Below are 57,671 nucleotides of genomic sequence, written 5' to 3' on the forward strand. Positions count from 1 at the left end.
ATGCTTGCGAATCCGTCCTATCACATCCGTCTTTTAGAAGACGTGGACGGCGATGGTAAGTTTGAAAAAAATCAGATTTTCGCAAGAAATATCCCTTTCCCGAAGGGCGGAGTCTTCTATCAGGGCAGTTTATATGTTACCGAATCTCCGAACCTGATCCGCTACACCGATACCAATGATGATGGGATTTCGGATAAAAGAGAAGTAATACTGACCGGCTGGACGCTAAGCTCTAACGGTGCGACATTGGGTGGCCCGTTTTTCGGTCCTGACGGCTGGCTTTACATTACCGATGCACGGCGTGGGTTTAATATCACTACAAAAGAAAATCAGGTTTTGAAAGGAAAAAGCGCCAGGATATGGCGCTGCCGCCCGGATGGGAGCGGTCTGGAACCGATGGCTGGTGGTGGATTTGACAATTCGATTGAAATCGCTTTTATGCCCTCGGGTGAAACCATTGGTACGATGACTTACTTTATGGAGCCGCAGGATGGACAAAGAGATGCACTCATGCACTGGGTTGAAGGAGGCGTTTATCCAAAACCTAATTCTGTGATAGAAGAGGACGGAATGAAACTGACCGGAGACTTAATGCCGGTAATGACGCGTATGCCCAGGGTAGCGCCTTCCGGAATTATGCGTTACAGGGGCAGTGGATTTGGAGCTGAATTTCAGAATAATTTGTTCAACGCAGAATTTAATACCGGACGTGTTATGCGGCACATTGTTTCGCCCGACGGTGCAACTTTTAAAACGACAGACGAGATTTTTATGAAATCTTTAAGTTCTGATTCGCACCCGACGGACGTGTTTCAGGATGCAGACGGCAGTATGCTGGTTGTTATCACAGGTGGCTGGTTTATTGAGGGTTGTCCGCTGTCTCGGGTGGCCAAACCGAATGTAAAAGGCGGGATTTACCGCATCCGTAAAAGCGGAATCCCTGAGGTAAAAGATGCCTGGGGAAAAAAACTGCAGCTTGAAAAACAAAAACCTGGGGATCTTGTAAAATACCTGACAGATTCGCGGCCTGTGGTACGCGACAATGCGATTGAACGATTAATACTGAGGGGAAATGCGGCTGTGGACCCGGTACTGAAAGCATTGCCGGGCATTAAAGATGAAGAGATGCGGGCCGCTGCTGTGTTTGGTTTGTCAAGGATAAATACGGCCGCGGCCTGGAACGGTGTGCGCAGCGCCATGAATGATAAAAGCAGTATTGTGCGGACTGCCGCGGTAAGGGTTTTGGGATTGGCAAAAGATGTGAAATCTGTTGATAAACTGATGAGTTTGGTGCAGAAAGATGCTGCGCCGGTCCGTCGTCAGGCAGCTACTGCTTTGGGGCAAATTGGAAATGCCAGGGCTGTTCCTGCGTTGCTGAAAGCGGCATCCGATAACAGCGACCGCTTTGTAAAACATGCTATCATCCATTCGCTGATCCTGCTCAAAAGTACTGATCTGATGGTGAACGCATTGGATAGCCCTTCGCCGCAAATCCGGATCGCAGCGCTGATTGCCCTGGACCAAATGGAGGGAAAACCGCTTCAAAAAAAATACCTGCCTGCCGTACTGGCCAGCAAGGACCCTGCGCTGAGAAGCACCGGGATCTGGATTGCCTCACACCATCCTGAATGGACCGACATTGTGATTGACTTCCTGCAAAAGAGCCTTCGTGTCAGTGCCGTTCCTGGTTCAGGTCCGGTCAGGGATTTGATGCTTGCTTTCATTAAAGAACCTGGTTTACAGCAATTCATAGCCGGGCAACTTGGTAATCCAAAGGCTGCTTCTGAAAGAAAATTATTGATGCTGGATGTGATTTCGGAATGTTCATTAAAGGAACTTCCGGATGCTTGGGTTACCGAAATGGGTAAGGGATTAAAAAGCAATGATGGGGCAGTCCGTTACAAAGTATTAGGCCTGATCGAGTCGAGACAAATCAAATCTTTCAATAACATTTTGAACGGAATTGTTCAGGACCCGGATACGCCAATCGACTTCCGGCTTAAAGCACTGAGCGCAAGGATTATGTCGTCTCCGGCGCTTTCAGAGACAGAATTTCAGCTTTTGCTAAAATATATTGGTCCCCAATACGATTCTCCGGTAAGACAGCTTGCGGTAAGGCTATTAAACCATGCCGAGCTGAACGATCAGCAGTTGACTGTTGTTGCCCAAACCCAGATCGGCAAAACAGACGCTTTTCTGTTGCCTGCTTTAATGGAAACATTTGAAGGGAACAGCAATGAACAGGTAGGAAAAGAGCTGCTGACTGCCTTGCAGACTGGTACAGTGCGCCTGGATAATTTATCGGAACCGGATTTTCAACGGTTGCTCAAAAGCTTTCCTGCTTCGGTGCATACCATGGCTGCGCCATTGATCGTGAAGCTCAATGCACAACATGCAGAGCGGCTTTCGCACCTTCAAAAAATGGAAGCCCAGCTAAAAGGAGGTGACGTTGGCGAAGGCAGGAAATTGTTTTTTGGCAAAGCTTCCTGTTACTCCTGTCATGCGGTTGGTTCCCAGGGAGGCCGTTTTGGCCCGGACCTGACCAACATCGGGGAGATCCGTTCGAAACATGATATCCTGGAAGCGGTGGTGTACCCGAGCGCGAGTTTTGCCAGGGAATATGAGACTTATCGTGTAGTCACCAAAACAACAGCGTACACCGGGATTATCAAAGAACAGTTGCCTGAATCCATCGTGATCGAAGTTGGTCCTGCACCTGGTTTACGGATTGCCCGTTCACAGATCACTGCCATTGAGCCGCAAACTTTGTCGATGATGCCGCCCGGTTTGGACCAGCAGTTAACGGCGGGTGAAATGGCGGACCTGGCTGCTTTTCTGGAAGCACTTCCTTACCGTTTGGATAGGATGATCAAAGCTCAGGAAAATAAATAATCCTGAAATCTAACACTGTAAAAATACCTGCAAATGAAAATAATAGGCCCGCTGACGTTCCCCTTTATAATTTCCCTGTTTTTTTTAAATGTAAACTGCGTTGCTCAGCCTGCTGATAAAACCGTCAGGCTTTTCAATGGAAAAAATTTGAAGGGCTGGTATTCTTTCGTTGAAAAACGTGGCCGCAATCAGGATGTAAAAAAGGTATTTACGGTCGAGAAAGGGCTGATCCATATCTCAGGCGAGGAATATGGCAGTATTGTGACCAACAAAGAATATGAAAATTACAAGCTGAAAGTAGAGTTCAAATGGGGCGAAAAAACCTACAACCCAAGAGCAGAAAATGCGCGTGACAATGGGGTACTTCTGCATTCCACCGGCGCTGACGGGGGATATCATGGGATATGGATGTATTCCATTGAATGCCAGATTATTGAAGGAGGCACTGGTGATTTTCTGGTGGTTGGCGACGGAAGCAATAAATATGAACTGACCGCCAATGTGGCCCCGAAAAAAGAAGGTGCCGGCAATGTGTATCAGCCGACAGGCCAGCCAATTACCCTCAATGCCGGGCGTATTGACTGGTTTGGCAGGGACCCACACTGGAAAGATGTCAAAGGGTTTACCGGGGCACACGATGTGGAAAAACCGGTTGGCGGGTGGAATACAATGGAATGTGTTGCAGATGGCGACCGTATTTCGATTTATGTGAATGGAACACTCGTTAACCAGGCTTCACGCGTAAAACCTTCCAAGGGGCGTATCCAGATCCAGTCGGAAGGAGCTGAAATGTATGTCAGAAAAGTGGAGCTGACACAATTAATAGTAAAATAGCTGGCCGGATATTTATTTAGGTTAAACTCATTTTGAATAACAGAGCTATGAAAAAACAAAAAGGAAAAAACCTGATAAACCGCCGGGATGCCCTTAAAATGGGATTGGGGACCGGAATATATTCACTTTCACCGGCCAACACCGACGTAACGAACCCAATTATTTTAGAAAATAAAAAGAAAGGTTCAACAGACTGGCAGCTTACCCGTGTACGTCCGGATCCGGATCATCACCGGACCAGTTTAGTAGAAGGTTATTGTTCCAAACAAAGTGTTAAGGCGGGAGGTCAGCTTGACATTATGGTATCTGCCAACCCGGCACAATCCTACAAAATAGATATTTACCGGACCGGTTATTACGGGGGGACCGGTGCCCGATTGGTGCAAACCATTGGCCCGTTGATTGGCAAGTCCCAGGTGACTCCACAAAAAGGCGATAAAAATATCCATGAATGTGAATGGGAAGTATCCGCAAGCTTAAAAATTCCTGGTGACTGGTTAAGCGGTGTGTATCTTGGCAAACTAAAAACACTTCCTGAAAATGCAGGCGAGCCTTACTGGGAAAGTTATATCCTATTTATTGTAACGGACCAAAGGCCGGTAGATATCCTTTTTCAGTGCTCGGACAATACCTGGCAGGCTTATAACCGGTGGCCCAATAATTATTCGATATACACCCATCCCAAGGGGTCGCAAGGACCGTGGGCGGCTGTAAGTTTCGACAGGCCGTATGGGAGACAGTCGCAATACAACGACATTGTCAATGATCCGTTGTCGTTCGGGTCCGGGGAATTTATATCCTTTGAACGCCCTTTTTCCTATTTTTTGGAACAACATGGTTATGACGTTGCTTATTGTTCCAACAGTGACATGGTCACGCCCGGCCGCGCCCTGAAAGCCAAAGCATTTTTAAGTGTAGGGCATGACGAATATTGGGACATACGCCAGTTCAGAAGTGTGGAAACGTTGAAGGAAAAGGGGGTAAACCTTTTGTTTTTCTCCGGCAATTCGGTTTGCTGGGTGAGCCCGTTTACAACAAGTAAAAGTGGGAACCCACTTGGAAGGATTTTCCGGGCTGGTCCTTACGGTGCCCAAAATAATTATGCGGTCAGCCGGGAAAAAGACCACGGCCCGTTCCCGGAAAGAGGGCCTGATGAAGGGCTTTTAATGGGCGTAAGGAATATCCAGCCCATTAACGGGGGAGGGGATTGGATTATTACAAAGCCACAGCACTGGATTTTCAAGAATACAGGGATCAAAAAAGGGGATTATATACCAGGATTGATTGGCTGGGAATATCACGGTGACGCAGCCGATATTGCTGGCCTGGAAGTGGTTGCCGAAGGGATTGCCTGGATGGGCGGAAAAGTGCCTTCCAAATGGCAGTCCGTGATTTACCCAGGCCCCAAAGGCAACTTTATATTTAATGCCTCAACCATATTCTGGGCACAGGGTTTAAGCAGCCCTCCCGGGCATACACTTCCATGGTCACATTACAATCGTCCGCACGGGCCCGATCCAAGAGTTCAGCAGATTACACATAATCTGCTCAGGAAGGCAATTTTGTAAGATGAAGCGACAACGGGAACTGAAAAATGTTGATATTTAATCGGTGCAGCTACACGCTTTTTCAGTTGCCCCAAACAACTTTTAATCCTGGTTTTTCAATGGGTAGTATACCTCCAAGTGTATCACCCTTTTTTACATTTATAAGGACTCTTTCCAGAAATGCCAGTCCGGATATGTCAGCATACACATCAACAGAATGACCATTCAATGGATCCACTATTTTGCCCCAACGCTGTCCTTTTTTTACTATTTCTCCAAGTTTGATTTCCGATATAAAAATTCCATCGGCCGGGGAAGGCATTTTTCCCTGCAAATAACCGCTTTCCATTCGGTGATCTTCTACCCAATAATATTTTTCCATTGACTGACTTTCAATAGCTTGTTCGATCATGCACAGACTTTTCAGTAGATTTAAAAAGCCATCCTTATAAGCTTTTACTACCTCTTCACGTATGCCGCTGCCACCACCATATTCCAGATAAATTGCAGGAACATCTGCATCGCGAGCTACGGAAAGTGTTCTTCCATTGGGGCTGTAATCCGTTCCCCAAATAATAGGAAGATTGTAAGCCAATGCCATCTGCCGTTGTTTTTCAAGAATTTCGGACGAGGGGTGAAGCATGTAACCTGCTAATGGAGCGATGTCATACGTGGCTCCTCCAGTATGCATGTCAACAAAATAATCAGCTTCCCTAATCAGTTCACTTATTTGGGAAGCGGCAATTTCTGAAACTGTGCCTTCCAAATTACCAGGACAAATACGGGCAAGATCCAATCCATCAGAACCATATCGTGTTGATGCTAAATAAGCACTTTCATTTACTATAGTCACAATCGTAACGCTGCCATTAGCCAGATTTCCGGCAAGTTCTTCGACTAAATCAAGGGTTGCCAGCATCGGTTCGTACTCGTCACCATGAACTCCTGCTGTGAGTAAAACGTTCGGGCCATCTATGCCGGATTTGATATGTTTTTTTTTAATAGAATGAATATCTTCTTGCATAACTTACTGGAAATAAAAACACTGACTAAGCTTTAAAATGTTTCTTTCAACTCATTAATGCAGGAAATATCTGGCTGTCAGTTTTATGGAAACTGCCAGCAAAATATTTCCTGCAACAATGGATTTTCACGAGTCAACTCATTTATTATTTGGTAACCAATCCGGTTACGGCAGCAATACGATCAAGAATATCCTGAACATCTTTGTCCTGCCATTGCGTATTTCCCATACCCAAAGGCGGGTTGGGAATGCCGATCGCAATGCCGTGTTTCAAATACATGGCTTTTTGCAGGAACGTCCAGATATTTGGTAAAACGAAATTGATTATTTCCTGGAAAGTGAGCATAAAACGGCTGCCCAGGTCAAAATTTCCACCTATAAATTCCTTGCGGACAAACTGACATTCTTCTCCCCACAAATTGAAAAAACTACCAATAGCACCTGCGGTTCCGCACAAGGTTGCCTGGCAAAATAATTCGTCAGCACCGCTAAAAAGAATCAGATCATCGCCTGCAAGAATATGCATCAGACTGATCTCATATAGATTTTGTGTGGTCAGTTTCATCCCTTCGATATTTGGCAGGGTCAAGATCTGGTCAATGTAATAACGCGCGTCACCTCCAAAAACACTTTGATTACCCACATGATAAGGGAAAAAAGGTATGTCTATTGAAGAGCTGATCGCCCGGTAATGCGCCAGCGAATTTTGTACACCACCCTGATAATAAATTGGGGCAACGGATGAAATTCCATAAACGCCGGCCTCTTGGGCAGCTTTGGCCAATCGCACAGATTCATGGGTGTTAAGTGCGCCAACCTGGGCAATAACCGGCAGAGAATTTCCGGCAATGTTCATTACCTGCTTCGTAATTTCAATCCGGTCCTTTTCAGAAAAAAGCACGCCTTGTCCGGTAGAGCCGAGCAGGTAAATTCCATCCAGTTGCTGGTCGATGCAAAGCTGAACAATTTTTTCAAGTTCTGCGTATGCAGGAGCTCCCTGGGTATCTACCGGCGTTAAAAGTGCGGGCCAAAGACCTCCGATTTCTAATTTACTACTCATACTGTTGTTTGAATTATTTCAAAAAAATATTTAACCGCTTTGATCAATTTTAATTATAACCCGGGTTTTGTTCCAGTTTTGAATTAAGGCTCATGGTCTGAAGTGTCAATGGCCAGAGCAATAAATACTGGTTTGCATCTTTGCCTTTTAACGATGGTACTTTTTCAAATGCTTTGTTAAACCGGACCAGATCCCACCATCTTTTTCCTTCAAATGCGAGTTCGAAAAGTCTTTCCTGAAGAATTGCTTCGTCGTTGGCAGTCTGGGATCCATTTATAAATGTGTGTTTGCTATATGCTTCACCATAAGCTCGCTGGCGAACTTTATTGATTTCCGGTGATGGATCCTGGCCCAGTGCATTTTTTGCTTCTGCCTTTAAAAGCAACAGATCGGCGTAACGGTAAATGATAATGTCATCCAAAAATCTGCGTACGCCTCCGGTTACGAAGCCTTTTCCTTTTAAAACTATGGAGGAAGAATAAGTAGTGGCTCCATTTCTGGTCACGTATATTTCCAGAAAACTGCCTTTCTTTCTCTTGTCATCTTCTGTAAACTGATTGCGAACGAGCGCAGTGGGTGCCCACCAGTTGTTGCCTCCTCCCGCACCAATTGCAGCGATGACATCCGGTGCAATTCCGTCGCTGGCAGTAGGGGTTGAGGTATACATATCTGCAAAATAATTATCACTGGCTTCCAGATCAGCGAAATGGGAAGCAAAAATAATTTCTTTATTTCCTTTGTTCGTGTAGGCAAAAACGTCTGCAAAATTGCTTTGCAGGGCCAGATCCGATTGTTCCGCTTCGTTAAGGGCAGCCAGAGCAGTTGTGAAATCGGCGGTACCACCTTTTGCACGCTTTGCTGTCCACAGGTATACTTCCGCTTTTAGCATGTTAAGTGCCGGTTTAGACCAAAGACTTCTTGTGGTGTTAAAGTTGTTATTCGCATACAATTCATGCGCTTTGTCAATATCACTTTTGATAAAAACAAGAATTTCTTCCGTCGGCGTTCTTGCTTTATATGTTGTTACAGGATCATATCCCTCCACAGGTTCGGTCATAACCGGCAAAGCGCCCCAGGTTCTCACCATCATAAAATAAACATGCGCCCGCATCGAATACGCCTGGGCGATCATTGCATTTTTGGTTGCTTCATTTTTGAAAGTGATTCCGGGAACATATTTGATCACCAGATTGGCAAAGTTGACAATTTTATAAAGTTGCAGCCAGTTGCGGTCGGCATTGCTCTGAGTCATCGAATTTTCAAAATACTTAATGCGATAATCGGCGTTGGCAGTACCGTTTCCCATTACCTCGCTTCGGGCTTCTCCCAGCAAAATAAGGTCGGTTCTTACAAATGTCCTGAACTGGTTGTACATGCCAATCAGTCCGCCCTGCGCATCTTCTTCTGTTTTCCAGAAGGAATTGACCGATATGACACTTTCAGGTTTTAAGTCAATCAGATCATTGCATGAAAACAGAAAGATTCCTGCAATAAGCAGGCAGATATTGTTTAACTTTTTCATATTCAACTATTTGTGATTAATTAAAATGAAGCTTTTATTCCTGCCGTCAGTACCCGGGGCACCGGATATCTCCCTCTGTCAAGTCCTCCTTCTTCTGGCGCAAGACCAGTATATTTTGTAAAATATTTAAGATTATTGCCTGTGAAATTGACTTTAAGACTGCTTACACCAACCTTTGAAAGGAATTTCTGCGGAAGGGTATAGCTGAAAGTGACTTCTCTCAATGCCATATAATCGCCTTTTTCATAGTTGACAGAATTTCCTGCACCATTATCCAGATTGCGCGGATCGCCGCGCCAGTAATTGGATTGAGCGGCCTGGTCAGCCCAGTAATACCGGGGTACAGCTGTTTTATCACCCTGTTTCAGCCATGATCTCAAAAGGTCTGTTGTGCCGTTCACATCACCCTGGAACTGAGCGTTCATGTTCGCCCTTACATAATTGTATATCGTGTGGCCGAGCGTGTAATCCATTCTTATATACAGGCTCAGGCCCTTGAATATCAATGTATTCGATGCACCTCCGGTCCATTTTGGATAAATATTCCCCATATAAACCCGGTCTTTACTATCAATGATTTTGTTGTTATCTACATCAAGCCAGTTTACATCGCCGCCGAATTTTCTCTTGTCAGTACCTGCTACAAGCTCGTCACGCGGACCGGCTGCGGCTTGTTCATCGGTTGCATAAATCCCCATCTGCTTATATCCGTACATGTTTCCGATCGCGCTGCCCTCCTGTAATCCACCTTTCCAAACATAAGCGCCAGCGACCGGATCATAGACATTGAACCCTCCGATGCGGTTATGCTCGTTATCGTTATCCGGAAGTTTTAGAATCTTGTTTTTGTTCTTCGAAGCGTTAACAGACAGGGTCCAGCTGAAATTGTCTGTCGAAATTAAACCGGCTGAAATTTCCATTTCCAGTCCTCTATTTTCGAGACTTCCAAGGTTGGTAAGAATGCTGCTGAATCCGGTTTCTTCGGGTAGTGCCAGAGTGGTGATCAGGTTTTGCGTATTGCGGCGGTAGTAATCCGCGATCAGCCGTATACGATCTTTGAGAAAACCGGCATCCAGGCCGAAATCCAGTGTTTTTGATTGTTCCCAGCGAAGTGCCGGATTGGCCATTACAGAATATTCCACACCAGCCAGGCCGTCATAACGTGCTCCCACCGTATATTGTCCCTGGGCCTGAAAGTCAGAAAGATTTCCCAGATTGCCGTTTACCCCATAACTTGCTCTGAGCTTCAGATTGCTAAGGGGCGAATCCTGGATCCAGAAGTTTTCATTGTGAATATTCCAGCCTGCGGACATACCAGGGAAAAACCCCCATTTATTTTTATCTCCTAAATTGGATGCACCATCATAGCGTGCGCTCACCGAGAAAAGGTACTTACGGTTATAGTCATACGTAAGCCTTCCAAAGAAACCCAAAATAGCCTGGGACGTAGCTGAGCTGGAAACGCTTACAGGTGTGGCAGACGCATTCAATGTAGAAATCAGGTCCGTGGCCGCACCTCTGCCCGCAGCATCCAGCGAGCGGTTTTGTCTGTCAAAATAAGATAATCCGGATTTGATCTGAAAGTTGTGTGCGTTGTTAAAGGACTTCGTATAGCTCAGTGTCGCATCCATTTGCTTCTGATCCAGTTTGGCATAAGCTGAGCTGGCGTCTCTGGAATCTACAAACTGTACCGGAGTATTAAAATATGACATTTGAAACGCATTACTGTCTGTAACTCTATACAACAGCGATGCAACCGGTTCAAAAATTAAGTTGGGCAGGATTTCCCAATTCAGTCCTCCTGAAACGGTTATAATATTTACCTGATTATTGTTTTTCGTTCTGCCCATGTAATATTCGGGATTGCCCTGGCTCTTGTTTTGCCCCGGAGCGAGGCTTCCATCCTCATATTTATATTTTGCCGTAGACGGAAGGCCAATGGAACGTTCAAACATTTCACTTTCGCTGTACACCGCATTATTTCCAAAGCGGCTCAGGTTGAGCCCGGCATATACAAACATTTTGCTGTTGACCTGAAGCTTTCCGTTCATATTAGCTGTAAACCGGTTATAGTTGGTTTTAATAGCTATTCCATCAATTTTTGTGTAGCCAGCTCCCATATTAAATGTGGCTTTCTCATTTCCCCCCGAGAAACTCAGGTAATGCTCCTGGGTTACGCCCGTCCGGAAAAGTACCTTCTGCCAATCAGTGTCGTCGAAAATGATGGTTTTGGCAGGGTCCAAAGGATCGGGCATACTTTGCCAGCCTTCATCAAGCTTATGCTTGTTGACATCCGACAGGTATTGCGTGGTGTATGCCGTGTTATTGGTCAGATCGTTGCCGATTCCCTGTCCGTTGGCACCTGATAACCAGGGTAAACGTTCGGGATGTTTTTCCCCAATGGCGGCAACTCCCAGGCGCCCGTAATAGATGTAATCCCTGCTTGAAAGCACATTGTATTTTTCTCTCAGTTTGGTAAAACCCAGCGAATAACTATAATTAATGCGCGTCTTGCCGGCAACTCCTTTCTTTAGCGCGACGATCACAACTCCGTTGGAAGCCCTTGCACCATAAATAGCGGTGGCAGCGGCATCTTTCAGCACCTGCATGGATTCAATATCCAAAGCATTGATTCCGTCCATATCTGACCTGAGTATACCATCAATTACATACAATGGCGCGGCACCATTAGGATTGTTAATTGAAGCCCCACCCCGGACGATCACCCTTGGCGATGCACCAGGCTGACCGGACGTTGTTTGAACTCTTACGCCTGAAACCGTTCCCTGTAAAGCGGAGGCGGCATTTGCGAAGGTGGTATTTTCCAAAACCTTCGGATCCAGTTTGGTGATCGAGGTTGTCAGCGTAGATCGGGACTGCGTTCCATAGCCTACCACAACCGCTTCATCCAGACTGGCCGCATCGGTTGAGAGCATAACGTTAATCTCGGATTGAGAACCGACTTCGATCTCTTTAGTTTTATATCCTACAAAACTAAAAATCAGTGTTTGTGTTGTCGAGGCAGCAATTGTAAACTTACCCCCGGCGTCCGTATTAACACCAACTTGTGTACCCTTTACAACCACGGTAACAAAGGGTAAAGGAGTGCTGTCGTCTGTTGACCTAACGGTTCCGTGCACGTTTTGCTGCGCGGTTGCCAGGGTTGTTTTAATCAAAAAGTAAATGGAAATAATTGTTTGTAAATAGAACTTTCGCATCGATTTCATGTAATTAGAAGTTTGGATGATAACTATTTTGTACTTGGATTATCCTTTTTTAGCAAATAATCTTCTTAATTTCATTTGTAGGACAAATGTATTAATACTATTTAATTATCAATACATTTGTCTGAAAAATTTATTGTTATTAACAATTTCTGTAATAAGTGCTATCTTGCGTAATCTTAGTGCAAATCATATTATGTCAGAAGTTAAACACAATACATTAGAACCCTTAGGAAGCCTGTCAATGACCGATAGGGTTGAGAATATCCTGAGAGAATATTTTACGGAAAACGGATTTAAACCCGGTGATTCACTGCCAAAGGAGATGGAAATTTCTCAAAAGCTGAATGTTGGTAGAAATGTAGTCAGGGAAGCCTTAAGCAGGCTGCGGATGCTGGGAATGATCGAGACCCGTCCGCGCAGAGGAATGATCATGGCACAACCCGACTTGTTGGCAGGAATTGAAAAAGTGCTAAATCCTCTCCTCCTAAGTCAGGATAATCTGAAAGATATTTTTGAGCTTCGCCTGATCCTGGAAATGGGGATATCCGAATTTCTCTTTGCCCGTAAAACCGATAAAGATTTAGCAGAGCTGGAGGACATCGTGTCAAAGCAGAAGGACGCTGTTGTTGTTTCTAAAGAAGAAGAAGTAGCTTTTCATGGAAAGCTATATGAGATGACAGGGAATGATACTTTTAAAAGGTTTCAGAATTTACTCATGCCGGTTTTTGAACATGTTTTTACAGAATATTACGATAAGGGGATACATCGCGATATTCCCAATCCTGTGACACATCACGATTTGTTCGTCTATTTAAAGCAAGGTACTCAGGAAGAATTCCGTAAGGCCATGTATCAACATCTGGAAGTGTATTTTAAAACGATTACAGCTAGATAAGGGTTAAAGTTTGGGGGAGACACGATATCACATTGGGGTATCCGGGTAGTAACTTCGAGCTTTAATTATATAGGTTAGAATTGCAACTATTAACGAGAACAAAGTTAGGTCGCAATTTTCTGTTTATTTAAAATTTCTTCAAATTCTTTGGGACATATATCGATTATCTATACCATTACCTTTGCCAGAGATAGTGAGGATATTAGCGTGCAGCGCACGTGTTGTAGAGAATTATTTTAAAACTTTCTCTAAACCTCACCCAACCATTTTACAATTTTCATTTCGACAAATGACAAACGGTTTCTTCTTTATCACTATTATTTGTTGGAGCTGACGGCGTACCCGTAGCAGTCCAATAAATATTTTTTTTTTCATATTTAACAAGATTCAAAGTTGATAGGAGACCTTTTGTCTGTTGAAATTTAATTCGTTGCGTCGATTACGATACGGTCAGTCCAGTCTGTAATTTTGGTAAGGGTTAGGACTTGCGACCATGGTAAGGCTAAAAGTATAATATCTGCATTTGGCAGCTTGGCCAATGACATTTGCAGCAAAGAAGTCTTGACATTTGCCAAGCGAATTCCTGGATTGCTCTCACAAAGTTGGCGATCCGGGATGGTTCTGTGATAGCACATACCGGTAAAATTGCTGGCGGTGTTTTAAAATCCGGCCAAGAAGTATCCCATCAGCCAGGACTTGATATCAACAGATCGTGCTCACCCTGAGTTGGCGTAACCTTATATTGAACCATCGTTTTTGACGTAAAATATAAAATTAATAAGGCATGATCAATTAGACATAACATTAGATCATTTGAGGAGCCCAGTAAGTGCAGTAACCTTGCGCATACACGGGGCCTTTGAAAATCTGGCAGTTACCGCAGTCTTTGCTGTCTTTTTTGGGTAGCCAGAGTTGACAGTTACTGCAATGCGATTCCGGGGAAGGCGATTGCTTCACATAGCCAAGTTGCCCTCGCTTTTTCAATTCTGTTTCACTAACACCTGAAAGTCTGTGCAAGGTTCCAGGTTACCTGGGGCTTTTTTTTCGCTGGAATTTTTCTGGGTTTTACTCTCACAGCTGACAAGAAAAATTCCAAATCCGGAAAGTAAAAAAAACTTACGTCGCGAATAAATAGTGTTCATGGCTGATTTTTATAATGGGGTTGTACTTCCTTTCGAAGCGGTCAAAACCTGCTGAGCTGCTGTTTTTATTTTTTGTGAAGCGTTTTTACTGATATTTTCCAGCAATTTTAGAAGAGTTGGGTCGGATTTAATTTTTGACGTTTTAATACCCTGAGCGGTTCTATTTAAAGCAAAGATCATCCAGTCCTGATTTTTGCTGATGGACGGATCGGCTAATAAATTCAGAAATACTGTCATTTCGCTGTTTTGATTTCTCGCACTTTTTATCTGCGAAAGATCTTTGATGAAATCCAGTTTTTCTGACTCCGCGTTTGAAAAGAATCCGGACACAGCCAATTTTTTTATGAATTCATTAGAAATTCCAGGATCAGAACTTAGAACAGCCTTTCTGAACCAGGCATCTTTGAAATGATTATTAATGATATTTACAAGCGCTGCTCCGGATTTAGAAACAGGAAATTCTCCCAAACTTAAAGTGGCCTGAAATGCTACGCGGACAGGACCGTCAGTAGTTCTTTTTATGATTTCCGGCAAAAGTCCGGGATATTTTTCAGCAGGAATAAGGCCATATTCTCGTACGCCCGGACTCGGATCGTTCACCGCTTTTTGGATTAGCCCTTCATTCAGAGCACTTAATCCTTCCAAAACAAAAAATGCATGAAGTCTGGTGCGAGGGTCGGAGCCGTTGGAAAACAATTCGATAACAGCCGGTACAATGGTTTTATCCTGGCGCTCGAGCAGTATTCTTTGGGCCTGCAATCTGTAAAACTGACTCGGATCAGATAGTAATTTTACGATTTCCAGAGCGTTCAGTCTAGCCGGATTAACCAAAGCTGGAGTTGCTGACCGAGGCGTTTTTGGTGTTATTTTGTAAATTCTTCCTTTATCAACTCCCGCCAGAAAATCCATATCTGTTTTTAAATCTTCGGGAATGGAAACCGGCGTTTCAATATGCTGACGATACATATCAATTACATATAAAGCCCCGTCTGCGCCGGAAGTCAAATTTGCAGGACGAAACCAGGAATCCGTTGAGCTAAGAAATTCTTTGTTCTTTTCATGAATTGAATCCCGGCTAGCTGCGAAAGTTGGACTGGAAGTCAAGGAAGTAATCACATCACGGTGAACAAGATTTCCGGAAACATCGCCTGTGAAAATATTTCCGGAATATTTCTCGGGAAATGTATTTCCTCCATAGAATGTGCCTCCGGTGGCTCCTGTAAAATGACCGTCGGCATACTCGATACGGTCAAGCTGCTGCTCTTTGTATTCCTTATTTCTGCGGGCAGATCTTTCAGCACGCCAGTAGGGCGCCGCCGTCCGCTGAAACATGGTCAGCTCCCCATTGGAAATGTCGGCCATTCCTTTTTGGGAGGGCAAAAAATCATGACGGTGCAAGTAGCGCCAAGGCACAACCATATGCTGGATTCGTATCGTGTTTTGTGTTACAAAGCGGTGACCGAAATCATCAAAAGTATGTCCGAATTGTCCCGGGCCGGTTTCCGGTTCAAACTGATTTCTGTCAAGTCTGAATCGGAAATCGGCATTTTTCATAGGCAGGGCAGGAGAGCCGGGCTTTTTGGAAAACGTCACTTGGCCATCCTGTCCGTGGTTGGAAGCATAAATCCAGTTGTCAATTCCAAACCTTAAATTGGTAATCTGCGCTTCTGAATTACCAGCAAAAAAACCGGTAAAGAGTATTTCTTTGATATCAGCCTTGAAATCACCAGTCGTATCTTTCATGTACCAAATATTGGGAGCTGCCGCGACTAAAAGTCCACCTTTCCAGGGCAAAATGCTGGTCGCTTCCAGGAGACTATCGGCAAAAAGAAAGTACTTGTCCATCCGGTTATCACCATTGGTATCCACCAACATTTTAATTCGACCACTGCCTTTTCCGTTTTCCGGTTTGTAAGGATAGTCCGGCATTTCAACTACAAATGCGCGTCCCTGTTCGTCAAAAACCATTTCAACCGGATCCTTAACAATGGGTTCTGCGGCAAAAATTTCAATATTAAAATTCTCGTCAAGCTCAAAACTTTTTAGCGCTTCTTCCGGCGTTAAGGCATCTGCATAATGTTTTTGCTTGCAGCAAATGCAGATTAAGAGGATAAACATTAAAGAACAAGCTGACAGAAATTTCATATCGGAAAGGTTTTAAAACGGATTTGTAATTTTTACTAAATCCTGAATAATGTGGTCCTGATGTTCAAAACGGGCAAGCGTATAAATATCACCTTTTGCATCAACGGCAATAGAATTTACATAAGTTGGTCTTTGGCCATCCTCGTAAAAAACAGGGCCGTGGTCGATGTACTTTTGTGTTGTTAAATTGTAGGTGATCAAGTGCAGATTTTCAATTCCTTTGGCGGCACCTTTGGCAATTTGCTCTTCACCTTTCAGGCGTTTGCCATTTTCGTAAACGGGCCCTCCGGTTAGATAATAAATCGTTTGTTGATCCGGGCCGAGTTGAAAACCAAGATAACCGTAGCTGAACTGGTCAAACATGCCGCTTTTTTTAGAAGGTTCGGACGTAATCCGGTCAACAATTTCAATCTTTTCATGCCTTGGGTCAAACCGGAACAAATAACCAGAATTCCCATGAACACCATAAGCAACCTGCTCAGTCGGATGCCAAAAAATCTTTCGCCAGTTGTAGGACATACTTCCCGGGCGGGTAGGATCGTATTTGCCAAAATAGTCTAATCTTAAATCTACGTTTTGTAATTTTTCAATAATTCCCTTTGAAGGGTTATAGGAAAAAATATCACCTTCGGCGACCGAAAAATAAACGGTCCCGTTTTCAGGATCTACAAAAAGAGACCGGCATAAGGATCTGAAATCATCTCCGGGCGTACCCGCTTCTCCTTTTTTTGAAACGGCACCAAGATCTTTTAAAACATTACGTTCAAGATCATAATGAATAAAATGACCATTTGGCCAGGAAATTCCATACAAATGTCCCCGCTGCAAATCCATCGTCATCGAAACCATACCCTCCCCGTTTGGTACTATGGCAAGATCCTGGAATTGCCCTGTACCTAGATCGTAGGATAAAAAATGACCACCCTGGTATAATTTATATCCATCAGGTGCCATTTCGGGCAAGCGGTCCATTCCATCAATGAGTTGATAATACCCGACATGGGTAGAAAAGTAAAGTTTTCCATTCCTTTCATAAAAACGAACATGACTTTTTCCCTGCGCTATTGCTTTAAGCTTTTTCTCTCCACAAATCTCCGTCAGGTCACCCAGGAATTTTATGCTTTCATCACCAGGATTAAATACATACATATGCCCGCCAATATCGTATTGATCAGAGGAAAGTACGTAATAAATTTTCCCGTCGCTGGCAGCTGAAATTGCATTATAGGTATCATGAGCTTTATCAAATCCTGAAAAATAATGTTTGGCTATCAATGTTTTAGCCTGTTTTTCAGGTTCAGTTAGTATTTCAGTATCTTTCATAAAATTTATCGGAATTAGGAACTTTCACGCATATATCTTGCCAATCTTATAATCCTTAAATCAAGATCATTTGTGAATTAGTGTCGACTCAGGTTTTGCAACCCGCACTTTTTCGGCCAATTGAATCATTCCATTCATAATTTTGGTTTCTGTATCAGATACCCAGGTAGCAGGTAATCCATAGACAATTTGTGCAAGATCACCTTCATAACCCCCTTCTCTTAAAATTGTTGACGTTGGAATATAGCTTACCACATCGTTGCAATACCCCATTACAAAAATGCTTTGTCCGAATATTCTTTTTAGGTTAATAGCGTACTCAGAAACCAGTTCACCACCTAATGTCATGATTGCCTGATCACCCAGTTTCCATATCTGCAAAGGGTAAGGATAGGTGGTCTGAAAGGGCTGTCTGTTTTTAATTTTATCCAGCATCCTTATGGCCCAGCGCTTCTGAAAACCAGTTTCTTTTTCAGCCATTTTTGTTAATTCCTCTTTCGAAGGAGCAGCGGTTAAAGAAAGATCAATCTCAGTGTAAGCTGTTGTCAGTTTTGGCGAAAGCGCCTTCATTTCCTCACTAAGAACTCTTTCCACAGCCGCGGCAAGGGTTTTTCCATATTGAATAGCAAGTGGAACTGTATTTCTCGGTAAAGGATTTTGATCCGCTCCGGCACCCTGAAAAAATAATGCGGTAGCTTTTGGGTACAGTTTTTCAAGTTCAATTTGCGCAAACCCGGGATAATCTCCCGACCACTGATTGCCATTCAAAACCGTTGGATGACAGGCATATCCAAAAGCAATGGCGATGATATTCCCATTAACATCTGTAACCTTGATAACCGGCACAGAAGGGTCGGAGGGACCCAATAATGCTGTTAAAGTTTCAAGTTTTGCCGCGTCATTATTTCTTCGGTTGACCTGAAAACGTGCAACTCCGTTTTGTCCGTATAAAGAAGCAGGGGCCAAATTTTTGATCGCAGTACCAACCAGATTTATAATTTGTTCTGTTAGCCGGATTGAATTTGCTTCTATCTTCTTTTCATCTTCTTGATTCGTAGGGTAAATATCCGAAAGCGCAGTGCTCAAAACAGGGCCGGAATGCGTGTGTGAGGAATTTAAAATTACTTGTGCTTTGGATAAATGATAGCGGTATTCCAGCGCTTTCCGGATCGTGTCCGAGATCATTTTTGGTAGTCCCAAAAGATCCATGGTCACCAGTACAGAACGTTGCCCATCGGCATCTTCAAGTGCTAACGCCTTTGCCCATAAATCATGAAGTTTTCCTTCTGACGGACCTGTGCGTGAGGCAAAACCTGCCATCCACATCGGTTGTGACGGCGTAATAACCACTTTTGCCACACCTGCTTTCCAGCCTTTTGCAGCATTGGCGGGCACTTTGTTTTGCCCAAATATTTGATCAGGGGAAAGCAAAAAGCTTAGTATTACCAGAAAAAATAATCTCCTCATCGTTTTCCCAGTTTCTTGATCTGTGCTGAATTTTTATGGACTTTTTCAATTGCTGAGGCAATATCCTGCATGTCAGTTTTGCTTCCAAGCAGCATATTCTGGGTAAACCAGACTGCTTCTTCGTTACAAAGAAGATCGTTGTTTGGACATTTATTGTGCTCGTTGTATGTGTTAATATTCAGCATATCAGCAGGATACATTTTCTTGTAATTTTTTGATTCAAAGGTATCTTTCAAATAAGGCTGTGTGTTAAGTGTCGCATAACCGCTTGAACAGGGAACGCCTTCGGCTGTAAGCGCCTTGATAAAAGCTTCTCTTGACAAACCGCTGAATGCATTTTTCTGATAGCGAAACGGAAAAAGATGGAAAGCAGCGCGGGTTACGTTGTCATAAAGTTTATAGGGAATAATGCCGGGAATATCCTTGATCTGGGATTTCAGATAGGCCGCATTTTCGTTTCTTGTTGTGGTCTGGCTGTCCAGTCTTTTTAGTTGTGCCAATCCGATAGCGGCCTGATATTCAGTAAATCTCAATTTTGTCCCCTGGATAATACATCCGCTGCTGACAGCTCCGACTGCGGTTCCATAAGCATAACCGAAATTGTGGTAAGAATAACAGCGGTCTATGAATTTTTCATTATTACTGACAATGGCGCCGCCTTCGCCAATCGGCAGATTTTTGGAGTTTTGAAAACTAAAACAGCCAGCATCGCCAATGGTACCCACTTTTTGTTTATTGATCTCCGCCAAATGGGCCTGACAGGCATCTTCGATCACAAGCAGATTATGTTTTTTGGCGATGGCCATAATTTTATCCATATCCGCAGGAAGTCCCAGAATGTGAACGGGCATAATCGCTTTGGTGCGCGGCGTTATTTTCGCTTCAATTTTGGCCGGATCCATCTGAAATGTTTCAGGATCAACGTCCACAAAAACCGGAATGGCGCCGTTGGATAAAACGGAGGAAACCGTAGCAATAAATGTATAGGGAGGTACAAGCACTTCATCGCCAGCTTTAATGTCAAACTGGTTGAGTGTGATCACCAGCGCATTCGTGCCGTTTACAACCGCCAGACTACGTTTTACTCCCAATGTGGAAGCCCATTCTTTTTCAAACTGGGTTACTACTTCTGCGCGTGACCAGATTCCGCTCCTTAAAACTTCAAGAACCTGTTTTTCATCCGTCGCAGGATTCCAGATTGGCCATTCCGGCCATTTTGAAGTGCTCCACGCCGCTTTCCCACCTAAAATAGCAGGCGTTTGCACCTGACTCAGGCCAGCAGCAAAAACTGGTTTTGAAACAACCGAAGCCAGGACTGCGCCGGCTGCGGCCAGAGAGTTTTTTTTGATAAAATCCCTTCTTGAAAAACTGGGCTTTGATGATTCCATTTTTAAGATTTTAGCTTTTATATCTGTTATTTGGGAAATAGCGGCATATGTTTGCTTACAACAACACCTTGGTATTTCCTCCTTCTTTCATCGAAATGTCGATCGGCTTGTTTGTTTTCCATGATCCTGAAGTAAAATCAGGAACATCAATAGAATTAGAACGGTGCGCTACCGACCACTCACTCAACGGCCCGACCGAGCTCCAAAGTGCTGCGTCATACACATCCTGATCCAGCGGCAATCCGTTACGCAGACAATCAATCGTGCGCCAGTCCATCAGAAAATCCATCCCGCCGTGACCGCCAACCTGCTTTGCCGATTCTCCGATTTTTTTGATGATCGGCGGTGTGTATTTTTCTTCAACCGCTTTATATTCTTCAGCAGTTAGCCACTCATGATCTTTGGAATACCGGGCTGGTTCGGGATATTTCAGCGCCGTTCCTTTGGTACCGCTCACGAGCTGAATCCGGGAATAAGGACGAGGCGAACTCACATCAAACTGAACCATAATTGTCTTCCCTTTATGCGTACGGATCGTTGAGGTATTCATCATTCCGTTAAAATGTCTGCCGACAAAGGGTTTGAAAAACGGATCATCCGCAGCCAGTTTTTTTGCCATTTCGCCCATCACAAAATCATTGTTTGACATGGAAACAAGATAATCCATCTGATCCCCACGGTTGATATTCATAACTTGACAAATCGGCCCAAGTCCGTGGGTTGGGTAGAGATTTCCGGTTCTTTTGGAAAGTTCTTCAAGCTCCCACATCTGATAAAACCGGTCTTTGGAAAATACATATTCCTGTAAATTATGCAGATATGCACCTTCGCCGTGTGTAATTTCTCCAAAAAATCCTTGTCGTGCCATATTCAAGGTCAGCAATTCAGAAAAATCGTAGCAGCAATTTTCTGTCATCATACAATGTTTGCGGGTGCGCTCGGAAGTTTCAACGAGTTGCCAGCATTCGTCAATGGTTTTGGCGGCAGGCACTTCCACACACACATGCTTGTCGTGATTCATTGAAAAAACGGCCATCGGCGTGTGCAATGCCCAGGGGGTGACAATGTAAATCAGATCAAGATCCGTCATTTCGCACAGCTTTTTCCATGCATCGGGATTGCTGTGAAATGTTTTAGGTTGATGTCCCTGTGGGGCAACCATTTTAGCCGCTTCACTGACTTTTTCTTCCCTTAAATCACACAAAGCTTTTATTTGAACGCCTTCAATTTTATTCATGCGCTCCACTGCGGCCATACCTCTGTTTCCAAGCCCGATAAAACCAACGCGAACAACGGGTAATTTCGGGGCAGCGTAACCCGACATATTGAATTTTTGAATATGCTTTTGTACTGCTTGCGGATGCGGAATAAAGCCTGAGGGTTTAGCAAAAGCCGTTTGAGCCGTTGCAAAGCCGATTCCGGATAGTCCAGTAAGTTTTAAAAAGTCTCTGCGATTCTTATTCATAATTAATCCGTTGTGAATAAAATGCTATTTTCCTGTGTACCGGTGATATGGGTAACGCGTGTATTAATAGATGACCGAAGGAATGATACTGATGTTTTTGGGGTAATTTCTATTGCCAGGGATCAAATTCTAAATACAATCACCCAAAAGTGCAGGTTCGTATCCATTGTCCTGTGCCCATTTTACGGCTGTTATCAGTTTTTCACGGTAGTCTGGCTGATAATTGAAGTAAAAGGGATAGAAATACTGTTCATGTACTAAAAGATCAACATACGGCGGTTTGCCACCATTTTGCCCATAATGATCAAGCCATGGACCTATTTCGTCAATCTTTTTCATATCAATGACAATGCTTGTTTTGATAAAAATGACATCCTCATTCATATCTTTCCACACGAAACGTTTTTTGATATGGCGCCTTTCTGCTTCATTCAGATAATAGCTGGCCGGATATTGCTCGTCGTCAATGTTGAAATAACCAAGCTGTCCCTTGTAACCTGCATCTCTTAAAACACGTGAACCTTCTCGTGTCGCCTCGCCCCAGTGAATAGTCGTTACGTTGGCCAGCACTTCTTCGGATGCGAATCGTTTTATTTGATCATTCACCAGATCACAATCTTTTTTTACCGTTTCATAATCTGCCTTGATATAAGGCTGATCGGGGAATTCACCTCTTGCGTGAAAACTCAGCGTTAACCATCCGGCATTTTCTTTCCACTCGTTTTTATATTGATCTGTGAATTCGGAAAGATTAAATCCTTCGGTTTCGTAAAATAAATTCAGATGGATTTTAGTGCCATAAGTATCGTTAATTTCTTTTAAAACAGACAGATAAGGATGCTCGAAAAGCGACTGGTAATTTGCTGTATTTTGTTGGATATCACGCAGAAACCAGATGTTATCATCAATCGATAAACGGTATTTTCCTGCAAAATCTTTCAAGCGATACACTGTCATTGAAATGCTTTTCTCCGAGTCAATATCCAAAGCTTTAATGGTGTTTTCATAGTTATCCAAAACGATTTCAGCCTGATAAAATCCATCTTGAAAAACGGCATTTACACCGTTAACCGTAATCGTGCAATCAGCGGGCGCGGCAATGGTAACTTTGGTTTTTAAAGCATCACCGCTAAGTTCTCCGTCCCATGCGTGCAGCATATCACCATGAATCGGACTTACAAAAAAGATTTCTTTCGCGTTCATAATTACTTAGTAAGTCGCCCTTCCGCCGGAAAGATCGAAGGTGAATCCTGTGGTAAAACTGTTCAATGGCGACACAATATAAGCGGCAAGATTTGCCGCCTCTTCCAGCGTTCCGCAACGTTTCATCGGAATTTTATCCGTCATGTATTTGACCTGCGCTTCGGGCATAACATCCACAAGTGGCGTTTGTATCACAGCGGGAGCGAGCGCATTAACCGTTATACCGTTTTCTGCATATTCTTTCCCCTGCACTTTTGCCATCCCGATCACAGCGGCTTTACTCGCAGAATAAGCGAGCATTCCTGCATTTCCTTCCTTTCCGGCTATGGATGCGATGTGAAGAATCCGTCCGTAATTATTTGCCAGCATATTCGGAATCACTGCTTTGGAAGTATAAAAACTGCTCATGAAATTCAGCTCAAAAACCTTATGAAGATTTTCTGTACTCACCTCGTGACTTTTTAAGTTAGTCTGCCCGGTAATACCTGCACAGTTTACCAAAATATCAATTTTACCGAAACGTGCCAGAATTTTCGATACTGTTTCTTCAACCAGCTGCTGACTTGTTATATCAATACCAACGCACATAACCTGATCAGAAAATTCATCAAATGAACTCAAAAGAGCATTTTCGTTTAAATCCAATAAAGCCAACTGTGCGCCTTCGTTCAAAAGTTTACGGGCAATAGACAAGCCAAGTCCGGATGCGGCTCCGGTTATCATGGCGACTTGTCCTTTAAAATTATCCATATTGTGGTTCAGGAATTGTGTAAAAATTTTGATAACAGTACGCTTTTTGAAGTCGGGTAAAAAGCAACACTTGTATTACCAAAAAGTAAAAAGAAACTGATTTTTTACTTGCTCAAATTTGCTTCGAGCGGCGTAATTCCATACTTCTCATCTTGCAGCAGATCAATGATATTCTGATTTAACTCTTTAATATAGCTGATCGACGAAGCGTCCGGAATGTAGGCTGCCTTACGAGCTATACTGTTGGAAAGCACACCTCGGGCTATCAGCAATTCTTTTTCTGCGTAATGGAAAAGCTCCATATTTTGTAAAGAGAAAAATATCTGGGGCATCACTTTTTCAAAAAGTTCGAAAGCTTTTCTGTTTTCTCCGTTTCTTCTCAGGTCAAATACCTTTTGAAGAATATCCGCAACAGCAAGTCCGGGCATCACGCCACGTATACCGATTGGAATTAATTCAAGCATATAAAGACCACCCCAGCCTTCAAAAAGGCCGATTTTGTCATTTGTGGTTTTGATAATATCATCAAATTTTGGTGCGCAAAGCGGTTCTTCCAGTTTGAGATATTTAAAATTCGGATTTTCATCCATCAGGTTTTTAATAAAACTTACACTGATCGATGAGCCGCCGGGATTAAAATCCTGAATTAAAACGGGCGTATTCGGGATGGCTTGTAAAAACTCCGAAAGATATTCTTTCAAAGAATTTTCGGGAAGGTTGAATATCCGTGGAACCGCCAGTGATATTACGTCCGCGCCTGCCTCTACATTGGCCTGAGCCAGACGTATCGCGATTTTTAGCGACGGGTGGTTTGATTGAGCAACAATTTTTATTCTGCCCGCTGCATGATCGACGGCTACTTTTACCACCCTGAGTTTTTCCTCGTCGGTTAGTTTGTAAAATTCGCTTGCATAAGCTGGAAGGCAAACTGCTTTGATTCCTCCTGCTATGGCAAAGTCGATCAGATCACGAAGCGCGTTTTCATCAATGTCTTCGTTTTCGGTAAAGGGTGTCGGGATAATGGGAACTACGCCGAAGAGTTCGTCTGCGATATTGCTCATAATGATTTAATGGATTGATTTGCTTTTGCGAGATTTTTCTGCTGTGTTTTTGAATCTACGATGGTTAATATTAGTGTGGAGGCAAGGACCAGAAGCCCGCCGATGATCGCTTGTGTTTTTAATGTTTCACCCAATACAAAGGCAGCGATAGGAAGTCCCATCAGCGTGATCAGATAATTGGAAAGTGCAACCTGGGTCGCATCCAGATTTTTTAGCGCTTTAAAGAAAAGCAACATGGAAAGAAAATTATGAAACAGCGTCAGGGCAATCATGCCTGTCCAGGTTTGTGCAGTATATTCGGGGATTTTGAAAAACATTTCCGGCTCGTAATACCAGACCAGCGGGGCGAGAAATATCACAAGAAAAAGATAGGTATAAAACAACATTTCCATCTCTGTGAATTTGTCTGAAATCTTTTTGCAGCCGACATTATAATAGCCGTTTCCAATAATGGCAAGGACAATCAGAATATTTCCCCATGCATATTGTGAGCTGAAATCCAGTTTTTTAAGATCATCTGTCGAGCATAAAACCACACCGATAATCGCAATGCCAAAGCTGATCCAGCGGGCACGGTTCATTTTTTCTTTCAAAATTAAGAAAGCAAAAACCGCTGTGATGACCGGCAGTGCCAGTACCAGAATCGCAGAATTACTGGCCAGTGAATACTGTGTACCGTAAGTCATAAAGACCTGCGAAGGAAATGCGCCTAAAGCGGCCAGCTGAACAAAAATCAGCAGATCTTTAAGTTTCCGGTTTCCTTTTTTAAAATCCTTAACTACAAAAGGTGCCAGAAAGATTGTGGCCAGCAGCATAGGTGCCCAGACCGTAAAATAGGGCCCAACCTGATCCTGGGTTAGTTTGATACACGTGAAGTGAAAAGACCATATCAAATTGCAGACAAAAAGAATGATCCATGACAAAACTGATTTGCTCATATTGTTTTTTCGATACGCCGGTTTGTCTTATATTTATTGATAGCTTCCGCGTCCAGTTCAATGCCTAATCCGCTGCCTGATGGAACTGTTGCCGCGCCATTTTCGAAGTGAACCGGATTTACAATTAAATCGTCCACACGTACCAGCTCTCCGAAAATATCAGAAGGTATCGTACAGTTGATACTTGCCGCAGCGATGTGTAATCCCATGGTTTCTGAAATTCCCAGATCCACTTCGGAGCCGCGCCAGCAGGGCTTTCCTTCCAGATGCGCGATTTCTGCAAGCAGAACTGAATTATAAGCTGAGCCGTTGAAATTATATCCATCCGCCGCATCGGCTCTTACAAAAGTGATCATGTCACGAATATCCTGTGTGTACGGTAGTGAAATATGACGGTACAGAGGCATTTGCAACTTTTCTTGCAGGGTTTTAAAACCCTGCACATCAGCGTGCAAAATAGGATCTTCCAGTCCGAGCATCGTATTTCTATCAACGCCTTCCATCAGTTTTAAAGTGGTTTCGACATCATTCCAACGCTGGTTTGGATCAAGCAAAACCTTTATTCCATCACCGCATTTTTTATGAATTTCTTCCGTCCAAAGTCTGACCGCATCTTCATCGGAACATTTGAATTTGAAAACCTTATGACCTTTTTGCATCGCTTCAAAGGCCTTTTGCGCGGCGTCTTCCGGTGTTCTTCGGCCGGTTCAGCCCATGCAATCAATAGTGTCGCGGTATTTTCCACCGAGTAACTGATACACGGGGACGTTAAGTAATTTTCCAACCAAATCCAGTACTGCGGATTCAAATGCCTCATAAATCCGTTGGTCAGAAACTGGTAATCTGCGCCAGTTTAATTTCAAAAGATCTTCGCCGAGAAAAACGTTTATTGTTTCTTCCAGAAGTTCTTTTGACGCACTTCTATATGTTTCGCCAATACCGGTCAATCCGTTTTTTAATGTGATTTCGACGATCCATTTCGGCTGGTTTGCAAATTCTGTCCAGCTTTCTCCTGTCATGAATTTTTTTGCAAAAGCGGTGTCTTTATCTAAAACCTGTTCGGAGTTCAGACTTCCCGGTTTGGCGGGAACGATCACTTCGGTTGCCCTGATTGCTGTTATCGTCGTCATATTAATGCGTTGCACTTTTTAAATCTTCACCAATATTTTGAGGGTATTTCTCAGCCAGTTTTCTGATATCATAACTGAATTCGGTAAATAGTTTTTCCCACTGCGCAGCCGTTTCAGGCGTGTAGGAATAAAATCCTTTGGCATTACTAACGCCTTTCGCACCATCTGCAACAAGTTTTTCCATCATGGTAGGTGCTACGGCAGTATTGGAAAGTTCAGGGAAAAGATCCTGCATCACAGTCAGGTAAGCCGAGATTCCGGTAAGATCCATGAACCGGAATGGCCCCGCAAAAGTGATCCAGTAACCCAGATCATTCCGCAATGAGCGGTCCACATCTTCGACCGTAGCATATCCGTTTTCAACCAGATTAAAAGCTTCACGAAGCATGGCATACATGATGCGGTTGGTAATAAAACCTCGGATATCTTTTCGTAAAAGAGAAGGTTCTTTTCCCCAGCTTTCCGCGAGTGCAATTATTTTTTTTGCATAAATAATATCCGAATCTTTTCCGCAGATCACCTCCATAAAACGTGTGATGTGTGCCGGTTCAGCCCAATGTATACCCAGCAGACGCTCTGGATTTTGCAACCCCTGCTGCAAAACTGAAACGGGAATCGCAGACGTGTTACTTCCAATAATCGCAGTTGGAGAAATTACAGTTTCCAGTGCCTGATACACTTTTTTCTTTTCATCAACACTTTCAATGATTGACTCGATCACCACTTCATGACCAGCCAAATCCTGCACCTGATCGGTAATGATTAATTTTTCTATCACTGCTTGTGGACTTTCGGAAAGCAACCCTTCTTCTTTAAGTTCAGTAAGAAAATTCAATATTCTCACCCTCGCTCCGGGAACTTCTGCAATATCTTTTACCAGCGAAGTTACCTCGTGACCGGCAGCCAGAATACATGTGGCGATACTGCTTCCCATCAATCCAAGTCCTACCGTTCCAATCCTTATTTTTTCAGTCATAATAATCTTGTCAAAGGAGAAGGTTACTGTGTTTTTATTCTGGCAATGGCATCGATTTCTACCTTTATTCCATCACCCAGCACCGATTGCACGGTAGTTCTTGCCGGTTTTATACCCGGAAAAAAAGATGCATAAACCGTATTGTATCTGTCAAATTCATTGATATCACTCAAATGCGCACTGCATTTGACAATGTCGTCCATACCTCCACCAGCTGCTTCAATTATCTTTTTGATATGATTAAGCGTATTTGTTGTTTCTTCTTCAATGGTGCCGTGAATTACTTCGCCGGTTGAAAGATCCACCGAGCCTTGTCCGCTGATAAATAACCAGCCATTGATCAAAACTCCGGCAGAATAAGCGCCGGTACTCACTTTTTTATCGGGATGTTCTATTTCTATCTTGCTCATTATTTCTTTGAAAGATCTTTTGATAAAGGCCAGTTTTTGAAAGATTTAAGAAAATCAGTTATCGAGGCAGCTGCATTTTCCAGCAAATGTTTTCCCTTTTCTGCATTGGCCAGCTGCGGCTCTCCGCTGCTCCCGTTTGAGGAAATAAACTGCGTCTGTTTGAAAAGTGTGACGCCTCGGTTTGGCTCATCATCTTCCCAGGGAATGTAGCCGTTGCTTTCCGGGCGAACGGGACGTTCCGCTTTTTCCATCCACACTTTTTTAGGAAAAATGTGAAGCATCATACTGGTTTCATACTCACAGGCATGACTCAGTGCGGGACTTTCCATGGGTGCTTGTCCGGCGAAAACCGTACCGGCCGTTTCCCAATAAGTGACCAGGGCGATGTTAGGTGATAAATCCGAATCGTACTTGTTTCCCAAAACAGCCAGCGCCTGTTTTACCGGTGTTACATTCCCACCATGGCCATTTAGCAAAACAATCTTCCGAAAACCACTTTTCAGCATCGATTCAACCAATTCTACAATTACAAGTGTGTACGTATTGATCGTTAAACTGATCGTCCCGCCAAAAGCCAGATGATGATGACTTGAACCATAAGCCAGCGTTGGGCAAAGCAAAATGTCTTCTTCCAGGTTTTGTTCCGCTTTCTGAGCTATCCAGGTAACAAGATCCGTATCCGTTGCAACACCAAGATGCGGACCGTGTTGTTCAATTGCAGCAATCGGCAAGACAATAACTTTGTCTGTAAGCTGGTTGATTTGCGGATAGCTTAAATCTGAAAACTTCATAGTGAACGCAGGCGTTTACAAATACTTTTTTGACTATCGGGTAAATTGCGCTGATTAGTCTCTCGTAACAATATTAATGAATTCTATCAATTATTGTTTACAAAAATATGCATATTTTGTAAACAATAAAATAGTTTTAGAATTTAATTTTAAATCTGATTAGCTAATTGATGCAATTTCTAAAAATCGGGTTTAAATAATTCTTCAAAAGGCTTCGTCGCGATGTGATCCGGGCTGTTTTGTATCCGGTAATCATTTACTTTCAAATGCAGTTTTTGCCATAAAGCGTGCTCAACATCAAATCGCCCCAATATCGTATTCAGCCGGTAAGGTTTGTATTCTGAATTCCAGGATTGTTCATAGGCAGATTTTAATGCACCGTTTTCATCCATCATATCGATAAGCAGTCCGTGGCACAAATAAGTAATGTCATAAACCACGAAATCGTTTTTCTTCTTTTTGAGCATAGAATCATTCCAGCGGTCGCAGACGGTTTTGGCCCACAGAAAACGTGTTGCGTTGTAATGCATTAATCTGGCTGACACCAAAAGGGAATTGATGAAGGGTGCATCATTTTTATCACATTTTTCCAAAGCGGAAATTAATGCTGATTGGGCCTCCTCGCTGTTTTTTCTCGCATTTTTAAAATCTGTCAGATGTTTGGCAGTATTGGAAAGATAATAAGGCAAAAACGGATTAGACCAGCTCTCGATAATGGTTCCTCTTGGCATTCCATTGGTATTTCGGCCAAGGCCTTTGTCAAGATCTTCATTTGATTTTTGAAGATATTCAAAGGCTGATTTCATTTCGTCTGCGACTTTTGGAAAAGCAAGCGAAGCATAATCTGATGCAAATTTCTGCTTATCTGCACTCGTTCCCTGCCAGGCACCAATGCTGCCGTAAGCCATAAAAAGCCAGGATGGACGCACAAAAGGTTCAACAGGATCTGTCCAGACTGAATTGATAAAACCAAGCGTTTTATTTTTGATCCCGGCCTTCAAACATAAGTCAATGTTGGTGTAGGTATAATCTGCGTCCGGATAAATATGGCCCCAGCCCGAAACGGCCGGCTGGATCAGGAATTTTCTTTTTTCGGCCAAAACGGGATTTAGATAGCGGTTAATCTCAACAGTATCAGGTTTATATTCCCAAATAACCGGAATTACGTCCCTTGGTATTTTACCGATAATTTCCGGATAATAATTATTCATATCCGTCCAGGTCATAACCGTTTTGCCCTGTTTTTTTAATTCGGCCTGTACAAAATCAAGCTGTTGGAGCCAGAGTTTTTCTGAACTTATTTTCATATCAACATCATCGGCGATGCGTTTGGTTTCCCAGGTTTCGTCAAAACCAACATGAATAAAAGGACTTTTGAAAAGCCTGGTGTATTGAGTGATCCAGTTGGTTAGCAGTTCATTGACTTTTTGATTTCGTGGATCGAGCTCATGTCCATAATGCCCGATGGAAAGATCCGCATATTTTTCATTTCTTAGTAATTCATGCAAATGTCCGTATAAATTTAAAAACGGAATGACATCCATATGCCGCTGTTTTCCGTAAGCAATAATTTCCGAAATGTCCCTTTTGGAATAACCTGTTTTATATCCAAGCGAAGGAAAACCGTCCAGTTCAATGCTTACCTCATTGTAAAAATAGTATTGATTCGTTTTCCATTTTGCCAGAAAATCAATCTGTTTTTTTATTTCATCGACACTTAAAAGACCACCGTGCGAAAAATCCATCATGATTCCACGGTAACCAATTTTCGGTTTGTCTTTGATAGTAATCAATGGAAGTTTCGCATTTTTGCCATATCCTTGAGCCAGTTGACGAATCGTTTGAATGGCATAAAATAAACCCGTAGAGGTATTGGCTTCAACCTGAATTTTTCCGGAATTAATGCGAAGTTGATACCATTCCCTTTCACTAGTGCCGTTCATCTCACTTACTTCCGGAAGCTCGTGTCCGGTTTCTTTAATTTTATATTGAAAAGTGGCTTTTGGTGAAACCGAAGCTGTTTTTGGATATTTTCCGGTGCGTTCCAGGATAACAGATTTGAGCTCTCCGATTGCAAATAAAATATCTTCGCTGGCATTTTTCGGAACAAATATGGAAATGTTTTCAAGTGGAAATAACCCTTCGCTGACCTCCGCAAAATCGGGGTTTGGCAAAAGCAAAGGCTCTTTTTGTGCAAATGCGCCAAGACTAAAAAGAAAGAAAAACCAGATTTTTATTACTAATTTTTTCATTTTGAAATATTTACAAAATTATTTTCAACGGATCTTGCAGCGACTATCTCGGCCAGTTTTTCAATGGTGGCAGTGGCTTGGAAACATTAACTCTGGCATTTCCCGGAATCAGAAATACCTGAAACGATTGTTTTTTACCCGCAGGAATTACCGCTTCAAATCCAACCAGCGTGGTTCCCGGATTGGGATCATCATAGTCATGCGGCGGATTAGTTGTCCAGGTTTTTATGGAAATTTCAGGGGAATTCGGAATGCTGATTATCAGTTTTTTGCCATTCTGACTTAATTCTGCCTGATTGCCTTTTAGGTCAACTTTCGCCGAAGTAAGCATCGCCCAGCGGACAGTTGTTTCTTTATCCAGATTTTCAATTTCATCCGTTACGATTACAAATTGACCATCCATTAAGGCAATCCCACGCTCAGCCTTTTTGACCTGACCTTTATAGATTGACGAAAGATCGGTGATCGCATTTATAAATTGAGGATTACCGGAATGACTTATGACCGGAGCGTAGCCATTCACACGTTGCAGAGAATCATTGAAGGTTAAGGTATTATGGGAGAAGTTGTTATAACGAAATATTTTCCAACGCTGACCATTTTGTTTGTTTGCCCAAAGGTCAATATTTTTCAATTCAAGCGCGGTATATTCCTGGAAACCAAAATCTTTTGCCCAGCGAATTCCGTCGGCTTCCAAAACAAAAGAACCTGCGTCCATATGTCCATGTGTGACAAAGGGCGAGCCGCCTTTCATTCCAACAAAAACAGCATTAGTATCCGTCCAGGAAGACCGCATTAAAGCCACCGGATTTTTGCCGCCACCGACCCAGATCTTATTTTTCGGCATTGTGATTTTTTCTATATCAATATTTCGTCCCCAGATCATCAGAGCGGGAAGGAGCCTGTCTGTGTTTTTTGCGAGTTTTTCTCTGGTCAAAAAACTACGCTCGTTCCAAAGCAATGACGGGTCCTTTAATTTTCCTGCAAACCACAACATGGCCGGCTGTAAAGTAGATACTTCGGAAGCATCCGAATAGTTAAAATTTTTACCGGTTGGGCCGATCATGTTTTCAAGATAGGACGCTGTTTTTAAAAATCCGGGTATTTTACTTAATTCAAAATCGGTTTTGAAAACTTTTTCAATGGCGTTCAAAAACATGATGTTAAACGTAGTTCCGTAACCCCAATAGGTATATCCTTCGGCAAATGCGCCATCTGGTCCATTGTCTTTCATCGCGATTTGGATACTGGCAATGGAGCGGTTAATTACTTTTTCGGCAAGTGCAGGATGGTCCTCATAAATGGCCAAAGCACCGAAAGAAATACCTGCATTGCAAACTTGGTTCCAGTTATTGGTCACGGAAAGCCATTTGCGGTAATTAGGGTAGGTAGGGTCAAAAGAGGTAGCAATTCCTTTTTTTAGAATGGCCTCTTTGATGATCGAGCGTGATTTTTCGGACAGATCATGATAAAGCCAATCGTAGCCAATGGCGACGGCCATTGTCATTTCTGCGACATCCAGATAATGATCAGGATTCCAGTCGGTGAAATTGGAAACGGCTAATAATTCCTGTTCTGCTCTGTCAAGATATTTTCGTTCATGCGTCATCCGCCAGGCATAGCTCAGATGAAAAACCCGGTTAAGACATTCCCTGGATTTGGCAAGCAGCCTTACGCCAAAAAGAATTCTTTCCACGGGTTTTGTCATCAGCATACTGTCACATTTCTGTAAAATTTCAGCATGAACTCCTTGTGATATACGTTGAGTGGAAATTGCTGTTTTGATATTATTTTCTTCTCCGGCTAATAATAATAGTCGGGGATGATCCGGAATAGGGGTAGAGGAATTGATGAATTTCAGCGAATCTATGTGATGAGGCTGTGCATAGACTGCTGAAAACATTATCAGTAAAAAGAAAAGTAATCCGGTGTACCGCATTTTCCTGTTTTTATAATTTGAAATTTAATTGACCAACAGCACTTGTAGTAAAGAGCTGTTGGTCAATTAAATACTAGTTTTTATCCCACCACAAAGGCGTGGCTGCATTATCGGGTCCGCTTAACATTTTAACGGCTTTGGCAACTTCGGCCGCGTTTGTCTGTTTTTCGGTATCCAGAAATGGCATCCGTCTGATGAATGTACCCTGTGGCAGATCCGTGTTTTCGCTATGTACCACCGTGTAAAGTTTCGGAAGTCCTGACCGTCTCAATTCAGCCCAGCCCTCGGCTCCATCGGGATAAAGAGCCAGCCATTTTTGCTGGGCAATTTGTTTTCTCTGCATACTTTCTGTACCGCTGAAAAGAACCGGGTAATCATTAACTGCGGGAGATTTCATGCCATCCAACGGAGCGATCGGGGTTGCAGTACTGCTGATATATTTAGTGATCGCGGCATTGTCTGTAATTCCCCACTGCGCCATAGAAGCCTGGATCCCTTTTTTGTAAAAATCCTCAGCCGTTCCGCCCATGCTCCATCCGTTAAGTGCGCCTTCCGCACGGAGGAAATAGGCTTCTGCGGCGTGCATGATGTCCTGAGGTGCATTGTACGTGGTTTTCCAGTCATTGTTGACCCAGTTTACCCATCGCGTACCCATGTTGGAATTGAATAATCTTGAATTGATATCAAGGATTTTTTCAGAAGTAAATAATCCGTTTCTTACGCCTTCAAAAGTTCCGGTTGAAATCGCAGGCTGGAAATAAACCGGCAAACGCGGATCGTTGTAGCCTTTTAAAACCGATTCCATCGCAGCACTCATCCGGATATCATCCCAACCCGAAGTCACGGCCAATCCGTTGTATTCGTTATAAGTCGTGGTCGATTTTGGCATGTAGGCATCATCTGAAATATCAGTCAAAACACCCGCTGCAACGGCTGCTTCTGCCTGTTGTTTTGCCAATGTCGGATTTACTTTTGAAATACGAAGTGCAAGTCTGAGCCGAAGCGTGTTGGCAAATTTCATCCAGGCTGTGGCCGGACTGGCATTTTTGTTATAAATCAAATCATAGGTTCCGAAAGGTTTATCCGAAGTATGTGATTTCAGAACGGTTGAAGCTGCATCCAGTTTTTTGAAAAAATCAAAGTAAACAGAATCCTGAGGAGTGTATGCGATATACCGGTTTCCAGAGGCTGCATTAAAATACGGAATCGGTCCAAAATAATCTGTGACCCTGTGAAACATCCAAACCCACCAGATATTGGCCAGCGCATTTTCAGAAGTTTCAGCTTTGGTGCCGGCCATGATTGTTTTCAATTGCGGAGCTGCGGCGGTATAAACCGGGTTCCAGCAAGCGGGCATCCAATCCTGCCTGATCACATATCGATCCGTTGGAAATGACTGGGCAGCCTGTGCAAAGAACTGGGAATATACAGAAGCAATCGTGCCTTCACCCACCTCAAAATTGTCCGGGCTTAGTGTCGGTGTCATCAACGCATAGGCAAACTGAAAAGGATATTCAGTGGCTCCGATCGTGCTGATTTTGGTCGCATCTGTATTGATCGAATTGTAATCGTCGGTACAGCTATTGAGCCCGAGCGCTGCAATGGCTAGTAAGAAAAACTGGTTTTTTATCGTCTTAAACATGATATAATATTTTAGAATGACAGTTTCAGGTTCAATCCTATATTTCTGGTCGAAGGAAGGTTGTAGTACTCAATTCCCTGATAGTTACTATTTCCAAAGCTGACTTCGGGATCAAAATCCATTTTGCGTTTGCCGATTCCCGGAATGTTAAGAATTGCATTGCCACGGTAAATGAAGAACAGATTTCGTGCTACAAAAGATAGCCGGGCCGACTTGATAAATCCTGGAAGATGTCCAAAGGAATAGCCAAAAGTCAATTCACGGACTCTGACATTGGTCGCATGATAAGAGAAAAATTCACCCCATGAATAATCTCCCTGCGCTACGGTTTGCCAGAATTTTTCGGCGTTGATAGCAACTGTATTTGGTGCGCCTTCCGGTGTTACAGCGTTCACTGTCCAGGATCCTGCGTCACGGAAATTTTCAGTGGCCGATGAGGTTCCTGCATAGGCCGTTTGTGCCGCTGTTCCCGATGTGATTATACCGCCGAATTTACCGTCAACGAGCACGGATAGTGTCCAGTTTTTGTAAGAAAAGCTGTTACTGAAACCTGCTGAGAATTTCGGATTGTTTTTCCAAGCTTTTGGATCTCATCGGTTTTTACAGGAACGCCGTTTGTGTTCACTACATATTTCCCGTTCAATGTTTTCCATTTGTAACCGTACAGGTCACCGTACGATCCGCCTTCTTTAATCAGGGGAGTGGCCGTCCTCACGCTGGTTGACGAACCAAGATAAAGCTGGCTCACACCTTCGTAAAGTGAAATCACTTTATTCGTATTAACTGCATAATTCAATCCGAGATTCCAGGTGAAATTTTTGCCGGTTACCGGTTTTCCTGAAAGTACCAGCTCGAAACCTTTGTTTTGAATATTGCCCGCATTGACATTCAAAGTAGAATATCCCGATGAAGCGGGGGCGGAAACGTTAAGCAGCTGATTTTTTGAATTGGTTTTGTAATAAGTGAAATCAACGCCCAGTCGACTGTTGAAAAATCTCCATTCAGTGCCAACTTCGACCGATTGCGTCAATTCAGGTTTTAGATTAGCAATCGCTTTGGTGCTGCTGCTGGCGATGTAACCGCCGAAACCTCCACGTATATACGTATAGTTTTGGCCGAGCAAATAAGGGTCCGCGTCGTTACCAACTTTGGTAAGCGAGCCTCTTATTTTTCCCAGACTTACCCACGAGGGAAGTTTCATCATTTCAGAAACAATTGCAGATATTCCTACGGACGGGTAGAAATAAGAATAAGGCGAAGGAAGCGTGCTTGACCAGTCATTTCTGGCTGTAAGGTCTAAAAACAGATAATCTTTAAAGGAGAACTGTGCCGTTCCATACACGGATTGCAATTCTCTTTTGGTGGTATTGGCTTCTACTTTTAGGGTGGTAGCGTAGCTTAAATCATATTTGTTATTGAATCCAAGTCCGTCAGCAGCATTTACGCGGTGACGAAGATTTCTGTTCAAAACTGATCCCCCGATGTTATAATTGATTTTGAAATCAGAAGTAATCTGGTTGTTACCGGTTAGAAGGACATCAAGGTTTCTTTCCGAGATGAAATCATTTCCTTCCGAATAATAACCGCCCGGCTGTCTTGCGTAGTTGACAGTATTGTTCGCGTATTTTTGGGTGATAAAATCATTGTAACTATCTGAACTTACGCGTCCCTGGATATTTAGCCAGTCTGTCAGTTTGTATCTCAGTACCAAAAGTCCTGTTACTCTGCTGCGGTTTTCATCATGATGTGTATTGTTAATTGTCCAGTACGGATTCATATAAACGGGGTCCGGGCTGGTCCAGAAAGTGGGCGTTTCAACACCGGTAACGCTAACGTTTTTATAGCCTTTTAAAGTTTGCGGATCCACACTGCGCGGCATACGGTATACGTTAGCCACAACCATGCCGTCTCCGCCCACACCGGGTTTATTTTTAATGCCCTGGATCATGTATGTAACCTTCGCATCCGCAGTCAGGCGATCTGTTAGGTTGAACGTTACACGAGAGTTAAAAGTGTTACGGGTAAGACTGTTATGAGGGACAATCCCGTTGATAAAATTGTTGGAATATGAAAAGTAGGATTGTACTTTTTCGGATCCGGCCGTAATACCAACAGAATTATTATTTGAAACAGCGGTGCGGAAAAAGTCTTTTACATTATCAGGATAAGCCTGAAGACTCACCGTGTTTCCTGCCCAGTTTGTAACACTTTGTCCGGCAATTTTTGGCCCCCAGCTGCCGCCAGTCAAAGTGGAATAAGTGCCACCAGAGCCCTGAGCATAAGAATTTTGAAAACTTGGTGTTGTCAATGCTTTATCAAATGTAACGCCGGAATTGAAGTTAACATTGATCTTTCCGGTTTTACCTTTTTTGGTTGTGATGATGATAACACCATTTGCTGCGCGACTTCCATATAATGCGGCACCAGCAGCACCTTTGAGTACGTTAATGGATTCAATGTCGTCAGGATTGATGTTGGATGCTCCGTCGCTGCCGCTTTGTCCGCCGCTGTCGTAGCGAACTTGTCCTGCCGGTGAAGAGTTGTCAATCGCAACCCCGTCAACTACAATCAGTGCGTTGTTGGATCCCTGAATGGATCTGTTGCCGCGCAGTACGATCCGGGTTGCTCCGCCGGGTCCGTTGGCTGAGGGAGTGATGGTTAGCCCGGCTACTTTTCCTGAAAGTGTGTTGGTGAAATTGGCGTCTCTGACTTCGTTGACCTGCTCGCCCGTGATTTTTTGTGTGGCGTATGTCAGCGTTTTTGCGGACCGCTCAATGCCAAGCGCTGTTACCACAACTTCCTGCAGTCCAACACTTTCTTCTGCCAGCGTTATGTTGCCCATATCCGTTTTGTTCCCGATCACGATTTCCTGGGTTTTCATACCAATGTAGGAAATAACAAGCGTGTTTGCGTTTGCCGGAACGGATATATTAAATGTCCCGTCTTTGTCTGCCAACACACCGGAGGTCGACTGTTTTACGATTACAGATGCACCTGGAACAGGGGCGCCCTTATGGTCAAGTACTTTTCCTGTTACTTTTTTTGCCGGTTGTGCCTGTGCAGTGCCAATAAGGCATACGCTGGTCAGCATAAGATATAACAGGAAAGTAGTTAAGCTAAAACGGGGAATACGTAAAGGTTTTGGCTGGAAACCTTCTGGCAGAGGTGACCTGAATGCTTTTGTAGATTTTTTCATATTCTAATTTTTTTCTGAACACGAATGGGTAGTAATGGTTAAAATTCTTACGGCACGAGGCCTGCTTGTCTTTCAAGCGATCTGTACTGGGTTACTGACTTGCGTCGACTTTTGAAATACTTTGGAGAGACAACTATCTTGTCATAGGCAAAATATGGTTTGTTAAAAATAAATGTTTCAGGCTTGTTTTTGTGCGAAGCTTTATTTTGGTTACTATAAATTGCGATATATTGTTAACAAATATATTAATATTTTGTCAACAAAAAAATTGACCAAATATTTTTATGTAAAAATTATATTTTCATACTGTGCAAAAATAAAGAAGCCGGCTTTCAGGGCATCCCCTGAAAGCCGGCTTTGCGGACTTTATATGAATTTGTAATGTTCTTCTTTTAATTTTTCTAGGAAAGATCAATAGAAGCGACTTCACCACGGATTAAATGTTTTACAAGTGCCTCTTCTGCGCGGTGAATATTTTTTTCTTTAATAGCTGATACAATCTCGCGATGTTCCTGGTCTGTGAGTTCATAATCATCCATATGGGTCTGCATTTTTCCAAGCTTTTGGTGAAACAAGGGGATGTTGCTGGCTTTATATAAATCTATAAGTTTATCGTTTCCAGCATATTCAATCAGTGTTTCGTGGAATTTTACATCTGCTTCACAGGCGCCGCCAAAATATCCGCGCTCTACCATCGACGAGAAATCGTCACAGATCCTTTCCAGCTCCAGAATTCCTTTTTCATCGATTTTATGCATCACAAGCCTGAGCGCGCCTACTTCAAGAATCTCGCGAAGCTCGCGAATCAGGTGGCTGTCTTCAACGGTAAGAGTCTTTACGAAAAAACCACCTTTTTCTCCTTGCACGATTAATTGTTCACCCATTAACCGGGTTAAAGCTTCGCGGATTGCGATACGATTGGCGTCAAGTTTTTTGGCCCATTCGTCTTCTTTAAGTCTTGTGCCGGAAATAAGCTGATTAGATAATATTTTTTTTCTCAATTCGATATATGCCTTATTGGATAATGAGTCTTCTTTCATTTTGTGTAAACAAAAAATTAAATTTTAGTTAACTAAATAACGATGTGGTAAAGGTAATCAATAATAGTAAAAAATATTATTTTGTCGTATTATTGAATTTCTTTTTACACTTTGTTTTAAGGTGCAGCGTAAAATATAAAAATCTTAGGGGCTAATCCGCCGGGTGAAATTAAGTAATCAAATTTATTGATGTACTGAATGATTATTAGCGATGTAATCTTCGCAAGAATTCTTGTCCTGAATCCATCAAAGTTTTTCGTATGCGATCCCCGGCATAATTTCTTCGGATCATAAATTGATCAGTGGCTGCTGTTTCTGTCAAAACGTTGAAAGATTCCCTATTCCTTTTCTATTTCATACCAGAGTTCGATCATGCCGTTTTTATAAGCTGTCACGTCTTTCAAGTGCAACGTCTGCTCTTGTCCTATGTGGTCAAAAAATAAGGTACCGGCACCTAAAATAATCGGTAAAACTGATATTCTTATTTCATCTGTCAATTTTAAACGAATGAAATCCTTGGCAAGCATCGCTCCACCTACAAGCCAAACATTCCTGTAGTTTGGTTTTAGTCGTTCGCTCACAAGTTGGTTCAGGTCACCGGAATAAAACTCAATGTTCTGTCTTTCATTTGGCAGGTTTCTGGTGGTTATTACAATTGTCGGTTTATCTCCATATGCCCACCCATAAGATTTTGAAAGTTCCAGTGCATGTTCGTATGTCCGGGAGCCCATTATATAGCAATCGATTGTCTTTAGAAATTCTTCCGGATCTTGTCCTGAAATACCTTTCTCGTAGTTACTTGATGTCTCAAACCACGAAATGCTATTGTCTTTTTTGGCAATTATACCGTCAAGACTAGAAACCATATGTATCGTTAGCTTCATTTTGTCAAGTATCATTTGTTTATAACATGTTGTGGGACGTTGTTAGCACTGTTCATATGATTATCTTAAGTATCGTCCACCGGGACAAAATTTAGATTTTTTTTATATTCAAAATTTTCGGGAAAGCGGGCAGCTCGCCAATTACTATACGCTAAGCGTTTGTTAATGCAGTCTACCTTTCGACAGCTATATAACTTATCGGACTTCAGACATGCAAAAATAATTTATCATTTTCGAATTTACATATTTAAGTTTAATGGTGTAAAAAAAATATATTATAATTAAATCCGAAAGGTGATCTGAGCCGGGAAAACAGGGAATCGGGAAACCAGAGAATTCGGTAATATTCCAGCTTCTTTGGCCCTGTAGTGATGATAATTGGCAGTTTTTTACTCATGTAAACCGCCTTTGTGATGGATATCGAGATATCTAAGGCTGTATGCGAAGGGACAAAATTGACGGCTAAAGAAATTCTTGACGTGTGCATCGCCGCTTGAAAATATATAGTTGAACGTATCGAACTGGCAAAGCTTGTTGCTAATCTTTCATACAGTGATGGCCCGCAAGGCAGCATTTGAAATCCCAGGCCGGGTATTTCAATATTATTCTACCAAAATATTTTTCGGACCAGCTATGTTCCGAGTGGGAAGACATTGTCAGAGATATTAAGTTAAAAAACTCCTGGCGCGATGAAGATGGTAGAGTAATCCTTGGTGCTGTCCCTCATACCTTTGGTCAGATGATGTCTCTCCACGAGTGTCAGTGGGATGGTGGAACTAATCATAAGGCTCTATGATAAAGTGCAGCTGCGATTTTAGTAGAATATTCTTCCACAAAAGTTGGCTGTATAAAAGAATTCAGCAGGCAAAATGGGGTAGTGTTCGTGCGGCATAACTACTTAAACTATGATTATTATTGGAAATTGATGCTGGGCTGAAATCAAGTTAGTTCGCATCTCTGATTAACACTGAATAAGGTGTATAACCATAATATTTAACAAATGATTTAGAAAATTCCTGGACGTTTTTATAACCCGAGGAAATTGCAAGATTGCTAATTGAACACGCCCTGTTTTCATTTAAGAGTTTCAAGGCCCTTTCCATCCGGATTTGTGTGTAGAAGTTTACAAACGTTTTTACGGTAACTGTTTGGAACATACGTCGGAATCTTGGCTTGCTCATTTTGCACATCAGTGCAAGCTCATCTAGGGGATATTTACAAGTAAAATCATTTTGAATTGTCTGTATTATGCCTGTAATTTCGGTGAAATCCTGAATGGTAATTTGATTCGGTGTTATAGGCGGGGGATTTAATAGTCTTACCAGAAATAGGGTGACTATTTTTTTACATTCACCGTTAATTCCAGCTGATTCAATTTGCTGTTGCCCCCAAAAAAGAGATTAAATAAAAAAAAATCTTCTAACTGAGGTGCAAAAGGATATTGGACATTATGATTGGCTTCGAAAATAATACTCCACTTGGACCCGTTTTCTAACTCGAATTCCTTTAAAATGTCTAGAAGATATGCCCTGGAATTATAGAAGCTGGTTTTCGTGTGAAAAATATGCACTTTTTCACACGAAAAACCAAACATCATGAAAATACAACACATACTAACGATACCCGCCACAACGTTTATGTCGCTAGCTTTGGCTGCTCAGGGAGAATCAAAGCAGAATTAGTAAAACTTGAAAGTGATTTGGTTAAAAAAACAGCCTTCTGAGCTGGAAATTCAGAAGGCTCTGAAAAACTATATATGGTTTAATTATCTGTTAATGAGTGATTTGTAAAGTATGGAATACCGGTCGCGAATGTGTTTTCAAGAATGAAGCGGGTGAAAATCATCAGTAATAAAATACGACTGAGAAGCTAACAAGGCTGCCAAGTGGTTATCATGCTGGCAGCAGGAATCCACAACCTTAGGAATTCGTTCAGAAATCCATTACTAAACTATTCGTGATAATCTCTAATGAACTGATCTTTATTTTGGTCAGATTTTCTTCCTTCTTATGTTGGATATAGCCTGGTTTTTCGCAAACAAGAATGAGGTTATTTATCGTAGATTATTTTGACTGTAAGAAGCAAACTTCAAAAGTAATCGCTTTTTTCGCCCCAAGATTTGCCTGATCAGTTTTGTTGTGGAGAGATATCCCCATCTCGTCCACGAATTTTATACGCTGGCACATCTTCGCTTCACGATCTTGTCGCTTAAATACTTCAACCATAATATTCTACACGAGGTCGCTGTAAATTTTCGTAGCGTAAATAAATTAAATTTTATAAATAAATACTACAATTAGAATCAATAGTGTAGAAAAAATTTCACACAAAAGTAGAATTACTTTATTTTGGTAAATTTTTTTGCCTTATATTTCCGATACAGAAAGACTAAACGTCTTCTTACCTACCACAATACAAGATAAAAAAATGAAAACGAAACGATATAAATTACTCCCGCTAGAACGTTATGAAAAACTTAAAGATTATTGGTATAACTCCAATAGAAAAACCTGATGTAAAACTTGCCCTGGCTTTATCTAAGGCAAAGGCTTTTCCGGTTATACATCTGGGCAGAGATCAGAAAGAAGCTGCTGAGGCTATTCGTGAGATGTCCAAAAAGACTAAGGTTAAATTTGGGGTCTGTATTTCCGAATCAGGTTTCTTTGATATAAACTTATCCGATCAAATAACATTAGCGATTATACCTTATGGGTTGACTTTTCCTTTCAAAAGTAAGCGTGTCAAAATTGTATACCAGGTTCACAGTGTCGAGGAAGCGATTGCTGCTCAGCAGGATGGCGCGTACGGGATTATTGTAAAAGGGAATGAGGCTGCCGGAAAAGTAAGTGCAGATTCCTCGTTTATATTATTTCAACGAATTTCGAGAGAGGTTTCCGGGATCCATATTTGGGTTCAGGGTGGAATTGGCGTGCATAGTGCTGCGGCTGTTATCGGGCTCGGGGCAAGAGGTGTGGTTTTAGATAGCCAGCTTTTGCAGTTTTCTGAATGCCAGGCACCTGTCGGCTTGAAAACACTTTGTGAGAAACTTAATGGTAACGAAACGCGTGTGATTGATGGATTCAGGATTTTGAGTCGTCCGAATTCGCCTGCGCTGCCCGAAAAGCCAACGTTTGAGGATCTGGTTCCTTTTCTGGGATCACTGGATCTGGATAAAGGCTATTTGCCTTTGGGACAGGATGTTTGCATCGGGACGGATCTTTATCAAAAATATAAAAAGGTGTCAAATCTTGTATTTGCTATCAGGGAATCTGTATTCGGACACCTTAGGCAGGCTAAAAGTCTTGATCCGATTTCAGAAAATAATGCGCTTGCCCAATCACTGGGGATGCGATATCCTATTGCCCAAGGTCCGATGACAAGGGTTAGTGACGTACCTGAATTTGCTAAAAATGTAGCAGAAGCAGGTGCATTGCCTTTTATTGCTTTGTCTCTGCTGAAAGGAGAAAAGGCAAGAGAGCTCATACGCGAAACAAGTAAACTGGCCGCAGGCAAGACCTGGGGTGTAGGGATATTGGGTTTTGCGTCTCAGGAGCTTCGCGACGAACAGCTGGCCTACATTACAGAAGCAAAACCGCCGGTTGTATTGATTGCCGGAGGACGTCCTTCGCAGGCCAAACCGTTGGAGAAACTTGGAATCAAGACGTTCCTGCATGTCCCTTCCTCTGTTCTGCTGGATATGTTCCTCAAAGAGGGAGCTAAAAGATTTGTATTTGAAGGGCGCGAATGTGGTGGTCACGTTGGTCCTTTGTCCAGTTTTGTGTTGTGGGAAAAACAAATAAACAGACTGTTGCAGGAAGAGCAGCCTGAGCAACTTGAAGTCTTTTTTGCAGGCGGAATCCATGATGCTTTTTCAACGGCCCTTGTATCGCTTATGGCTGCGCCGCTGGTAGCAAAAGGCGTGAAGGTCGGTATTTTGATGGGGACTGCTTATTTGTATACCACAGAGGCCGTTGTTTCCGGAGCGATACTTCCCCAGTTCCAGTCGCAGGCTGTGGTGCATACAGAAACAATTTTACTGGAAACAGCACCTGGGCATGAAACCCGTTGTTTTGATTCTCCCTTTGCGACATACTTTAATGAGGAAAAAGAGAGGCTATTGAACCAGGGGTTTGACAAAAAGGAAATATGGGCTGAACTGGAAAAACTCAATGTCGGTCGCTTACGTATAGCCGCTAAGGGTTTGGAAAGAAAAGGCGATGATTTGCTCGAAATACAGTCGGCAGATCAGTTGGAAAGCGGCATGTACATGATTGGACAGGCTGCTGCGATGCTTAATAAAATAGTAACAATTGCAGAACTTCACAAGGAGGTTACAGCCGGGAATTTCCGCCTTATTGAGCGCGCTGTTTTACCTTCCATTCCAAAGAATAAAAAAGGGGCCTTGAATGTGGCGATTGTCGGGATGGCTTGTATTTATCCCGGTGCCAGAAATGTCGAAGAGTTCTGGTCAAATATTCTTGCCGGAAAGGATCTGGTTACAGAAGTGCCTGATGAGCGTTGGAACAAAGATTTATACTACGATCCAACTTCGACAAACGGCAGTAAATCGCACTCGAAATGGGGTGGATTTATTCCGAAAATAGATTTTGATCCACTGGAATTTGGTATCCCGCCCCAGTCGCTGGCCGCGATTGATCCCACCCAGTTATTGAGCTTACTGGTAGCGAAACAGGCGCTCGAAAACGCGGGATATTCCGAAAATGTTAACCGGGAAAATGTCTCGGTGATCATCGGTGCGGAAGGTGGAAATGATCTGGCAAATAATTATGGTTTCAGAGCGCTTTTTACGCAGATTTTTGGAGAAATGCCAAAAGAACTCGATGAAGCATTACCAAAACTTACCGAAGATTCTTTCCCGGGTATTTTGGCTAATGTGATTTCAGGCCGTATTACCAACAGACTGAATCTTGGTGGTCGTAATTATTCTGTTGATGCAGCCTGCGCGTCCTCATTGGCGGCCATTGATCTTGCCTGTCAGGAATTGATACTGGATAAATCGGATATGGTATTGGCCGGTGGAGCGGATCTGCACAACGGGATCAATGATTATCTGATGTTTTCCAGCACGCACGCCCTTTCGCGCAAAGGTCGCTGTGCAACTTTCGATTCGGAAGCGGATGGCATTGCATTGGGCGAAGGTGTGGCAATGATGGTTTTGAAAAGAGAGGACGATGCCCTTCGGGATGGGGATAAGATATATGCCGTAATTAAAGGTGTTGGAGGTTCAAGTGACGGCAGAAGTCTGGGCTTGACAGCGCCAAGGAAATCCGGTCAGGTGAAAGCTTTGGAAAGAGCCTACGAACAGGCAGGCGTTTCTCCTGTTGAACTTGGGCTTGTAGAAGCGCATGGTACGGGAACGGTCGTTGGTGACAGAACGGAATTAAGTGCGTTGACTGATATGTTGCTTGCTTCCGGCGCCATTGCCGGCCAAACACATTTAGGGTCGGTAAAAACACAGATTGGCCATACAAAATGTGCTGCGGGACTGGCCGGGCTGATCAAAGCGGCGCTGGCAGTTTATCATGGTGTAAAACCGCCTACGATCAATTTATCAGACCCAAATGCCTTTTATAATGCAGAAACAAGCCCCTTTGCTTTCCATACAAAAGCAGCATTGTGGACAGACGAGCGTCGTGTTGCGGGTAATCAGTGCGTTTGGTTTTGGCGGAACTAATTTTCATGCGGTTATTGAAAATGCTTCCGGAAATAAACCCAGGCAATCTGTAATGAAGTCGTGGCCAGCCGAATTATTGGTATTCCGCGGCGATTCATCCGACGATATCAAAGGTTTGTTAAAATCCGTTTCGTCAATACTTGAAAACAAAACGGCTGCGTTGAAAGATATTGCTTTCAGCTTGAGTGAATACAATAAAAAACCAGTTCAGCTTGCGATCGTGGCTGAGAACCAGGCAGACGCTTTAAACAAGGTTAAGCTTGCTTTTGCAGGCACCGAGGGTAAAGGGATTTATCCTGCAAAAGATCTGAAAGGAAAGGTAGCCTTCATGTTCCCCGGACAGGGAAGCCAGCGTGTAGAGATGGCCGGAGAACTTTTTGTCGCTTTCCCTGCTATGCGCAAACTGCTGAAAAGTAATCCGGCATATCAGCAAATCCTTTTTCCGAATGCTGTTTTTGATGAGATATCCTTAAAAAATCAAAAAGAGAGGATCAAAGATACGCGTCTTGCGCAGCCTCTTTTGGGCATAGTGGATCTTGCCATTGCTTCTTTGTTAAGAGATTTTGGTATAAACCCTGATATGGTAGCCGGTCACAGTTACGGCGAGCTTCCTGCACTATGTTTTGCCAATGTTTTTGACGAAGATCAGCTGGTGTCTCTGAGCGAAAAACGTGCAAAGGCGATCCTGGACTCGATTGAAGATGATAAGGGCGCCATGATCGCGGTAAATTGTCCGGAAGAACAACTGACGAAAATTGTTTCAGAAGTAAACCAGATTTATCCGGTAAACCACAATTCACCGCAGCAATGGGTGCTTGCAGGAACAACTCCGGCCATAGAAAGCCTGATTGAAAAACTTAAGGAACAAAAAATATCCTATAAGCGGCTGGAAGTAGCCTGTGCTTTCCACAGCCCGATATTGGCCAAATCAAAAGGCTTGTACGAAAATGCCCTGAAAGACATTTCATTCTATACACAAACAATTCCTGTCTGGTCCAATACTTCAGCCTCGGTTTATCCGTCTGATGCGGATCAGATCAAGGAGCGCCTGACAGAACATTTGATCAGACCGGTCAGATTCTCCGAGCAGGTGCAAAAAATGTACGAAAGCGGAGCCCGTGTGTTCATTGAAGTGGGGCCTGGGAAAGTGCTTACCGGACTGACAAAATCTATTTTGGGCAAGGACGAACTTCGTCTTTATACAGAGGAGAAAGATCAGAATGGTATAAACCAGCTTTTAAATACATTTGCTGCCTATCTGGCAAGCGGCAGGGAGATACAGCTTCACAAACTTTTTGAAGACAGAGATGTGAAACTTCTTGATCTTGACAAACCGGAGCTGTACCGTAAAAGCAGTTCGATATGGATTGTTGACGGGCAGATGGCTTTACCAGTCAACGGCAAATTGCCAAGTCATGGCGCATTACCAATCACAACGCCTCTGAAACTGATGCAAACCCAAAGGCAGCCAGAGCCGGTACAGGCAAGTGGTAATGCAGAATTAATGGTTCAGGAATATCTCAACAGCGTAAAATATCTGGTGCAGGCGCAGCGTGACGTAATTCTTGGATACCTCGGACACGCGCCGGCGGTATCTGCCGCTATGGATTTGAACGGTTTGCAGCATAGCCCTGCATCATTTGATACAAATGTGAGGAAAGAGCCGGCCGTTGAAGTGTTTGCAAAACAGCCTGATGTTTACCTGCCGGTATCAGAGACCAATGTTCCGAAAGTTAAGAAGGATATTAAAACGCTGTTGATGCTGGTGGTTAGTGATAAAACAGGTTATCCGGAGGAGATGCTTGGTCTTGATATGGATTTGGAAGCCGATCTGAGTATTGATTCTATCAAACGCATGGAAATTATCGGTGAGCTCCGCAATCAGTTGGGAGGCTTTGATACATCGTCCAAAAGCGAGGAATCGATTATTGAAGAATTGGCCTCGATCAAAACGCTTAAATTGTTGCTGGACTGGATGTCAGCACATCAGCAGGAAAGTGAGCCGGCCGTGGTGGTTATTCCGCTTAGTTCGCTGTCGGTAACGCAGGACGGTGTTATTGAAGGATGGTCGCAGGAGAGAATCAAAACGATTTTGCTCGATGCAGTGAGCGATAAGACGGGTTATCCGCAGGAAATGCTTGGCCTGGATATGGATCTGGAAGCGGATCTGAGCATTGACTCCATTAAACGCATGGAGATTATCGGTGAGCTCAAAGACAATATTGACGGACTGATCGAAATATATAATAACAAAGGTGAAGAGCTTGTTGAAAAACTGGCTTCGATCAAAACGCTGAACGGACTTATCAATTGGATAGTCAATTCACTTTCCGAGCAGAAGGATTCTATTGAGCAAATCACGGCGGGTACTGGTGACGAGGTCGTGAAGGTTGTTTTAAGCGAAAAAATATCCCGTCTTCGTTTTGAACTGACGCCATTGTCAGCCAATGGCGGCAAGGTTGAGGACATCACGGCCAAACATTTTGCGGTCACAGATGACAAAGGCGGCCTGGCCATAGCCATTAAGAATCTGTTGGAAACCAAAGGAGCAATTGTTACGATCATTTCGGAAAATCAATCATTTGAGAGTTTCGACGGGCTGATTATTCTCAATGTTTTCGCTTCGCCTGAAAGGCCGACGATCATTGAATCTTTTGAGCTCATCAAGAAACTGGATTTTGAAAGAGTAAAATGGGTTTACACGATTTCGGATACGCAAAGTATGGTCTCGGGCGATTCTGATATTAAACTTTTGAGACATTTTCAGGGCTACTCGGGCTTATTGAAAAGTCTTGACAAAGAATATGAAAACACTAAATGCAGGCTGGTAAGCATTACTTCAAAACTTTCATCTGAGGAAATTGCTGCCGTCACACTTTCGGAAATCCAGAATTGCGACGAACCGTCAGAAGTTATCTATAATCAGAAAAATCGGCAGATTCTGAAACTGGTGCCAACACAACTTCCAACCGGAACAAAATCAGATATTGTTCTGGATAAAAAGTCGGTGGTGCTCGCATTGGGAGGTGCGCAGGGAATTACTTCTGAACTGCTCGTGCATTTCTCCAAAGATCATCCTTGCCATTATGTATTGGTGGGAAGATCAGCTGACCCGCGTGAAACAGGTGATCATGCATATTTAGCTCTGAAAACAAAAGAAGAAATCAAGAAATATCTGATTACTCAGGGCGAACTGAAAACGCCGGCCGAAATTGAAAAACGTACTGAGGGGATCCATAAGTCCAATCAGATATTGACTACGATCGCATCGCTGGAAAAATATGGCTGCACAGTAAGTTATCATGCGCTGGATTTGAGAAATGAAAAGGAGCTAAGCACGCTGATTACACAGCTTTATGAACAGTATGGCCGTATAAATGGTGTAATTCATGGAGCGGGTTTACTGGAAGATAAGTTGTTTTACCAAAAAACAGTGGCCTCTTTCGAAAGGGTTATCTCAACAAAAGTAACGCCGTTAAGAGTGCTTGCCGAACAGCTCAGAAGTGATGTGCAGTTTGTGATATTGTTCTCAAGTGTAGCGTCCGTTTACGGTAACCGCGGCCAGACAGATTACGCAGCTGCCAATAGTGTTATGGACCGTTATGCATGGGAGTTGAAGAAAAAAATAAAAGGAAAAGTTATATCGATAAACTGGGGGCCATGGAAAGGAACCGGTATGGTGTCACCGTCGCTTGAAAGGGAGTACGAACGCCGTGGAATTCCTTTGATTCCGCTGCGGGACGGGATGGAAACTTTTGTAAATGAATTGAAATACGGTACAGAAAGTCAGGTGCTTATCATGGCCGAGTAGGTATCCAAATTCATCAAAAGAAGTTTTCAAAATATGAAGAAAAATACAGATATAGCGATCATTGGTATGTCCGGGATTTTCCCGGGAGCAGGTGATCTGCATACTTTTTGGAAAAATATAGAGAACGGAGTCGATGCGATTCAAACTGTTCCTGAAAACCGTATGGATGCTGTTTTCTTCGGGACAGATCATCCGTCTGTTGATCGTTTTTACTGTCGCCGGGGTGGATTTATCGATCAGTATGCGCAGTTTGATCCGGTACAGTTTGGCATTTTGCCGTTGGCTGTTGAAGGTACAGAACCAGAGCAGCTGCTGGCGTTAAGCCAGGCTTACAAAGCCCTGGAAGATGCTGGTTTGCTGACCTCCAAAGAGGGTTTTGACAAAACAGGTATCATCATCGGAAAAGGTAATTATACCGGACCCGGTGCTACCAGAGCGATTGAAATTGTCAGGACGGGCGAGCAGATTGTGCAGGTTTTGAAAGATTTGCTTCCTGATTTGAAAAGCGAAGATCTTGAAAAGGTAAAAAGAGAATTTCAGCAGAAAAAGGGACGATTTACAGCAGACACTGCCATGGGTCTGATCCCTAATCTGGTTGCTTCTCTGATAGCCAACCGCCTTAATCTTGGCGGAACGGCTTACACCTTGGATGCAGCCTGTGCCAGTTCTCTGATCGCGATCGATCATGCCGTCAGAGAGTTGGATTCGCGCCGCGCCGATATTATGATTGCCGGAGGTGTACACGCCTGCCAGAACGCACCATTCTGGAGTATTTTCAACCAGTTGGGTGCTTTATCGAAAAACGAACAGATCCGTCCCTTTGACCAGCGGGCAGATGGACTCCTTATTGGGGAAGGTTGTGGGTTTGTTGTGTTAAAAAGACTTGAAGACGCCATTCGTGACGGCCATCGGATATATGCGGTGATCAAAGGGGTAGGCGTGTCCAGCGACGGCGCCGGTGCGAGTGTGATGAGCCCAACGGTGCAGGGGCAATCCAAAGCCATTCGCCAGGCATGGGAAATGGCGGGTATTAACACCAGTGAAATTGGCTACCTGGAGGCGCATGGGACCGGGACGCCTCTTGGAGACAGGATAGAACTTGAAACACTTGCCAATGTTTTTGGAAAGGGAGAGTCGCTTCTTAAGGCCGGAATCGGTACGGTGAAATCCATGATCGGACATGCGATGCCGGCGGCTGGAATAGCAGGAATTATCAAAACGGCATTAGCCCTTTACCATGGCAAATTGCCGGTGACATTACATTGTGAAACGCCGCTTGCAGCGATGGATCAGACACGTTTTGAGCCAATAAGCCAAACCCGCGACTGGAATTTGTCCGAGCTGCCCAAGCGCGCCGGTGTTAATGCCTTTGGTTTTGGAGGGATTAATGCACACGTGGTCATCGAAGCATTTCAGACGGATACTTTGCAGGTGAATGGTCATCATACCGGAATTGATCTACCCGAATTTCAAAAAGATCAGGTGCTGCTTTTAGCGCGGGCAAGCAAGGAAGCGCTGTTGGAAGCGCTGGGAAATAATGACAGGGAGACAGGTGCCGGTCCGTTCAGACTTGCAGTTTTTGATCCGACACCTGACAGACTGCAAAAGGCGGCGAAAATTGTCAAAAAAAATGCGCCGTGGCGAAACAGACAGGATATCTGGTATACGAATGATCCCTTAATCTTAAACGGTGGAAAGGTAGCATTTCTGTTTCCGGGCCTGGATGGATTGGCCGGTGGGGAGACAGAAAGTGTAGCGAAATATTTTAAGCTGGCAAGATTTGAATCTGACGGAGATCCGGGAGACGAAGGTGTTTTCAGTACAGCCATGAAACTGCTGGAAAATAGCCGCATCCTGGATTCGGCGTTGAAAAAACTGGGTGTAATACCCGATCTTAATGCCGGGCATAGTTTGGGTGAATGGCTGGCTGGTAGATCATCGGGCTTAGCGTCGGAGGAGTCTGTATTACATCTTCTGACGAAACTCGACCCTCAGTTATTTGAGGTAAAAAATACGCGTTTTCTCGCCGTAAGTTCGGGTTATGATAAGTTAATTCCTTTACTTGAAGGTAAAGAAGACATCTATTTGTCCATAGACAACTGTCCGCAGCAGGTTATTCTTTGCGGCACCATTGAAGCCGTGGCCGATTTAGCTGCCATCCTGCTTCAAAAACAGATCTTTCATCAGATACTTCCGTTCCAATCCGGATTTCATTCACCGTTTCTGAAACCAAAACTGGATCAGCTGCTGGCTGGAATGGAAAATATGGATTTTCAAAAAACAGAAATTCCGTTGTGGTCAGCTACAACTTTACAGACTTATCCTGAAAACTTTGATGAAATCAAGGAGTTGAGCATTGAGCATTTGATCAAACCTGTGCGGTTCAGAGAGTTGACTGAAAAATTGTATGAACAAGGCACGCGCGTATTTATTCAGGTAGGATCGGGAGGTCTGGTTGGTTTTATCGACGACACCCTTAAAGGGAAAACATACAGTGCAATTCCTTCCAATTCAAATTTACGGTCGGGACTTTCACAGCTGCAAAGAGTTGTGGCTGCACTTTTCGTAGAAGGGAAAGAGACTGATCTGTCGTTTTTAGGCATTGAAAAAGCTAAAAAACATGGCGGCGCATTGATGTCTTTACAGCTTGGCTCACCATTTGTTTCACAAATGGATTCAGTGAAAGCACTACGGGTTTCACACCAAAATCCTGTTATTAAAAAAGAGCTTGCTTTGGCTGATGTAGCCAATCCGGTTATGCGGGCATTTTCGAATAATCTCAATGAAATCGCAGATATTCAGGCGGAAATTGTCAACTTAATCAACCGGAAAATGCCACAGGCACTAATCAATTCACAGCCGGCTTACACTCCCCTAAAACCAGTAAAACGGGAAAATTTCAGCAAGCGGCTAAATATTTCCCTTGAAAATGCGCCGTATCTGATTGATCACTCGCTTTTGAAACAAAAGCCTGGCTGGCATTGTGTTGAGGATATGGATCCGGTGATTCCAATGACCATGATCTTTGAATTGTTAGGGGAAATAGCCAATGAAAATGCCCCTGAGATGCTTGTTCAAAAGATCATGAATATCAAGGTTTTTCAATGGATGAATGTTGTCTCACCGTTCATGGAGAAGGTGGAAGGCACTTGGAAGGGAGCAAACCTTGTTTACCTGGATCTGGATAAATACGCCAATTCCGAAGTACAGCTTGCACAATCTTACGGAGTACCGGAGGTGAATGCTCTAAATATTGGTAAATCATTAGGTATTGAAATTACGCCTAAACAGATTTATGAAGAAAACATGTTTCACGGACCCGCTTACCAAGGGATCAAAGAAGTCGTGTCAGTTGCTGAAAATGGTATTACCGGAATCATCGAAAGTAATGCCGGAAAAGGTTCTTTGCTCGATAATGCCGGGCAGCTTTTCGGGCTGTGGCTTCAACTGACATTGGAAAAAGACAGGATCGCGTTTCCTGTTAAAATTCAGGAAGTTGAATTTTATGGTGATATGGCAGATCAGCAGGGAACATTTGAATGTACCTGCGCCCTTACCGAACTGACCGAGGAATTTGCGACTGCCAATTTTATCCTGAAAAGAGACAACAAAGTCTGGGCGATTATCCGGGGATGGCAAAACCGCCGCCTTGAAATCGATAACAAGTTGTGGGATGTGTCCATGGCACCTTTATACAACATTCTCTCCGAGGAAGTTGCGCCGGGGATTTTCCTGTTCAGAAATGTTTATCAACGTGTTGTTTCGTGGGATTTTATCCTGAAAAGATATTTCAACCAGACAGAGAAAAAACATCAGCGCTCGCTGCTGCCTAATAAGAAAAAGGAATGGATGATCAGCCGGGTGGCGGTAAAAGATGCAGTGCGGATGCTGCTTCTGAAAACCAAAAACGACCCTTATTTCCCGATAGAATTTGAGGTAAAATCAGACGAGGCGGGAAAGCCATTTTTAGAAGGAGAGATGGTTGAAGGAATTAATATATCACTGGCCCATAAAAATCTGGAAGCGGTTGCGATTGCGCGTTTCGATAAAGCTGTGGGAATTGATATCGAGGAAATCCAGGCAAGAAGTGCCGGGTTCAATGAAATCGTATTTACTCCTTCTGAATTATCATTGATCGGATCGGAGGAAAATGACGAGTGGGTGACACGGTGCTGGGTAGCCAAGGAAGCTTTTGGTAAAATGCTTGGGAAAGGATTAATGGGCAACCCCAAGGCTTATGTGATCGAAGAAATCAAGGGAGAAGAGCTTAAAATTAAAGATACCTGGATTAGCACTATTAAACATAAAAACTTTATAATCGGATGGACCAATTAACGGAGGAACCAAAAAAATTAAGCAACGAAGAGATATTTGATGTCCTTAATCAATTTATAACTGAGGTTATTGGAGAAGAATTTGTCGATGAAATGGATATTACCCAAGATAGTTCTTTCACAAAAGATCTGGAAATGGACAGTATCGAAATTGTCGCTTTCTCTGAAAAAGTAAAAATCCATTTCGGGCAAAATATCAATTTTACAGGCTGGCTTTCCAATATGGATCTTGATGAGATCATCAGTTTGAAATTGAGCGATATCATAAATTATATCCGCCAATGCCAGTAATCGACGTTCAGCGTATCAAACTTCATATTCAGGAGCTCAATCCGCAAGGAGAGGAGACCATCATTCTGATTCACGGTATGTTCAGCAATCTGGCTGTTTATTATTTCAATATAGCGCCGATGCTTGCCGGGAATTTCAGGGTGATACTGTATGATATGCGGGGACATGGCATGAGTGAGAAAGTGAAAGATGGATACGATTTGGCGTCGATGACCGATGATTTATATGCGTTAATGGAGGAGCTGAATGTTGACAAAACCCATCTGGTTGGTTATAGTTACGGAGGGCTTGTTGCTTTGAAGATGGTGATCCGTTATCCGGAAAAAATCAATAAACTGGCTGTGATCGAGGGACCGGACCCTAATGAGCAGGAGACGCTGGCGATCATCGATACATACAGCAGGGAGTTTTTGATCCACTATGTCAACAATTTTGCAGACACCACAAAAATGCAAATGGGTAAACGGCAATTGGAAAGGAATCACCGGATGTATGAATTTTTGTTCAATGAAACGACGATTCGTTCGGATATGGAATCTGAAAAGGATTTCTTTCAGCAGAAACCATTAAGCCAGATAACACATGAGACTTTGCTGATTTATGGTGAGCAGTCCAATTGTGTTCCTTCGGGTGAGACGCTTGCTTCCAAAATAGCAGATGCAAACCTGGTTCTGGTTCCCGGAGACCATAATGTGCCGATTCAGCAGCCCGAAATAATAGGAAGCGAATTGCTGCTCTTTTTTAACAAAGACCTTGATCTGGATATTTATGATTCTAATCTGCTGGTTGTCAATTGACCAGCTTAAACTTAGTTCATGGGGAAATTTGTATTTATAGTACCACCCTTAACGGGACATATTAATCCTACACTGAGCGTAGGAGCGGAGCTGCTTGACAGAGGACATCAGGTGGGTTGGATTAGTCTGGATGAAAATCTTGGAACTCAGCTGCCCGAAGGCGGTCAGCTGCTACTGATCCGGTATGATCAGAACGATCAGGAAAAGAATAACAGCGAGCAGTATCTTGACATTATTACCAAGAAGATTGTATACGGAATCGAGAGCATTAAATTTCTTTACGAAGAAGTATTGGTGCCACTGAACCGGCATATGTTTGATGGTATTGTTGCCCAATTGGATCTTTTTGCGCCCGATGTCGTGATCAATGATCACCAGCTTTTTGCAGGTGCGGCTGCGGCGTATCTGAAAGGTATTCCGTATGCCACGTCGGTAACAGCGCCGGCGGCCGTCAAAATGATGGAGGATCTGCCCAAAATCCATGAATGGGAAATTAATCAGATCATTGAGCTTCAGAAAGAACTTGGCATTGAAGAAATAAAATCCGTCGCGTGTTCGGAACTGCTTACGATGGTGTTTACTTCTCAGGCATTTTTTGGAAATATGGAATTGCCCGGGTATTATCATTTTCCGGGGCCTGTGATCAGTCATCGTAAGAAAATGGTCGCTTTTGACTGGAATAAATTCAATACATCGAATGCGCCGAAGATTCTCATTTCAATAGGAACAACTTTCGATCACGAGTATAAGAAAGACTTTTTCAGTAAAGTAGTTGAAGCCTTTGGTGGAGAAAATTTACAGGTTGTTCTGGTTTCGGATCCTGATCTGTTTGAGCAATGGCCAGCCAATTTTATTGTACAAAGCCGCGTTCCGCAACTTGATTTGCTGCCGCATTTGAACGCGGTAATATGCCATGCCGGACATAACACCGTCAGTGAAACACTTTATCAGGGACTTCCGCTGGTAGTGATCCCGATTGCCTATGATCAGTCGCACGTGGCGGGAAGAGTAGTGGCAACCGGCTGTGGGGTGAGGTTAAACTATCGGAGATTTAGAGCCCATCATTTGAAGGATGCTGTGAGGGAGATTTTATCCGAACCGGCTTATAAAAAAGCGGCGGAAGAAATTGGCAGATCTTTTAAGGAATCAGGCGGAACAACCAGGGCTGCTGAATTACTGGAAAGTCTTGTCCTGTATAAGGAAGCGGCGACAATGGATAAATAAAATACAGGCTTGATTATTAACAGGGCAAAAGGTCCGCCGGAATTATTTTTTGAAAACAACAAAAGCAAGCCATGGCAAATTTCATGTTTGTAGTGCCGCCATTTTTCGGGCATTTAAGTCCAACGCTGAGTGTGGGAGCCAGTTTATTGGTCAAAGGACACAAGGTGGTGTGGGTGGGTATTACAGAAGTTGCAGATAAACACATTCCTGAAGGAGGAAAATTTATTGTACCGCATCAGGAGCTGGAAGAACATCAGGAGCAAATTGCAAAAATACTGAAAAGGCAGGATGACGGGCCTTCGCTTTCGGGGCCGGAGGTGATGAAACTGGCGCTGGAAGAAACCTACGTGCCGCTCGCGAAAATTCTGATGAAAGGACTTTCAAGGGTGGTGGACGAGTTTCAGCCGGATGTCATTATTAATGACTGCATCACTTTTGCCGGTGCTTTATGCGCTTATCAGAAAGGTATTCCCTGTGTAACTACAACGCCCGTGCCGCCGGATGTGATGGGTGATACCAAGAATTCGGCTCCCAAAATTTACGAGTGGCAACAGAACCTTATCCTGGGATTGCAAAGATCTTGCGGTATCTATACGGACGATATTGTTATTCATTCGCACCAGATGAATATTGTTTTTACCTCAAAGGAATTTGCCGGATTTACGGATTCACAGCCTCATATGAAGTTTGTGGGGCCGGTAAAAGGCAGACCGAATACAACACCGTTTCCTTGGGAGCGGCTGGAAAAAGCACAAGGTCCAAAGGTTTTTGTGTCGCTTGGTACTTTGCTGGTCGATATCCGGAAAGACTTTTTTCAAAAACTTATCGAGGCATTTGCAAATGAGCCACTGACCATCGTAGCAGCAACAGATCCGGGAATTATCGAAAATTGGCCAGACAATTTTATCGTGCAGGGTTTTGTGCCTCAGTCTGAAATTGTTCCTAAAATGGACGCTGTGATCTGTCACGGGGGTTTTAATACCGTCAATGATACCTTCCTGAATGGCCTTCCAATGCTCATAACACCCATTGCCTATGATCATTTTCATACGGCTGCGTTAATCGAAAATGCCGGTTGCGGGATCAAACTTCGTTACAAACGGCTCAGAATAGCAGATCTTAAAACAGCGATGTGGGAAATCCTGACAAACGACAAATATAGAAATGCTTCCAAAAGGATTCAGCAGACATTTATTGATGCCGGTGGAAATGACACGGCTGTGGCTTTGCTGGAAAATTTTGCAAGGGAAGTACTCGAAGAAAAAGTTTAAAAACCTGAAAACCTGAAACAAAAATATAACAGTCTGTTAGCCATCGAAAAATGAAAAGAAAGCTACTGTTTTTGGAAAGAGTGTTATACGGAAATGGCTCACAAC

General features: G+C 43.2%; 39 protein-coding genes and 2 pseudogenes (1 of these 41 running past the window's edge). 12 read left to right on the forward strand and 29 right to left on the reverse strand.

Annotation, left to right across the window (positions count from 1 at the left end; translation table 11 throughout):
• The 3 genes from FDK13_RS27930 to FDK13_RS27940 all read left to right on the forward strand — a co-directional run.
• Positions 1-2,892, forward strand: a 2,892-nt coding sequence (locus FDK13_RS27930) for a PVC-type heme-binding CxxCH protein (protein WP_137343324.1), incomplete at its 5' end; no start/stop codon positions are given.
• Positions 2,893-2,925: 33 nt separating this feature from the next.
• Entirely contained in the window at positions 2,926-3,726 is an 801-nt protein-coding gene (locus tag FDK13_RS27935) for a 3-keto-disaccharide hydrolase (protein ID WP_137343325.1), read from the forward strand.
• A 47-nt stretch (positions 3,727-3,773) separates the two neighbouring features.
• Positions 3,774-5,294 carry a N,N-dimethylformamidase beta subunit family domain-containing protein gene (locus tag FDK13_RS27940; RefSeq protein ID WP_137343326.1) on the forward strand — a complete coding sequence of 507 codons (1,521 nt, stop codon included), beginning with the start codon at positions 3,774-3,776 and terminating at the stop codon, positions 5,292-5,294.
• A 61-nt stretch (positions 5,295-5,355) separates the two neighbouring features.
• Here the strand turns inward: FDK13_RS27940 and FDK13_RS27945 are convergent, their stop codons facing one another.
• The 4 genes from FDK13_RS27945 to FDK13_RS27960 all read right to left on the reverse strand — a co-directional run bounded on the left by FDK13_RS27945 (position 5,356) and on the right by FDK13_RS27960 (position 12,106).
• Positions 5,356-6,297 (reverse strand): succinylglutamate desuccinylase/aspartoacylase family protein, encoded by a 942-nt coding sequence (locus tag FDK13_RS27945; RefSeq protein WP_137343327.1) that lies wholly within the window; start codon positions 6,295-6,297, stop codon positions 5,356-5,358.
• A 145-nt stretch (positions 6,298-6,442) separates the two neighbouring features.
• Complete coding sequence (locus tag FDK13_RS27950; RefSeq protein ID WP_137343328.1) at positions 6,443-7,357, reverse strand: dihydrodipicolinate synthase family protein; 915 nt, start codon at positions 7,355-7,357, stop codon at positions 6,443-6,445.
• A gap of 49 nt (positions 7,358-7,406) precedes the next feature.
• Positions 7,407-8,879, reverse strand: coding sequence for a RagB/SusD family nutrient uptake outer membrane protein (locus FDK13_RS27955; RefSeq protein WP_137343329.1), 1,473 nt, complete (start codon positions 8,877-8,879; stop codon positions 7,407-7,409).
• 20 nt (positions 8,880-8,899) lie between these two features.
• Positions 8,900-12,106, reverse strand: a complete 3,207-nt coding sequence (locus tag FDK13_RS27960) for a SusC/RagA family TonB-linked outer membrane protein (protein WP_229216240.1) — start codon at positions 12,104-12,106, stop codon at positions 8,900-8,902.
• 193 nt (positions 12,107-12,299) lie between these two features.
• Between FDK13_RS27960 and FDK13_RS27965 the strand changes: the two genes are divergently transcribed.
• Positions 12,300-13,001: a FadR/GntR family transcriptional regulator gene (locus tag FDK13_RS27965; protein ID WP_137343330.1), complete on the forward strand. Its 702-nt coding sequence runs from the start codon at positions 12,300-12,302 to the stop codon at positions 12,999-13,001.
• Between the two features lie 422 nt (positions 13,002-13,423).
• Here the strand turns inward: FDK13_RS27965 and FDK13_RS27970 are convergent, their stop codons facing one another.
• From FDK13_RS27970 to FDK13_RS36725, 25 genes and pseudogenes are all read right to left on the reverse strand, one after another.
• Complete coding sequence (locus FDK13_RS27970; RefSeq protein WP_137343331.1) at positions 13,424-13,636, reverse strand: hypothetical protein; 213 nt, start codon at positions 13,634-13,636, stop codon at positions 13,424-13,426.
• A 169-nt stretch (positions 13,637-13,805) separates the two neighbouring features.
• On the reverse strand, positions 13,806-13,958 hold the full coding sequence (locus FDK13_RS36720; RefSeq protein WP_374756116.1) for a high-potential iron-sulfur protein: 153 nt from the start codon (positions 13,956-13,958) through the stop codon (positions 13,806-13,808).
• A gap of 194 nt (positions 13,959-14,152) precedes the next feature.
• Positions 14,153-16,288 carry a PVC-type heme-binding CxxCH protein gene (locus FDK13_RS27980; protein ID WP_137343333.1) on the reverse strand — a complete coding sequence of 712 codons (2,136 nt, stop codon included), beginning with the start codon at positions 16,286-16,288 and terminating at the stop codon, positions 14,153-14,155.
• Positions 16,289-16,300: 12 nt separating this feature from the next.
• Positions 16,301-17,611: a hypothetical protein gene (locus FDK13_RS27985; RefSeq protein WP_137343334.1), complete on the reverse strand. Its 1,311-nt coding sequence runs from the start codon at positions 17,609-17,611 to the stop codon at positions 16,301-16,303.
• A gap of 66 nt (positions 17,612-17,677) precedes the next feature.
• Complete coding sequence (locus tag FDK13_RS27990) at positions 17,678-19,078, reverse strand: neutral/alkaline non-lysosomal ceramidase N-terminal domain-containing protein (protein WP_137343335.1); 1,401 nt, start codon at positions 19,076-19,078, stop codon at positions 17,678-17,680.
• The gene (locus FDK13_RS27995) at positions 19,075-20,466 is read right to left on the reverse strand and encodes an aminotransferase class I/II-fold pyridoxal phosphate-dependent enzyme (RefSeq protein ID WP_137343336.1); all 1,392 of its coding nucleotides are present in this window, start codon (positions 20,464-20,466) and stop codon (positions 19,075-19,077) included. Before FDK13_RS27995 ends, FDK13_RS27990 begins: the two co-directional genes overlap by 4 nt.
• A gap of 55 nt (positions 20,467-20,521) precedes the next feature.
• Positions 20,522-21,931, reverse strand: a complete 1,410-nt coding sequence (locus tag FDK13_RS28000) for a Gfo/Idh/MocA family protein (RefSeq protein ID WP_137343337.1) — start codon at positions 21,929-21,931, stop codon at positions 20,522-20,524.
• A 129-nt stretch (positions 21,932-22,060) separates the two neighbouring features.
• Positions 22,061-23,134 carry a hypothetical protein gene (locus FDK13_RS28005; RefSeq protein WP_137343338.1) on the reverse strand — a complete coding sequence of 358 codons (1,074 nt, stop codon included), beginning with the start codon at positions 23,132-23,134 and terminating at the stop codon, positions 22,061-22,063.
• 6 nt (positions 23,135-23,140) lie between these two features.
• Complete coding sequence (locus tag FDK13_RS28010; protein WP_137343339.1) at positions 23,141-23,884, reverse strand: SDR family NAD(P)-dependent oxidoreductase; 744 nt, start codon at positions 23,882-23,884, stop codon at positions 23,141-23,143.
• Between the two features lie 104 nt (positions 23,885-23,988).
• Positions 23,989-24,945 (reverse strand): dihydrodipicolinate synthase family protein, encoded by a 957-nt coding sequence (locus tag FDK13_RS28015; protein WP_137343340.1) that lies wholly within the window; start codon positions 24,943-24,945, stop codon positions 23,989-23,991.
• Entirely contained in the window at positions 24,942-25,883 is a 942-nt protein-coding gene (locus tag FDK13_RS28020; RefSeq protein WP_137343341.1) for a DMT family transporter, read from the reverse strand. Before FDK13_RS28020 ends, FDK13_RS28015 begins: the two co-directional genes overlap by 4 nt.
• Positions 25,880-26,551 (reverse strand): annotated as a pseudogene (locus FDK13_RS36225) (enolase C-terminal domain-like protein); the annotation flags it as partial. The gene FDK13_RS28020 and the pseudogene FDK13_RS36225, both read right to left, overlap by 4 nt.
• A 39-nt stretch (positions 26,552-26,590) precedes the next feature.
• Positions 26,591-27,013: an enolase-like domain-containing protein gene (locus FDK13_RS36230; RefSeq protein ID WP_229216242.1), complete on the reverse strand. Its 423-nt coding sequence runs from the start codon at positions 27,011-27,013 to the stop codon at positions 26,591-26,593.
• A 1-nt stretch (position 27,014) separates the two neighbouring features.
• Positions 27,015-27,989, reverse strand: coding sequence for a 3-hydroxyacyl-CoA dehydrogenase family protein (locus tag FDK13_RS28030; protein ID WP_137343342.1), 975 nt, complete (start codon positions 27,987-27,989; stop codon positions 27,015-27,017).
• A 23-nt stretch (positions 27,990-28,012) separates the two neighbouring features.
• Positions 28,013-28,399 carry a RidA family protein gene (locus tag FDK13_RS28035; protein WP_137343343.1) on the reverse strand — a complete coding sequence of 129 codons (387 nt, stop codon included), beginning with the start codon at positions 28,397-28,399 and terminating at the stop codon, positions 28,013-28,015.
• Complete coding sequence (locus tag FDK13_RS28040; RefSeq protein WP_137343344.1) at positions 28,399-29,190, reverse strand: creatininase family protein; 792 nt, start codon at positions 29,188-29,190, stop codon at positions 28,399-28,401. Before FDK13_RS28040 ends, FDK13_RS28035 begins: the two co-directional genes overlap by 1 nt.
• A 179-nt stretch (positions 29,191-29,369) precedes the next feature.
• Positions 29,370-31,442 carry a family 20 glycosylhydrolase gene (locus tag FDK13_RS28045; RefSeq protein ID WP_137343345.1) on the reverse strand — a complete coding sequence of 691 codons (2,073 nt, stop codon included), beginning with the start codon at positions 31,440-31,442 and terminating at the stop codon, positions 29,370-29,372.
• Positions 31,443-31,485: 43 nt separating this feature from the next.
• On the reverse strand, positions 31,486-33,381 hold the full coding sequence (locus FDK13_RS28050) for a heparinase II/III domain-containing protein (RefSeq protein ID WP_137343346.1): 1,896 nt from the start codon (positions 33,379-33,381) through the stop codon (positions 31,486-31,488).
• Between the two features lie 73 nt (positions 33,382-33,454).
• The gene (locus tag FDK13_RS28055; protein ID WP_137343347.1) at positions 33,455-35,023 is read right to left on the reverse strand and encodes a SusD/RagB family nutrient-binding outer membrane lipoprotein; all 1,569 of its coding nucleotides are present in this window, start codon (positions 35,021-35,023) and stop codon (positions 33,455-33,457) included.
• Positions 35,024-35,034: 11 nt separating this feature from the next.
• Entirely contained in the window at positions 35,035-35,532 is a 498-nt protein-coding gene (locus FDK13_RS36235; RefSeq protein ID WP_229216243.1) for a hypothetical protein, read from the reverse strand.
• Entirely contained in the window at positions 35,502-38,219 is a 2,718-nt protein-coding gene (locus tag FDK13_RS28060; protein ID WP_229216244.1) for a SusC/RagA family TonB-linked outer membrane protein, read from the reverse strand. The genes FDK13_RS36235 and FDK13_RS28060 overlap by 31 nt, the downstream gene beginning before the upstream one ends.
• A 401-nt stretch (positions 38,220-38,620) precedes the next feature.
• Positions 38,621-39,259 carry a GntR family transcriptional regulator gene (locus FDK13_RS28065; RefSeq protein WP_137343348.1) on the reverse strand — a complete coding sequence of 213 codons (639 nt, stop codon included), beginning with the start codon at positions 39,257-39,259 and terminating at the stop codon, positions 38,621-38,623.
• A 116-nt stretch (positions 39,260-39,375) separates the two neighbouring features.
• Positions 39,376-39,560 (reverse strand): annotated as a pseudogene (locus FDK13_RS28070) (hypothetical protein); the annotation flags it as partial.
• A 37-nt stretch (positions 39,561-39,597) separates the two neighbouring features.
• Positions 39,598-40,143, reverse strand: coding sequence for a dihydrofolate reductase family protein (locus FDK13_RS28075; protein ID WP_229216245.1), 546 nt, complete (start codon positions 40,141-40,143; stop codon positions 39,598-39,600).
• Between the two features lie 944 nt (positions 40,144-41,087).
• The gene (locus tag FDK13_RS36725) at positions 41,088-41,333 is read right to left on the reverse strand and encodes a helix-turn-helix domain-containing protein (RefSeq protein ID WP_137343350.1); all 246 of its coding nucleotides are present in this window, start codon (positions 41,331-41,333) and stop codon (positions 41,088-41,090) included.
• A gap of 1,277 nt (positions 41,334-42,610) precedes the next feature.
• Here FDK13_RS36725 and FDK13_RS35885 point away from each other — a divergent pair.
• From FDK13_RS35885 to FDK13_RS28115, 8 genes are all read left to right on the forward strand, one after another.
• The gene (locus FDK13_RS35885) at positions 42,611-45,838 is read left to right on the forward strand and encodes a beta-ketoacyl synthase N-terminal-like domain-containing protein (RefSeq protein WP_220417439.1); all 3,228 of its coding nucleotides are present in this window, start codon (positions 42,611-42,613) and stop codon (positions 45,836-45,838) included.
• A complete protein-coding gene (locus FDK13_RS35890) occupies positions 45,738-49,649 on the forward strand; it encodes an SDR family NAD(P)-dependent oxidoreductase (protein WP_220417440.1) in 3,912 nt (1,303 codons plus the stop codon). Before FDK13_RS35885 ends, FDK13_RS35890 begins: the two co-directional genes overlap by 101 nt.
• A gap of 33 nt (positions 49,650-49,682) precedes the next feature.
• Positions 49,683-53,984, forward strand: coding sequence for a type I polyketide synthase (locus FDK13_RS28090; protein WP_137343351.1), 4,302 nt, complete (start codon positions 49,683-49,685; stop codon positions 53,982-53,984).
• On the forward strand, positions 53,972-54,274 hold the full coding sequence (locus tag FDK13_RS28095; RefSeq protein WP_137343352.1) for an acyl carrier protein: 303 nt from the start codon (positions 53,972-53,974) through the stop codon (positions 54,272-54,274). The genes FDK13_RS28090 and FDK13_RS28095 overlap by 13 nt, the downstream gene beginning before the upstream one ends.
• Positions 54,265-55,071, forward strand: coding sequence for an alpha/beta fold hydrolase (locus tag FDK13_RS28100; protein ID WP_137343353.1), 807 nt, complete (start codon positions 54,265-54,267; stop codon positions 55,069-55,071). Before FDK13_RS28095 ends, FDK13_RS28100 begins: the two co-directional genes overlap by 10 nt.
• Positions 55,072-55,089: 18 nt before the next feature.
• Entirely contained in the window at positions 55,090-56,295 is a 1,206-nt protein-coding gene (locus tag FDK13_RS28105) for a glycosyltransferase (protein WP_137343354.1), read from the forward strand.
• Positions 56,296-56,366: 71 nt separating this feature from the next.
• Positions 56,367-57,566 carry a glycosyltransferase gene (locus FDK13_RS28110; protein WP_137343355.1) on the forward strand — a complete coding sequence of 400 codons (1,200 nt, stop codon included), beginning with the start codon at positions 56,367-56,369 and terminating at the stop codon, positions 57,564-57,566.
• Between the two features lie 50 nt (positions 57,567-57,616).
• Positions 57,617-57,671 carry the beginning of a condensation domain-containing protein gene (locus FDK13_RS28115; protein WP_137343356.1) on the forward strand. 1,244 nt of this gene lie beyond the right edge of the window, so only the first 55 of its 1,299 coding nucleotides appear in the window; its start codon is at positions 57,617-57,619; its stop codon lies beyond the right edge, outside the window.

This window comes from Dyadobacter frigoris (assembly GCF_005280585.1).
Taxonomy (GTDB): Bacteria; Bacteroidota; Bacteroidia; order Cytophagales; family Spirosomataceae; genus Dyadobacter; species Dyadobacter frigoris.

What these genes read in the sequence shown, in the direction of transcription:
- FDK13_RS27935 (WP_137343325.1), top strand. Translation starts at nt 2,926, where the DNA reads ATGAAAATAATAGGCCCGCTGACGTTCCCCTTTATAATTTCCCTGTTT.
- FDK13_RS27940 (WP_137343326.1), top strand. Translation starts at nt 3,774, where the DNA reads ATGAAAAAACAAAAAGGAAAAAACCTGATAAACCGCCGGGATGCCCTT.
- FDK13_RS27945 (WP_137343327.1), bottom strand. Translation starts at nt 6,297, where the DNA reads ATGCAAGAAGATATTCATTCTATTAAAAAAAAACATATCAAATCCGGC.
- FDK13_RS27950 (WP_137343328.1), bottom strand. Translation starts at nt 7,357, where the DNA reads ATGAGTAGTAAATTAGAAATCGGAGGTCTTTGGCCCGCACTTTTAACG.
- FDK13_RS27955 (WP_137343329.1), bottom strand. Translation starts at nt 8,879, where the DNA reads ATGAAAAAGTTAAACAATATCTGCCTGCTTATTGCAGGAATCTTTCTG.
- FDK13_RS27960 (WP_229216240.1), bottom strand. Translation starts at nt 12,106, where the DNA reads ATGAAATCGATGCGAAAGTTCTATTTACAAACAATTATTTCCATTTAC.
- FDK13_RS27965 (WP_137343330.1), top strand. Translation starts at nt 12,300, where the DNA reads ATGTCAGAAGTTAAACACAATACATTAGAACCCTTAGGAAGCCTGTCA.
- FDK13_RS27970 (WP_137343331.1), bottom strand. Translation starts at nt 13,636, where the DNA reads ATGTGCTATCACAGAACCATCCCGGATCGCCAACTTTGTGAGAGCAAT.
- FDK13_RS27980 (WP_137343333.1), bottom strand. Translation starts at nt 16,288, where the DNA reads ATGAAATTTCTGTCAGCTTGTTCTTTAATGTTTATCCTCTTAATCTGC.
- FDK13_RS27985 (WP_137343334.1), bottom strand. Translation starts at nt 17,611, where the DNA reads ATGAAAGATACTGAAATACTAACTGAACCTGAAAAACAGGCTAAAACA.
- FDK13_RS27990 (WP_137343335.1), bottom strand. Translation starts at nt 19,078, where the DNA reads ATGAGGAGATTATTTTTTCTGGTAATACTAAGCTTTTTGCTTTCCCCT.
- FDK13_RS27995 (WP_137343336.1), bottom strand. Translation starts at nt 20,466, where the DNA reads ATGGAATCATCAAAGCCCAGTTTTTCAAGAAGGGATTTTATCAAAAAA.
- FDK13_RS28000 (WP_137343337.1), bottom strand. Translation starts at nt 21,931, where the DNA reads ATGAATAAGAATCGCAGAGACTTTTTAAAACTTACTGGACTATCCGGA.
- FDK13_RS28005 (WP_137343338.1), bottom strand. Translation starts at nt 23,134, where the DNA reads ATGAACGCGAAAGAAATCTTTTTTGTAAGTCCGATTCATGGTGATATG.
- FDK13_RS28010 (WP_137343339.1), bottom strand. Translation starts at nt 23,884, where the DNA reads ATGGATAATTTTAAAGGACAAGTCGCCATGATAACCGGAGCCGCATCC.
- FDK13_RS28015 (WP_137343340.1), bottom strand. Translation starts at nt 24,945, where the DNA reads ATGAGCAATATCGCAGACGAACTCTTCGGCGTAGTTCCCATTATCCCG.
- FDK13_RS28020 (WP_137343341.1), bottom strand. Translation starts at nt 25,883, where the DNA reads ATGAGCAAATCAGTTTTGTCATGGATCATTCTTTTTGTCTGCAATTTG.
- FDK13_RS36230 (WP_229216242.1), bottom strand. Translation starts at nt 27,013, where the DNA reads ATGACGACGATAACAGCAATCAGGGCAACCGAAGTGATCGTTCCCGCC.
- FDK13_RS28030 (WP_137343342.1), bottom strand. Translation starts at nt 27,989, where the DNA reads ATGACTGAAAAAATAAGGATTGGAACGGTAGGACTTGGATTGATGGGA.
- FDK13_RS28035 (WP_137343343.1), bottom strand. Translation starts at nt 28,399, where the DNA reads ATGAGCAAGATAGAAATAGAACATCCCGATAAAAAAGTGAGTACCGGC.
- FDK13_RS28040 (WP_137343344.1), bottom strand. Translation starts at nt 29,190, where the DNA reads ATGAAGTTTTCAGATTTAAGCTATCCGCAAATCAACCAGCTTACAGAC.
- FDK13_RS28045 (WP_137343345.1), bottom strand. Translation starts at nt 31,442, where the DNA reads ATGAAAAAATTAGTAATAAAAATCTGGTTTTTCTTTCTTTTTAGTCTT.
- FDK13_RS28050 (WP_137343346.1), bottom strand. Translation starts at nt 33,381, where the DNA reads ATGCGGTACACCGGATTACTTTTCTTTTTACTGATAATGTTTTCAGCA.
- FDK13_RS28055 (WP_137343347.1), bottom strand. Translation starts at nt 35,023, where the DNA reads ATGTTTAAGACGATAAAAAACCAGTTTTTCTTACTAGCCATTGCAGCG.
- FDK13_RS28060 (WP_229216244.1), bottom strand. Translation starts at nt 38,219, where the DNA reads ATGAAAAAATCTACAAAAGCATTCAGGTCACCTCTGCCAGAAGGTTTC.
- FDK13_RS28065 (WP_137343348.1), bottom strand. Translation starts at nt 39,259, where the DNA reads ATGAAAGAAGACTCATTATCCAATAAGGCATATATCGAATTGAGAAAA.
- FDK13_RS28075 (WP_229216245.1), bottom strand. Translation starts at nt 40,143, where the DNA reads ATGAAGCTAACGATACATATGGTTTCTAGTCTTGACGGTATAATTGCC.
- FDK13_RS36725 (WP_137343350.1), bottom strand. Translation starts at nt 41,333, where the DNA reads ATGTGCAAAATGAGCAAGCCAAGATTCCGACGTATGTTCCAAACAGTT.
- FDK13_RS35885 (WP_220417439.1), top strand. Translation starts at nt 42,611, where the DNA reads ATGAAAAACTTAAAGATTATTGGTATAACTCCAATAGAAAAACCTGAT.
- FDK13_RS35890 (WP_220417440.1), top strand. Translation starts at nt 45,738, where the DNA reads ATGCAGAAACAAGCCCCTTTGCTTTCCATACAAAAGCAGCATTGTGGA.
- FDK13_RS28090 (WP_137343351.1), top strand. Translation starts at nt 49,683, where the DNA reads ATGAAGAAAAATACAGATATAGCGATCATTGGTATGTCCGGGATTTTC.
- FDK13_RS28095 (WP_137343352.1), top strand. Translation starts at nt 53,972, where the DNA reads ATGGACCAATTAACGGAGGAACCAAAAAAATTAAGCAACGAAGAGATA.
- FDK13_RS28100 (WP_137343353.1), top strand. Translation starts at nt 54,265, where the DNA reads ATGCCAGTAATCGACGTTCAGCGTATCAAACTTCATATTCAGGAGCTC.
- FDK13_RS28105 (WP_137343354.1), top strand. Translation starts at nt 55,090, where the DNA reads ATGGGGAAATTTGTATTTATAGTACCACCCTTAACGGGACATATTAAT.
- FDK13_RS28110 (WP_137343355.1), top strand. Translation starts at nt 56,367, where the DNA reads ATGGCAAATTTCATGTTTGTAGTGCCGCCATTTTTCGGGCATTTAAGT.